At 55.6% G+C, this 57671-nt stretch carries 51 protein-coding genes and 2 pseudogenes (1 of these 53 running past the window's edge); 33 read left to right on the top strand and 20 right to left on the bottom strand.

Going from position 1 to position 57671, the window contains the following annotated elements; all coding sequences use genetic code 11:
* The 7 genes from PEL01S_RS16100 to PEL01S_RS16070 all read left to right on the top strand — a co-directional run.
* Nucleotides 1-143 carry the 3' portion of a M20 metallopeptidase family protein gene (locus PEL01S_RS16100; protein WP_127461010.1) on the top strand. Its footprint begins 1063 nt before the window's first position, so the window shows 143 of its 1206 coding nt (coding positions 1064-1206); its start codon lies off the left edge, out of view; its stop codon occupies nt 141-143.
* Nucleotides 144-247: 104 nt separating this feature from the next.
* Nucleotides 248-1600, top strand: coding sequence for a hypothetical protein (locus PEL01S_RS16095; protein WP_127461009.1), 1353 nt, complete (start codon nt 248-250; stop codon nt 1598-1600).
* Nucleotides 1601-1648: 48 nt separating this feature from the next.
* Nucleotides 1649-2518: a sugar phosphate isomerase/epimerase family protein gene (locus PEL01S_RS16090; protein ID WP_127461008.1), complete on the top strand. Its 870-nt coding sequence runs from the start codon at nt 1649-1651 to the stop codon at nt 2516-2518.
* A 39-nt stretch (nt 2519-2557) separates the two neighbouring features.
* Complete coding sequence (locus PEL01S_RS16085) at nt 2558-3616, top strand: Gfo/Idh/MocA family protein (protein ID WP_127461007.1); 1059 nt, start codon at nt 2558-2560, stop codon at nt 3614-3616.
* Nucleotides 3617-3631: 15 nt separating this feature from the next.
* Nucleotides 3632-4516, top strand: coding sequence for a sugar phosphate isomerase/epimerase family protein (locus PEL01S_RS16080; protein WP_174806955.1), 885 nt, complete (start codon nt 3632-3634; stop codon nt 4514-4516).
* Between the two features lie 4 nt (nt 4517-4520).
* Complete coding sequence (locus tag PEL01S_RS16075) at nt 4521-5423, top strand: Gfo/Idh/MocA family protein (protein ID WP_127461005.1); 903 nt, start codon at nt 4521-4523, stop codon at nt 5421-5423.
* Nucleotides 5424-5679: 256 nt separating this feature from the next.
* The gene (locus tag PEL01S_RS16070) at nt 5680-6840 is read left to right on the top strand and encodes a cation:proton antiporter (RefSeq protein ID WP_127461004.1); all 1161 of its coding nucleotides are present in this window, start codon (nt 5680-5682) and stop codon (nt 6838-6840) included.
* A gap of 85 nt (nt 6841-6925) precedes the next feature.
* On the opposite strand, the gene PEL01S_RS16065 is transcribed toward PEL01S_RS16070, so the two are convergent.
* The 4 genes from PEL01S_RS16065 to PEL01S_RS16050 all read right to left on the bottom strand — a co-directional run bounded on the left by PEL01S_RS16065 (nt 6926) and on the right by PEL01S_RS16050 (nt 13047).
* Nucleotides 6926-8515, bottom strand: coding sequence for an extracellular solute-binding protein (locus PEL01S_RS16065; RefSeq protein ID WP_127461003.1), 1590 nt, complete (start codon nt 8513-8515; stop codon nt 6926-6928).
* Between the two features lie 81 nt (nt 8516-8596).
* Nucleotides 8597-9472, bottom strand: coding sequence for a carbohydrate ABC transporter permease (locus tag PEL01S_RS16060; RefSeq protein WP_127461002.1), 876 nt, complete (start codon nt 9470-9472; stop codon nt 8597-8599).
* A gap of 30 nt (nt 9473-9502) precedes the next feature.
* Nucleotides 9503-10477, bottom strand: a complete 975-nt coding sequence (locus PEL01S_RS16055; RefSeq protein WP_371860707.1) for an ABC transporter permease — start codon at nt 10475-10477, stop codon at nt 9503-9505.
* A gap of 287 nt (nt 10478-10764) precedes the next feature.
* Entirely contained in the window at nt 10765-13047 is a 2283-nt protein-coding gene (locus PEL01S_RS16050) for a helix-turn-helix domain-containing protein (protein WP_127461001.1), read from the bottom strand.
* A 190-nt stretch (nt 13048-13237) separates the two neighbouring features.
* Here PEL01S_RS16050 and PEL01S_RS16045 point away from each other — a divergent pair, with 190 nt between their 5' ends.
* From PEL01S_RS16045 to PEL01S_RS16035, 3 genes are read left to right on the top strand one after another with little or no spacing between them, the layout of a single operon-like run.
* A complete protein-coding gene (locus tag PEL01S_RS16045) occupies nt 13238-14320 on the top strand; it encodes a hypothetical protein (RefSeq protein ID WP_127461000.1) in 1083 nt (360 codons plus the stop codon).
* A complete protein-coding gene (locus PEL01S_RS16040) occupies nt 14317-15060 on the top strand; it encodes an N-acetylmannosamine-6-phosphate 2-epimerase (RefSeq protein WP_127460999.1) in 744 nt (247 codons plus the stop codon). Before PEL01S_RS16045 ends, PEL01S_RS16040 begins: the two co-directional genes overlap by 4 nt.
* Complete coding sequence (locus PEL01S_RS16035; protein WP_127460998.1) at nt 15057-16628, top strand: FAD-dependent oxidoreductase; 1572 nt, start codon at nt 15057-15059, stop codon at nt 16626-16628. The genes PEL01S_RS16040 and PEL01S_RS16035 overlap by 4 nt, the downstream gene beginning before the upstream one ends.
* Nucleotides 16629-17776: 1148 nt before the next feature.
* Here the strand turns inward: PEL01S_RS16035 and PEL01S_RS16030 are convergent.
* The 3 genes from PEL01S_RS16030 to murQ form a co-directional block, all read right to left on the bottom strand.
* Entirely contained in the window at nt 17777-18736 is a 960-nt protein-coding gene (locus PEL01S_RS16030) for an ROK family protein (protein WP_127460997.1), read from the bottom strand.
* Nucleotides 18729-19694, bottom strand: coding sequence for a DUF4434 domain-containing protein (locus PEL01S_RS16025; protein WP_063180776.1), 966 nt, complete (start codon nt 19692-19694; stop codon nt 18729-18731). The genes PEL01S_RS16030 and PEL01S_RS16025 overlap by 8 nt, the downstream gene beginning before the upstream one ends.
* A gap of 75 nt (nt 19695-19769) precedes the next feature.
* Nucleotides 19770-20687: an N-acetylmuramic acid 6-phosphate etherase gene (gene murQ, locus PEL01S_RS16020; protein WP_127460996.1), complete on the bottom strand. Its 918-nt coding sequence runs from the start codon at nt 20685-20687 to the stop codon at nt 19770-19772.
* A 204-nt stretch (nt 20688-20891) separates the two neighbouring features.
* Between murQ and PEL01S_RS16015 the strand changes: the two genes are divergently transcribed.
* From PEL01S_RS16015 to PEL01S_RS15980, 8 genes are all read left to right on the top strand, one after another.
* Nucleotides 20892-22022, top strand: coding sequence for a mandelate racemase/muconate lactonizing enzyme family protein (locus tag PEL01S_RS16015; RefSeq protein ID WP_127460995.1), 1131 nt, complete (start codon nt 20892-20894; stop codon nt 22020-22022).
* A gap of 67 nt (nt 22023-22089) precedes the next feature.
* A complete protein-coding gene (locus tag PEL01S_RS16010; RefSeq protein ID WP_127460994.1) occupies nt 22090-22884 on the top strand; it encodes a M55 family metallopeptidase in 795 nt (264 codons plus the stop codon).
* Nucleotides 22885-22920: 36 nt separating this feature from the next.
* Nucleotides 22921-23781, top strand: coding sequence for a MurR/RpiR family transcriptional regulator (locus tag PEL01S_RS16005; protein ID WP_010495463.1), 861 nt, complete (start codon nt 22921-22923; stop codon nt 23779-23781).
* Nucleotides 23782-23964: 183 nt separating this feature from the next.
* Nucleotides 23965-25311, top strand: a complete 1347-nt coding sequence (locus PEL01S_RS16000) for an ABC transporter substrate-binding protein (RefSeq protein WP_127460993.1) — start codon at nt 23965-23967, stop codon at nt 25309-25311.
* Between the two features lie 66 nt (nt 25312-25377).
* Nucleotides 25378-26307 carry a carbohydrate ABC transporter permease gene (locus PEL01S_RS15995; protein WP_063180783.1) on the top strand — a complete coding sequence of 310 codons (930 nt, stop codon included), beginning with the start codon at nt 25378-25380 and terminating at the stop codon, nt 26305-26307.
* A complete protein-coding gene (locus PEL01S_RS15990) occupies nt 26308-27189 on the top strand; it encodes a carbohydrate ABC transporter permease (RefSeq protein WP_127460992.1) in 882 nt (293 codons plus the stop codon).
* Between the two features lie 64 nt (nt 27190-27253).
* Complete coding sequence (locus PEL01S_RS15985; RefSeq protein ID WP_127460991.1) at nt 27254-29002, top strand: DUF4855 domain-containing protein; 1749 nt, start codon at nt 27254-27256, stop codon at nt 29000-29002.
* A gap of 29 nt (nt 29003-29031) precedes the next feature.
* On the top strand, nt 29032-30048 hold the full coding sequence (locus tag PEL01S_RS15980) for a zinc-dependent alcohol dehydrogenase (RefSeq protein WP_127460990.1): 1017 nt from the start codon (nt 29032-29034) through the stop codon (nt 30046-30048).
* Between the two features lie 282 nt (nt 30049-30330).
* On the opposite strand, the gene PEL01S_RS15975 is transcribed toward PEL01S_RS15980, so the two are convergent.
* The 10 genes from PEL01S_RS15975 to PEL01S_RS15930 all read right to left on the bottom strand — a co-directional run bounded on the left by PEL01S_RS15975 (nt 30331) and on the right by PEL01S_RS15930 (nt 35425).
* Nucleotides 30331-30627, bottom strand: a complete 297-nt coding sequence (locus PEL01S_RS15975; protein ID WP_063180791.1) for a spore coat protein — start codon at nt 30625-30627, stop codon at nt 30331-30333.
* Nucleotides 30628-30641: 14 nt separating this feature from the next.
* A complete protein-coding gene (locus tag PEL01S_RS15970; RefSeq protein WP_010495475.1) occupies nt 30642-30842 on the bottom strand; it encodes a type III PLP-dependent enzyme domain-containing protein in 201 nt (66 codons plus the stop codon).
* Nucleotides 30843-30876: 34 nt separating this feature from the next.
* A complete protein-coding gene (locus PEL01S_RS15965; RefSeq protein WP_127460989.1) occupies nt 30877-32013 on the bottom strand; it encodes a zinc-dependent alcohol dehydrogenase in 1137 nt (378 codons plus the stop codon).
* Nucleotides 32014-32032: 19 nt separating this feature from the next.
* On the bottom strand, nt 32033-32395 hold the full coding sequence (locus PEL01S_RS15960; protein ID WP_063180797.1) for a spore coat protein: 363 nt from the start codon (nt 32393-32395) through the stop codon (nt 32033-32035).
* Between the two features lie 18 nt (nt 32396-32413).
* Nucleotides 32414-32620 carry a spore coat protein gene (locus PEL01S_RS15955; RefSeq protein ID WP_127460988.1) on the bottom strand — a complete coding sequence of 69 codons (207 nt, stop codon included), beginning with the start codon at nt 32618-32620 and terminating at the stop codon, nt 32414-32416.
* A gap of 78 nt (nt 32621-32698) precedes the next feature.
* Nucleotides 32699-33577, bottom strand: a complete 879-nt coding sequence (locus tag PEL01S_RS15950; RefSeq protein ID WP_127460987.1) for a serine/threonine-protein kinase — start codon at nt 33575-33577, stop codon at nt 32699-32701.
* A 200-nt stretch (nt 33578-33777) separates the two neighbouring features.
* A complete protein-coding gene (locus PEL01S_RS15945) occupies nt 33778-34158 on the bottom strand; it encodes an ArsR/SmtB family transcription factor (protein WP_063180803.1) in 381 nt (126 codons plus the stop codon).
* Nucleotide 34159: 1 nt separating this feature from the next.
* On the bottom strand, nt 34160-34585 hold the full coding sequence (locus PEL01S_RS15940; protein WP_127460986.1) for an SRPBCC family protein: 426 nt from the start codon (nt 34583-34585) through the stop codon (nt 34160-34162).
* A gap of 35 nt (nt 34586-34620) precedes the next feature.
* The gene (locus PEL01S_RS15935; protein ID WP_174806954.1) at nt 34621-34998 is read right to left on the bottom strand and encodes a hypothetical protein; all 378 of its coding nucleotides are present in this window, start codon (nt 34996-34998) and stop codon (nt 34621-34623) included.
* A gap of 166 nt (nt 34999-35164) precedes the next feature.
* Complete coding sequence (locus PEL01S_RS15930; protein WP_063180807.1) at nt 35165-35425, bottom strand: YpbS family protein; 261 nt, start codon at nt 35423-35425, stop codon at nt 35165-35167.
* Between the two features lie 628 nt (nt 35426-36053).
* Here PEL01S_RS15930 and PEL01S_RS15925 point away from each other — a divergent pair.
* The 9 genes and pseudogenes from PEL01S_RS15925 to PEL01S_RS15885 all read left to right on the top strand — a co-directional run bounded on the left by PEL01S_RS15925 (nt 36054) and on the right by PEL01S_RS15885 (nt 47081).
* Nucleotides 36054-37874 carry a cache domain-containing sensor histidine kinase gene (locus PEL01S_RS15925; protein WP_127460985.1) on the top strand — a complete coding sequence of 607 codons (1821 nt, stop codon included), beginning with the start codon at nt 36054-36056 and terminating at the stop codon, nt 37872-37874.
* Between the two features lie 124 nt (nt 37875-37998).
* The gene (locus PEL01S_RS15920; protein ID WP_127460984.1) at nt 37999-39297 is read left to right on the top strand and encodes an ABC transporter substrate-binding protein; all 1299 of its coding nucleotides are present in this window, start codon (nt 37999-38001) and stop codon (nt 39295-39297) included.
* A gap of 165 nt (nt 39298-39462) precedes the next feature.
* The gene (locus PEL01S_RS15915; RefSeq protein WP_204343692.1) at nt 39463-40392 is read left to right on the top strand and encodes a carbohydrate ABC transporter permease; all 930 of its coding nucleotides are present in this window, start codon (nt 39463-39465) and stop codon (nt 40390-40392) included.
* Nucleotides 40393-40410: 18 nt separating this feature from the next.
* On the top strand, nt 40411-41241 hold the full coding sequence (locus PEL01S_RS15910) for a carbohydrate ABC transporter permease (protein WP_127460983.1): 831 nt from the start codon (nt 40411-40413) through the stop codon (nt 41239-41241).
* Between the two features lie 40 nt (nt 41242-41281).
* On the top strand, nt 41282-42751 hold the full coding sequence (locus PEL01S_RS15905) for a glycoside hydrolase family 32 protein (protein WP_063180813.1): 1470 nt from the start codon (nt 41282-41284) through the stop codon (nt 42749-42751).
* A 27-nt stretch (nt 42752-42778) separates the two neighbouring features.
* Nucleotides 42779-44398 carry a response regulator gene (locus PEL01S_RS15900; protein WP_163768327.1) on the top strand — a complete coding sequence of 540 codons (1620 nt, stop codon included), beginning with the start codon at nt 42779-42781 and terminating at the stop codon, nt 44396-44398.
* Between the two features lie 113 nt (nt 44399-44511).
* A pseudogene (locus PEL01S_RS15895) lies at nt 44512-45449 on the top strand (hypothetical protein).
* A 125-nt stretch (nt 45450-45574) separates the two neighbouring features.
* Nucleotides 45575-46378, top strand: a complete 804-nt coding sequence (locus PEL01S_RS15890) for a D-2-hydroxyacid dehydrogenase (protein ID WP_127460981.1) — start codon at nt 45575-45577, stop codon at nt 46376-46378.
* Nucleotides 46379-46436: 58 nt separating this feature from the next.
* Complete coding sequence (locus PEL01S_RS15885) at nt 46437-47081, top strand: NUDIX hydrolase (protein ID WP_127460980.1); 645 nt, start codon at nt 46437-46439, stop codon at nt 47079-47081.
* Nucleotides 47082-47383: 302 nt separating this feature from the next.
* On the opposite strand, the gene PEL01S_RS15880 is transcribed toward PEL01S_RS15885, so the two are convergent.
* Nucleotides 47384-48256: an aldose epimerase family protein gene (locus tag PEL01S_RS15880; RefSeq protein ID WP_108531938.1), complete on the bottom strand. Its 873-nt coding sequence runs from the start codon at nt 48254-48256 to the stop codon at nt 47384-47386.
* Between the two features lie 172 nt (nt 48257-48428).
* Between PEL01S_RS15880 and PEL01S_RS15875 the strand changes: the two genes are divergently transcribed.
* Nucleotides 48429-49109 carry an SOS response-associated peptidase gene (locus tag PEL01S_RS15875; protein WP_127460979.1) on the top strand — a complete coding sequence of 227 codons (681 nt, stop codon included), beginning with the start codon at nt 48429-48431 and terminating at the stop codon, nt 49107-49109.
* A 194-nt stretch (nt 49110-49303) separates the two neighbouring features.
* Nucleotides 49304-50779, top strand: coding sequence for an amidase (locus PEL01S_RS15870; RefSeq protein WP_127460978.1), 1476 nt, complete (start codon nt 49304-49306; stop codon nt 50777-50779).
* Nucleotides 50780-50855: 76 nt separating this feature from the next.
* On the opposite strand, the gene PEL01S_RS15865 is transcribed toward PEL01S_RS15870, so the two are convergent.
* Nucleotides 50856-51401, bottom strand: a complete 546-nt coding sequence (locus PEL01S_RS15865) for a CGNR zinc finger domain-containing protein (protein ID WP_127460977.1) — start codon at nt 51399-51401, stop codon at nt 50856-50858.
* A 154-nt stretch (nt 51402-51555) separates the two neighbouring features.
* On the opposite strand from PEL01S_RS15865, the gene PEL01S_RS15860 reads away from it, so the two are divergent.
* The 4 genes from PEL01S_RS15860 to PEL01S_RS15845 all read left to right on the top strand — a co-directional run bounded on the left by PEL01S_RS15860 (nt 51556) and on the right by PEL01S_RS15845 (nt 56091).
* Nucleotides 51556-52047 (top strand): DinB family protein, encoded by a 492-nt coding sequence (locus PEL01S_RS15860; RefSeq protein ID WP_127460976.1) that lies wholly within the window; start codon nt 51556-51558, stop codon nt 52045-52047.
* A 280-nt stretch (nt 52048-52327) separates the two neighbouring features.
* A complete protein-coding gene (locus PEL01S_RS15855) occupies nt 52328-54721 on the top strand; it encodes a penicillin acylase family protein (protein ID WP_127460975.1) in 2394 nt (797 codons plus the stop codon).
* 210 nt (nt 54722-54931) lie between these two features.
* Complete coding sequence (locus PEL01S_RS15850) at nt 54932-55654, top strand: sugar phosphate nucleotidyltransferase (RefSeq protein WP_127460974.1); 723 nt, start codon at nt 54932-54934, stop codon at nt 55652-55654.
* 80 nt (nt 55655-55734) lie between these two features.
* Nucleotides 55735-56091: a GDP-mannose 4,6-dehydratase gene (locus PEL01S_RS15845; RefSeq protein WP_127460973.1), complete on the top strand. Its 357-nt coding sequence runs from the start codon at nt 55735-55737 to the stop codon at nt 56089-56091.
* 1030 nt (nt 56092-57121) lie between these two features.
* Here the strand turns inward: PEL01S_RS15845 and PEL01S_RS35295 are convergent.
* Nucleotides 57122-57671 (bottom strand): annotated as a pseudogene (locus PEL01S_RS35295) (collagen-like domain-containing protein); the annotation flags it as partial.

Genomic DNA, 57671 nt, shown 5'->3' with positions numbered 1-57671 from the left:
GCTCAGGTCCCGAGACGGGAGCGGAGCAGGCTTTCGGGCTGCATCATCCCCGGTTTACGCTTAACGAAGCGTGTCTCCCGGTTGGAGCGGCGGCGCTCGCCGCCATTGCTTTGGAACGTCTGGCGGCGGAGCAGGCACAGTGAAGAAGCGCCGCTTTGAAAACGTCACCTTTTTGCAATTGGCAGATTCCTCCTGTCGGGTATAATGGAGATAGATTGAACACAAGCATGGGTAAGGCGGTGTTGTCATGTTCGGGACTGATCGTCCGTCCACCGAAGAAAAAGGGATTCCGATAGCGCTGATCGGACCGGAGCCGATGATTCCCGTCATGCTGCAAGCGATGAAATCGTTTCCGTCCTTCGTCCCTGTCACCGGGGCGTATGTGAAGCTGGAGGAAGCGGTTCAATGGACCCGGGACCTGATGGAGCGCGTCGAAGTGATCTTATATTCGGGACCGCTTCCATACCAGGTATGCCACGACCACGTCCAACTACGCGTACCCGCTCACTTTGTTCCGCTGAACGGCTCGGGACTGTACCGGTCGTTGTTTCGGGCGGAGCGGATGGGGCGGCTTGGCGCCATGTCCGTCGATACGCTGACCCGTCAGCCGTTCGTGAAGACGTTCCGCGAGCTAGGCCAATCGCTACCCGAACTGACGTTCTATGCAGGCCGAGATCCTGTAGATGCGGAAGCGATGGTTCGTTTTCATGCGGAGCAATATGCTCAAGGAAACACGGCGATTGCCTTAACCGCGCTTCGTTCCGTATCGTTGAAGCTGAACGAGCTTGACGTACCGAACGAATGGGTGCTGCCGACCGAGCAGGATATCATCGTCGCGCTTGAGCGGGCACTGTTGTCGACGGAATCCCGCCGCAGCAAGGAATCGCAAATTGTGGTGGGCTTGATCGACGTGGACGGGTTCCGCAAAGCGGCCGATCTCCGGAAGTCGGAGCATGACGTGCAGCGGCTGAAGCTGGACATTCACCGGATGATACTCGAATACGCCGAAACGCTCGAAGGGCACTTGACTCCGCTCGGCGGCGACGAATATTTGTTCGTCACGACGCGGGGGACGTTCGAGCGCCATACGGGCGGGTACAAATATATCCCGCTGGCCAAAATGGCGCAGGACGCCTTCTCCCTTTCGCTGAGCATCGGCATCGGCTTCGGCCGGTCCGCCCACGAGGCGGGCTCGCACGCCCGGATGGCGCTGCGGCAGGCCAAAGACGCGGGCGGCAGCATTTGCTTCATCGTTCGCGAGGACGAGAGTGTCATCGGTCCGCTGGAAATGGCTGAACCGCTCAGCGCCGGCCTGTCGCTGCTGGACGCCGCCTTGATCCGGAAAGCGGAGGAGGCCGGCTTGACCCAAACGTATATGAGCCGGGTAGTCGCCCAGCTCACCCGTACGGGCAAGACGGACTACAACGTTCACGAGCTGGCGTCGGTTCTCGGCGTGACCGTCCGCAGCACCCACCGGCTGCTGACGCAGTGGATGGATGCGGGGCTGGTCAAGGTGGCCGGAGAGGAACGGGGCAGAGCGAAGGGCAGGCCGAAGCAGATTTACCGGTTTTGCTTCCTGGACGACCTGCTGCGCCGTTAAAAAGCATGCTTGTCGTTTATATCGGACTTAGCTGAGGAGGATGTACGCATGAAATTGGGATTGAGCACCTACAGTTTATACCGGGCTATCGATAAGAAAGAATTAACCGTAACGGAAGCCATCCGCTGGATTGCCGACAATGGAGGCGAGCATGTGGAGATCGTGCCGATCGGGTACGACTTGACGGACAATCCAGGGCTGATTGAAGATATCCGCAAGACCGCAGACCAAGCGGGACTTGATATTTCCGGCTACGCGGTCGGCGCGAATTTCGTGCAGGCGACCCCGGAAGCATACGAGCAGGAGATTGAGAAGACGATGCGCCAGGTCGACATCGCCCGCGACCTTGGAGTGAAGCGGATGCGTCACGATGTGGCGTCGCGCCCGATCCCCGAAACGTCGATCCGCCAGTTCGAAGTGGACTTGCCTCAGCTCGTCGAAGCGTGCCGCCGGATCGCCGACTATGCAGCACAGTTCGATATCGTCACAAGCGTGGAGAACCACGGCTTCTACCTGCAGGCGAGCGACCGGGTGCTTCGGCTCGTGCACGAGGTAGATCGCGCCAACTTCAAGACGACGCTGGATATCGGCAATTTCCTATGTGTGGACGAGGACCCGGTCAGCGCCGTTTCGAACAACATTCCGTTTGCGTCCATGGTGCATTTAAAAGACTTTTACCGCCGTCCGTCGTACCGCAATCCGGGCGAAGGCTGGTTCAAGTCGACCCACGGCAACTTCCTGCGGGGCGCCATTGTCGGACAAGGCGACATCGATATGCCGGAAGTCGTTCGGGTGCTGAAGGCTTCGGGGTACGACGGGTATTTGTCTGTCGAATTCGAAGGCATGGAGGACCCGAGGACCGGTTCAAGAATCGCTATGGACAACGTCCGCCGGTTATGGCAGGAAGCCATAGTGTAATCCAAAAACAACAGGAAAAGCAGGAGGAACAGGGGAACAATGAGCAAAATCAAAATCGGAATTATCGGAGCGGGCTCCATTTCGGAGCAGCATTTCAGAGCCTACAGCCATCATCCGGAAGTGGAAATTTATGCCGTTTGCGATTTGAACGAGGAACGGGCAAAAGCGAAGGCCGAAGCGTACGGCGCATCCAAAGTATTCACCGATTACCATGACCTGCTGGCGCTGCCGGACATTCACGGCGTCAGCATATGCACTTGGAACAACTCCCATGCCAAGATCAGCATCGCGGCGCTCGAAGCGGGCAAGCACGTGCTCGTGGAGAAGCCGCTGTGCCAGACGGTGGCCGAAGCTTTGAAGGTCGAAGAAACGGTCCGGCGGACAGGCAAGCTCTTGCAGGTCGGCTTCGTACGCCGGTACGGCAGCAATACGGAAATCCTGAAAAAATTTATCGATGCGGGCGATCTGGGCGAGATTTATTATGCCAAAGCCTCTTGTCTGCGCCGTCTCGGCAACCCGGGCGGCTGGTTCTCGGATATCAAGCGCTCCGGCGGCGGTCCGGTCATCGACCTTGGCGTGCATATTATCGATATTTGCTGGTACCTGATGGGCAAGCCGAAGGTCAAGTCGGTCTCGGCCAATACGTACAACCGCCTCGGCAACCGCTCGAACGTAGAGCACTTGGATTTCTACAAAGCTGCGGATTACAATGCGGCGCTCAATACGGTTGAGGACATGGCTAATGCGCTCATCCGCTTCGAGAACGGGGCGAGCCTTATGGTCGATGTCAGCTTCACGCTGCATGCGAAGAAGGACGAGTTGGCCGTCAAGCTGTACGGGGACAAGGGCGGCGCGGAGCTGGAGCCCGAGCTTGCGATCATTGCGGAGAAGTACGATACGATTCTGAACGTCGCACCGCAGGTAGACCATCCTTCGTTCGATTTTATCGCCGGGTTCCAGCAGGAGATCAACTATTTTATCGACAGCTCGCTCGGACGAACGGAAACGCGGAGTCCGGTGGAAGACGGCGTCGAAGTGATGAAAATATTGTGTGCCATTTACGAATCGGCCGCCCAAGGGCGGGAAATCGAGCTGTAGGAAGGGGCGATGCTCATGGCATTGACGAACAAGATCGGAGTCATTTCGGATAGCTTCAAGCTGCCGCTGCGCGAGAGCCTGCTGAAATCCAAGGAGCTCGGCGCCGATGGCGTGCAGATTTGGGCGACCAAAGGGGAAATGGACCCGGCGAACTTGAACGCGGCCGCTCGGAAAAACCTTAAGGCTTACCTTGATTCGATCGGGCTGGAAATTTCCGCTTTGTGTGGCGATTTGGGCGGGCACGGCTTCCAAGACAAAGAGGCGAATCCAGCCAAAATGGAAATGTCGAAGCGCATTCTCGATCTGGCGCTTGATCTCGGCACGAATATCGTGACGACGCATATCGGTCTCGTGCCGGACGACCCGAACGATCCGATCTATGCCGAGATGCAGGACGCTTGCGGCCAACTGGCCCGTTATGCCTCGTCTGTCGGCGGTTATTTTGCCATCGAGACCGGTCCCGAGACCGCCGCACATCTGAAAAACTTTCTGGACAGCCTCGGTTCCAAAGGAATGGCGGTCAACTTCGACCCGGCCAATATGGTCATGGTGACCGGCGACGACCCGGCCAAAGGCGTTCACACGCTGAAAGACTATATCGTCCATACGCACGTGAAGGACGGGCTCCGGCTGCGCGAAGCGGACCCTCGCGCTATCTACGGCTCCCTCGGATATAAGCCGATGGATCACGAGGAGATTGCGCGGATGGTGAGCGCGGGCGAATTTTTCCGGGAGCTGCCTCCCGGCGAGGGTGCCGTCGATTTCGACGCGTATTTCCAAGCGCTGCAAGACATCGGGTATACGGGCTATTTGACGATCGAGCGCGAGGTCGGCGATCAACCGGAAGAAGATATCCGCAAAGCGATTCAGTTTATCGAAGCTTACCGGAAGCGGGGCTAAGCACATGGATGCGGCGCTGCGCATAGGCATCATCGGACTCGATACGTCGCACGTAACGGCGTTCACGAAGCTGCTGAACGACCCGTCGGATGCCAACCATGTGCCGGGAGGAAGAGTGATAGCCGCTTATCCTGGCGGCTCCGCCGACTTCCCGCTCAGCATGGACCGGGTCGGCGGCTTTACGCAAGAGCTGCGTGGGCAATATGGCGTTTCCATGATGGAAACGCCGGAAGCCGTCGCGGAATCGGTCGATGCGCTGCTGCTCGAATCGGCCGACGGAAGTGTACACTTGGAGCAGTTTCGCGCCATCGCGCCTTACGGCAAGCCGGTATTTATCGACAAGCCGCTGGCGCTGAGTTCGCGGGAGGCGTATGAAATGGCCGAGCTTGCGCAGCAATACGATATTCCGGTCATGAGCGCTTCGGCGCTACGGTACTCCGAAGGACTGGTCAGCGCGCTGGCGGAAACTGACGGAGCCATTACGGGAGCCGATGCCTTCGGACCGATGCATCTCGAACCGATGCAGATGGGGTACTACTGGTACGGAATTCATACGGCCGAGCTGCTGTACCGCGTCATGGGCACCGGATGCCGTGAAGTGGTCGTGACGGCGAACGACGATTTCGACGTCATTACCGGCGTCTGGCAGGACGGCCGGATCGGTACGATCCGGGGCAGCCGGCGGCCCGGTCAAAGCTTCGGCGCCATGCTGCACACCGGAGGAGGACCGCGTCTGGTCGACGTGTCCAAGGACGGCAGGCCGTTTTATGCCAGCCTGCTGATCGAGGTCATGAACCTGTTCAGGACCGGAGAACCGGGTATCCCGTTGACGGAGACGCTGGAGATCATCCGTTTCCTCGAAGCCGCCAACGAAAGCCGGTCGACAGGGCAGCGGGTTAAGCTGTAACCGACGGGAGGTCGTATTATCGCCCCAAACCAGATTTTTCTTGCAGCATTTTTGAAACCGAAATCGTACTCTTGCGTATTAGTATCGTAACGTTAGCCTATCCTTGGAAAATCAAATAGGAAATACCCGGAGGAGCCTGTCACCTTAGCATTGCTATGTTTATTTAGCAGCTATGGTCGATAGGCTTCTTTTTGTATGTTTTTGCCTGAATATCCACAGGATAAGCACGATAACAACAGAAGGGCGGTCGGTCATTATGCTTATTTTTCAACTGGCTATCATTTTGCTTGCTTCCAAAATTGCGGGAGACCTCAGCGTTAAATTAGGACAGCCTTCCGTGCTCGGGAAGCTGCTGATCGGGATCGTCTTGGGACCGACGGTGCTCGGACTCGTCACGAATACCGACATTTTAGCGGAAATCAGCCAAATCGGCGTCATTCTGCTGATGTTCATTGCCGGACTGGAAACCGATGTCGAGGAATTCAAGCATACGGGGAAGCCTTCCGCTTTTGTAGGGGTTGCGGGGATTATCGTGCCGCTGGTCGCAGGGTTTTTGGCCGGGCAAGTGATGGGGCTGCCTGCGATACAGGCCGTGTTCCTCGGATTGCTGCTGTCGGCCACCAGCGTCAGCATTTCGGTGCAGGCGCTGAAGGAAATGGGCAAGCTGAAGTCGCGGGCGGGGGCGACAATTCTGGGCGCCGCGGTCATCGATGACGTGCTGGTCATCATTGCGCTGGCGTTCGTGATGAGTTTTGCAGGGGGAGACGTGAATCTGGGTGTCGTTGTCCTGAAAAAGGTAGTCTTTTTCGTCGGAGCGATTCTCGTCGCTTGGAAGGTCGTTCCCTGGGTGTTGAAAAAGTTCGCGCCTCTCCGTGTGACCGAAGCGGTCATATCCGCCGCTCTGATCATCTGCTTTGCTTACGCCTATTTGGCCGAATATGCAGGGGTGGCCGCCATCATCGGAGCTTATATTGCCGGTGTGGCGATCAGCGTAACGAATTACAAGCATGAGGTGTTCGAAAAGGTCGAAACGATCGGCTATTCGATCTTCGTTCCGGTGTTCTTTACTTCTATCGGCGTGACAGCGGAGTTCACGGGGATTGCCGGCAACCTTGGCTTGATCGTCGTATTGAGCGTTCTGGCGATTCTCACCAAGCTGGTCGGCTCGGCGCTGGGAGCGAAATTGGCCGGCTTTGCCTGGAAACCTTCCTTAGGTATCGGGGCAGCCATGGTATCGAGAGGTGAAGTTGCGCTGATCATCGCCGCCATGGGGCTGGACGCCGGTTTGCTGAGCAAAGAGATGTTCGCCGTCCTCATTGTCGTCGTCTTGGTGACGACACTCGTGACGCCGCCGATGATGAAATGGTTTTTCAAGGAGCCCAAGGTGGCAGGCGAAAGCATAGATCAATCCGCTTGAGGCGATAAATCGGTGGACATGTGAAATTGGAAAAAGAGTCCCAGCCATTGGTATTAGTCTGGGACTTTTTGCATCCGAACTTGAATTACTTCCACTGCGGACCGGAGTAGCCGTTCGCCTTGAGGCCCTCGTTCACTTCCTTAATGATCTGGGCACCGCCTTTATCGGACCACTCCTTAACCATTTTATCCCAATCGGACAGCGGCTTTTCGCCGAAAATCATTTTCGTTTGCTCGGTGTACAGGAACTTGGATAGCTCAGTATCCTTCGAGGCCTTCGTCTCGGAGAACACGGAGTAGACCGGATTGACCAGATGCTTTGTCTCGCCGTGCATTTTCTCCAGACTGGCCGCCAGATCGCGTAGCAGTGGAACGTTGTATTCCTTCGAATAGCCGTTGGCCGCATCGTTAGGGGCCCACATCGTTTTATCCGGCAAATAGTTGATCGGCGCAAGACCTTTTTCCTCGGCTTCGCGGCGGACGCTGCCGTTCTCGATTTTGTAGCCTTGACCTTCTCTGCCGTTCAACCAGTCAAAATCGGCATTGCTAGCATTGCGCTGCTCCAGCGATACAAACTTCCGGCCATAGTCGAGCATCTCCATAATTTTGCTCACCTTGTCCGGGTCCTTCGCCAGCTTCGCATTCAGCATCACGATGCCGTAGAAGCCGGGGGAGGAGACGAACCCTTGCGAGCCGTCCGGCGCTTGGAACGGAGGAATGGGCACGATCTTGGCGTTCGGGTTCACGTCGATCAGCCCTTGCATAGAGGTCGGATTCATGCCGCGCGGCGTACCGATGAAGATGCCCGCCTTGCCGGAGTAGAACTCCTTGTTCGTTTGCGCCCAGTTGAGCAGGGCGAAGTCCTTCGTAACCGCGCCCTCCTTGTACAGGTCGGCCAGCCAGCCGATATGCTGTTTCCGCGCATCGGAGATCATGCCGGGGATCACTTGTCCTTCGGCGTTTTTATGGTACCAGGCATCAGAATCCCAATAAGCGCCCATCCCGAAGCTCGGATTAATGTTTGCGGACATGGCGAGCCCGTACGTATCGTTCTTGCCGTTGCCGTCCGGATCATTTTTGGTGAAGGCGATCGCCACTTTTTTCAGCTCGTCGTAGTTTTTCGGAACCTCCAGCCCCAGCTTGTCCAGCCAGTCTTTGCGAATGATCGGGGTGAGCTGGTAGTTCTCGGTTAAGTATTTTTGGACCGCGTATATTTTACCATTGACCGTAACGGCTTTGCGGGTGTTGTCCGGAATTTGCTTCATCGTTGGGTACTTGTCGAGCAGGTCGTTGAGCGGCAAAAAGGCTCCTTGCTTCGCCCATTTATAGAAATTCGAATCCGGTCCCTCCATAACGATGATGTCGGGAATTTCGCCCGAGGCCACGACGGCGCTCAGCTTCTGGTCATAATCGGAGCGGACCACGTACTGCGGCTTGAAGTCGACGTTGAATTTCTCGTTGATCATCTCCAGGCCCTTGCCTCCGGTCGGAGGAAACGCCCCGTAACGGAAGTCGATCATCGTGATCGTCTGTTTTTTCTGGCCATCCGTTGTGGCTCCGGTACCTCCGGCGTTCGATTGATCGGTCTTCGCGCCACTGCCGCCGCTGCAGGCGGACGTTAAGGTTATGGCTCCGACGAGTGCTGCAGCCGTCCATGTTTTTCCTCTGTAAATCATTTACAAGCCCCTCCCCATGTTTGGATCATACTCTGAAATTTTTGTTTATACAAGTTCGCTCATCTGACAGGATGTCTCAAGTCAGCCTTTGACGGACCCAAGCATCACCCCCTTGGCAAAATGCTTTTGCAAGAACGGATACACGACGAGAATCGGAACGGTCGCGACGATGATCGCCGCCATTTGGATCGTATCCGCCGGCGGAGCGTGTTCGAGCAAAATTTGACCGCTGCCGAGCGCCGTCTGCGCTTCACCGACGACGACCATTTGCCGCAGAATGACTTGGATCGGCCATTTTTCCGGTTCGTTCAAGTACAAGATGCCCGTGAAATAATTGTTCCAGTGCAGCACCGCATAGAACAGGGCGAAGGCGGCCAGAGACGGTTTGGATAGAGGCAGCATGATGTTCCAGAACACCTTCAGATCGTTGGCGCCGTCGATGACCGCCGCTTCGTGCAGTTCATTCGGGATGCCGATGAAAAACTGACGCATGACGATCAGGTTAAACGGATTGATGGCGATCGGCAGGATGAGCGCCCAGATTGAGTTCAGGAGGTGCGTTTCCTTCACGATCAGATACGTTGGAATCATGCCCGCGCTGAACAGCAGCGTGAAAAGGACAAGCACCAGCATGATCCGTTGGCCGATGACCGGACGGGCCAGCGTATAAGCGAAGGTGGACGTAAACGCCAGGTTGACCGCTGTGCCAATAACGGTTACAAGCACGGTCACGCCGACCGAACGCACGAACGATTCCGAAGCGAAAATATATTCGTAGGCGCTGAGCACCCACTCGTTCGGGAACCAGATGATGTCATGCTGCAAAAATTCCTTATACGAGGCGAAGGAGACGGCCAGAACGTACCAGAACGGCGCCAGCATCATCAAGGCGATGAGGCCGAGCAGCAGAATGTTGGCGATATCGATCAACCGGTCTCCCGTGGTTCGATGATGCAAGCGGATCATCCTTTCCTAGGCGCACGCAGCTTAGAATACGCCGTCGTCGCCGAGTTTTTTGGCTATGTAGTTGGCCGATAGCACGAGTACAAGTCCAACGGCTCCTTTGAACAGCCCGACTGCTGTGGCGAAGCTGTAGTCCGACTGTCCGATCCCCTTGAAGAACACATACGTGTCAAGAATGTTTCCGATTTCCATGTTGAACGGATTGAGCAGAAGGAAGATTTGTTCGTATCCGGCATCCATGACATGTCCCAGCCGCAGGATGAGCAGGATGACGATCGTATTGCGAATGGCCGGCAGGGTAATGTGCCACATTTGGCGGAACCGTCCTGCGCCGTCCATGGTCGCCGCTTCGTAGAGCTGCGGGCTGACGCCGGCGAGCGCCGCAAGGAACAAAATCGTTCCCCAGCCTGCTTCTTTCCAGATCACCTGAAAGATGACGATCGGCTTAAAGTAGCCCGGATCGGTCAAAAACGGAATCGGCTGCACAATGCCGAACCCTTGCTTGAGGAGATCGTTGACAACGCCGTTTCCTTTCAAAAAGATCGTGCAGATCCCGATGACGACGACCCAAGACAGGAAATGGGGGAGATAAATGACCGACTGGACGATGCGCTTATAAATTGGATTGCGCAGCTCGTTCAGCATCAAGGCCAGCAGGATCGGAACCGGGAAGGCGAATGCGATTTGCAGAAACGAGATCGACAAGGTGTTCCATAACACCTGTACGATTTCCGAATCTTCGAAGATCCGGGCAAAATGCTTTAAGCCCGCCCACTCGCTGCCCGCGATCCCTTGAAAAGGGCTGTAGTCGATGAAGGCCATGTACAGCCCCGCCATAGGAACATAGCGGTAAATCAGAAAATAGGCGATGCCGGGCAAGCCGAGCAGCAGCAGGTACCGGTCCTTCCATAGCCGGGCCCGCAAACGTCCGAGACGACTCGTGGGAGCGGTCTTGCGGATAGCGGGAGAGGAGTGGGGGTGGGGACTCAAGGTGCTCAAGCGCAATCCTCCTTAGTGCCGCAACGAACCGGAGGCGCTTACATTCCGACGGTTGCGAATCGTTGTTGTTGATCCGATTATCCGGGAATGGGGCGACTCACGGCAATTCTCTATTTTTCATGGGTATGACAAAAAAAGATAAAGATCCGCAAAAAAGGAAAAAGCCGCGGAAGCGCGTCATGACGGGGCTTATCGCTATGGGGGAACGGCGAGGATAATGAAAAAACGCCGGTTCGGAAGGGCCCGAAGCACGGCGTTAGAAGGAAAGCAGCGGAAGCGGAAGAGCTTCAATCGCCCCGAAACCGCTTGCGGTATTCGCCCGGCGGAAGCTGCTCATGCTGTTTGAACACGCGGGTAAAATTTTGAACGGAGGTGTAGCTGAGTCTCTCCGCAATATCTTTGATCTGCATCTCGGTGTGCGCCAGCCATTCTTTGGCTTTGTCCATCCGGAACCGGATGAGGTAATCGATAAAGTTCATCCCCGTCTCTTCCTTGAACGTGCGGCTGAGCTGGGAAGGGGATACGCGGAGCCGGTCGGCCAATTGCTGAAGCGACAAATCCGTATCAAAATGGCTATGGATATACCGGATAACATCGGCGGTCATGCGCTGCTGTTTGCCGGTATGAGCCAGCTCCAGCCGTTCGGCGATCGAGGGAAATACCGTGCCCGCCAGCCATTCCGCCACTTCGTTCATCGTCGTCATTTCGTACAGCCGCTTGTAAGGATCTTCTCCGAACACCTCGTGCGGGGCCAGCTCCAGTTCCTGCATATAGAGAACCAGCTCGCTGGTCAGGTGGGCGAATAAGCCGAGCACCGCATGGAAATGCCGAACGAATTGCGGCATATCGCGTACCCATTCGCGCAGCAGCTCTGCGCCTTCGTCCGCTTTTCCCTGCATGACGGCGGTAACGATCTGTTTCTCCCGTTTGATGATATCGCTTGCAAGCTGGCTTTCGGCCGGAACGACCTGCTGCGGCGTCAGCAGCTTCCCCGGTCCGTACAGCAGCCGGTAGCCCAGCAAGTCCCGCGCCTCCTGGTAGGCGTCGTTGATATCGCGATACGTTGGGACGGGATGCGAGCAGGTAATCGTGATGGTAAATTGGAAATATTTTGTGGAAGTATCGAGGAACTTCTGTAAGGTAAGCAGCAGGTTTTCCGATGCGGTGTCGCCTTTTTCGAGCCCGATGATCAGGGCTATTTGGCCTGGCATGGTAATGGCGGATGCGCAGGAAAAGCGCTCCTCGAACACTTCCTCCGTCATTTTTCGCAGCGCAAACATGATGAGGGACCGGTCTTTGTCCTGATACAGCTGCTGAAAGCGGGCATAGTCGTCAATATCGATCAAGCACACCGCATACCGACTGCCCATGAGCTGGAATCCGAACGTCTGCCGGACCCGTTCCGCCTCGTTGCTGTTCATTTCACCGCGCAGCAGTTGATGCACGATCGTTTCTTTTAAATATGGCGATTGCTCGTCCAACTGCCTGCGCAGCTGCTCATTCGTTTGGAGCATCCCGGTCACGTAGGCATCAAGTGCGTGCCACTCGTTGCCGGTCCCGTCATGGGAATTCTCGCGAGACGGGGGCAGAAGCCGCTGCAGCAGATGCTGTACGGGACCATACATCCGGGTGGAGCCGAAGCGGGCAATCAGCGCCCAAAAAGCGGCGAGTAGCAGCACAATCCCAAAGGTCGTCACTTGAATCCGGTCCGCTTGACGGGTCAATTCCTTCTTGGGCGTCATGGCCACGTGCGTCCATCGCGTATAATCCGACTGCTGGACGGTGAGCTGGTACGTTTCTCCGCCGATGTCCGTCTCTGCGGGCTCGCCGGAGTTGTACCGGGGCAACCCGCCGGCGAATAGGGCAGGCCGGGTGCCGATTTCCCCTGGCGTTCTGCTGATCAGGACGACGCTCTTCTCGTCGAAGACGTACAGCTTGCGGTTCCCTCGTAAGGGAACATGAGCGGCAAAGTCGGCCAGCTTTTCCTTCTGGATGTGAAGCACCAGGATTCCGCTTCCCTGTGTGTCGGAGAAAATCGGCACCGGCCTTAAATAGAGCAGCTCGTTCTGACCTGGATAGGTGTCGGGCGCTACGATCTCGGAGCGGAAATGAGGCGGAATCCGGTCAATAATATTGCGGTAAGCGAATTCATTAAGCTCGATGAAGCCGTGTTTGCTGGAATATACTTTGCCGAATTTCAAGAAGATGACGGAAACGTCATATTGAAACTCGGAGATGCTCCGCTGTTTTTGAATCGTATCGGCCAGCTCCTGCATTTCATCCAAATATTTGCCGGAAGGCCCAAGCTTCACCGCTTGCTCCAAAGCCCGGTGATTGGCGAGCTGAATGGAAGCTTTATCGAGCCCGGCCCAGAACGAATCGACCTGGCGCTGCATTTCTTGTAAAACGATCAGATGGTTTTGGTTAACCTCGTCTTGAATGGCCGCGGCCGACATACGCGCAAGGACGCTTCCGGTCAATATGACGGGCAGCAGGCTGATGACGAGGGAGTAAACGAACAGTTTCCTTTTAAAAGATGTGTTGCGAAACCATGGGAACGGTCTCCACATGGACTTGCACCCCCGGCTGGCCTAAAGTTATTCTCTCTATGATTTCTATGGTTACATTAAGAGTAGTCTGTCTGAATGCGCACTGTCAAGGAAGGTGCGGGAAAATTTCTCCAGAAAACAAAAATATAAGAGGAGAAATCCTCCATTTCATGATATAGTAATGGAGAATGCAGTCAGAGGAGAGTGAGTCATGGATTCCATCGTTTCATCCTTGGTTCGAACTTTAACGACCTATTTTACGGATTTGCTGGAACAACAGGCGGACGGCAGCCTCGGCATCCGGGATGACGAGCTCGGCGCTTTGGCGAGCTGCTGCACGACGGGTCAGGTCGCAGCCTTCTTCGTCCTGGATTACCGTTTGCATGGAGGAGAGGGACTTGCCATTGCCTCGGGGTTAGCGGCGAACGTGCACTTGCGGCAGCGGCCGGACGGGGCATTCGGCCAGCCCTATTACGTCAAGCGCGGCGACCCGGAAACGGTCGACATCGCCGAAATCGGTGCGGTGGCGAACAGCCTGTATCTGCTGCACCGTCATGCCGGTTCGGCGGAAGCGAAGGAAAGCCTGATCCGTTCCGCCCATTATTTGCTTACGGAAGTCGCGGCGGAGAAGCCCGGGGCTGTCTATAAAAATCCGAATGCACGGCATCATGACGTGCTTAACGGGGATATGTACGCGGCGCATACGTTCGCCCGGGCGTACGAGCTGAACGGGGACGCCCGCCTGCTGGAGCAGACCGTCCGCGTATTCCGCCACTTAATTGAGCGGTTTGGCAAGCATGAGCCCGATTGGTGGCCTTACATCGAGCACTGGGACGGAAGCGTTGCGATGGGCAACAGCGTCAGCTATCAGGGGATTATCGTCGCCTTTGCCGCCACGGCGCTGCCTCTGCTTCCGCAGGAGCTGCAGCGGCAGTGGCAGCAGACGGCGGAAGCGGCGGTGCGCCGGATGCTGGCTGCCATGAAGGAAGGGCCGCATGACGGCAACGAAGCGCCGTGGTGGTGCAGGGATTGGAGCAATGTGTGGGAGATCGATTTGGCATTCACCCGTTACGCTCATCTTCCCGAAGCCCGCGATTATGCCGAAGGCCGTTTGAAGGAGTTGGACGCCCGACTATCGCGCGAGGGATGGTCTGTGTTCGCGCCGAAAGGCTTGCGGCACGATCCGGAGCTGGCTCCGGTCAGCACGACGTTCCGGAAAGCGGCGACGTTCGCCGGTATTTTGGCCTCGATGAAGCTGGACGATTCTTGGGGCATCGGGAGGGAAAACCAATGACATCTATCGGACCAAAGCGGCTGCCGATGCCGCCCGGGTTGATCGTATCGTGCCAGGCGCTTCCGGAAGAGCCGCTGTACGGCGAAGGGATTATGGCCCTCATGGCGAAGGCGGCGGTTATCGGAGGAGCGGTGGCGATCCGAACGAACGGCGTAGACGATATCCGCAGCATTAAGGCCGCGGTAAGGCTGCCCGTGATCGGGCTGCTTAAGCGGGATATACCGGGCTCGGAGATTTACATTACCCCCGAGCTGGAAGATGTGGACGCGGTGCTTGCGGCCGGAGCTGATATCGTCGCGCTCGATGTGACGAACCGGGAAAGCCGGCTAGAGCGGGTCGTTCCGCTGCTTGAGCGGATTCGCGAAGCGGGAGCGCTTGCGATGGCCGACGTATCCACAGAAGAGGAGGGGCTCGCCGCCGAGCGGCTTGGCTTCGACATCGTGTCCACGACATTGTCCGGCTATACGCCGTACAGCCCGCAGACGAAGAAGCCGGACCTGGAGCTGGTCCGGCGGTTGTCCGCCCGGCTGACCATTCCGCTTGCCGCGGAGGGGCGTATCTTCAGCGCGGAGGAAGCGGAAGCGGCGATCGAAGCGGGAGCGACGTTCGTGGTCGTCGGTGGGGCCATTACCCGTCCCCAGTTAATCACGCAGCACTTCGCAGAGGCTGTGAACAGCCGTTTGGATGCAAAGTCCGCCGTGGCCGGAAGCGGGGAAGCGCAAAGGAGGTTCGGGCTATGAATCGGCAATACGGATGTGACATTGCCGTGATCGGCGGCGGCATCGGAGGCTGCGCCGCAGCGCTTGCCGCGGCGGAAGCCGGGATGCGGATCGTGCTGACGGAGGAGACGGATTGGATCGGCGGACAATTCACGAGTCAAGCCGTTCCGGCGGACGAGCACCGCTGGATCGAACAATTCGGCAGCACCCGCAAGTACCGGGAATTCCGCAACCGCGTTCGCGGGTATTACAAAGCGAACTATCCGCTGACTGCGGAAGCGCTGCGCTGCGACCGGTTCAATCCGGGCACGGCCAGCGTCAGCCGGCTGTCCTGCGATCCGCGCGTCGCGCTGTCCGTGCTGCAAGATATGCTTGCCTCGCATATCCATGCGGGACGAATCACGCTGCTGCTCAACGTTCGTCCGACAGCGGCGGATACGGACGGCGATACGGTCCGCTCCGTTACGCTGGAGCACACACCGTCCGGCGAGCAGATTGTCGTCGAAGCGCGCTATGTGCTCGATGCGACGGAATGCGGTGACCTGCTGCCGCTGACCGGCACGGAATATGTGACGGGAGCCGAATCACGTCGGGATACGGGGGAGCCGCATGCGCTCGATGGGGACCCAGAGCCGCTTGATATTCAATCGGTGACGTGGTGCTTCGCTCTCGATTACCGCGAGGGGGAGGACCATACGATCGAGAAGCCGGCGGTGTACGAGTTCTGGCGCAGCTATCAGGCTCCGTTTCAGCGGGACCGGATGTTTAGCTGGACGCCGCTGAAAACGAACGAGGCGGTGAAGCGCTTTTCGCTGTTTCCCGAAACGGGTGCTTTTTCGTTATGGGATTACCGGCGGATAGCCGACCGGTCGCAGTTCGCGCCGGGGACGTTCGACAGTGACTTGACCCTCGTCAACTGGCCGCAGAACGACTACTGGCTAGGCAATGTTTACGAGGTGCCGGAGGAAGAACGGCGGCGCCATCTGGAAGAGGCTAAGCAGTTGAGCCTCAGCCTGTTGTACTGGCTGCAAACCGAAGCGCCCCGGTCCGACGGTGGGAGCGGGTATCCCGGACTGCGGCTTCGCGGCGATGTGACGGGGACGGCAGACGGACTGGCTAAGGCGCCGTACATCCGCGAATCCCGCCGCATCCGGGCGGTGTTTACGGTCAAGGAGCAGCATATCAGCCCCGAGGTTCGCGGAGCGGACGGCGCGGAGCCGTTCCACGACAGCGTCGGCATCGGCAGCTACCGGATCGATCTGCATCCGACGACAGGCGGCCGCGAAGGCTTCTATATCCCGAGCCTGCCGTTTCAAATTCCGCTCGGCAGCCTGATCCCCGTACGGATGGACAATCTGCTGCCCGCCTGCAAGAACATCGGCGTCACGCATTTGACGAACGGCTGCTACCGTCTGCACCCGGTGGAATGGAATATCGGCGAAGCCGCAGGCGCGCTGGCCGCATACTGCTTGCTGCGGGGAGTTTCCCCGCGTCAAGTGCGCCGCGATCCGGCCCGGCTCGCCGATTTTCAAAACACGCTGGTCCAGCGCGGCGTGGAGTTGGCGTGGCCTGTTATGGGGCCGGTGTAGCCTTTGAGGCATGGGGGGGCGGAGGGAGGGGCGAGGGAGCTCATAAGGTGTGGGCCATTGTTGCAAGTCGGTTATCGAAACGGTTTCAGCGATAGGAGTTCCAATCAGGGCTTGGATTGAGTCGATCTAACGAGTGAATGGCAATTACCGGCTTGTGATGAAGCTGACGGTTCGATCTTTTATCGGAGATCGGTCTGCTGCATAGTTTGCATGAAAGCATGCGAGCTTCTTGGCTTTTGTTTGCTAAGAAAACGAACAATAGCGCCTGATTTAGAAAGATCATGGTCGTTTTCTTATAATTAATGAGACGAATTATTAATAATATTAATTATAAAAAAGATAATTTAACTCATTCGGTGATTAAGAAGCTACTAAGAAAAATGAGAAAGATCGTCCGTTTGATCGGCGCTATATGTTTTAGGGAAGAGAAGGGCGGAAGCTTGCGAGCTGAAACGGCAAGAAGTTGTTACAAGTCAAAATTAACGGAAACAAGTTAACTGTGCCAGACAACTCACAATGGCTCATTTCGAATTTGAGCGAACCTCTTCGCTGCGTAAGTTGGAGGAGCTCGCTTTTTTTTATTTTCTTGGACATGTCCTAAAGAACATGAACGGACCAACAAAAAGTTGACCCGTCCAAGGCTGAAAATAAAGGAACAGGGGTGCGTTATTGGAAGAGTTAGAGCGATTGTGAGAGCATAGAGGAAATCAGGTGCTTTAAGCGTGTCGAAAAAAGTTATATTCCTTCAGTATGGCGGCGATAAGTGATCGCAGGTGCCTTATTACGATTAGGCAAGCCAATTTAGGTGGAATAACGCATGCCAGTTCCTTTAAACACCCAGAAGGGACTAGAATGGTTGAGAAATACAGCTTCTGCAAACGCTACGTCGGCCAGTCGATCCATCTCATTCAAAACTAAAGCTACGGTTCCGGCTTCTCCAAAGGATGAGAGGGGAATGCTCCCTTACTCATCCATGCGGAGTAGATCAATCGTGCACCCTTCTTCAACGAAGCGGAGTAGATCAATCGTACGCCCTTCTTCAACGAAGCGAAGTAGGGTCAATCGTGCTGCCCTTCTTTATCCAATCGTGAATCGTCGGAGCGGTCCAACGGCTCCGGCCCGGTCTTCTTCGCTCAAGCATACTTAGCTTAGACATCCGCGTCCGGTCCCCCGTTGCCGCTCAGCCGGTCCCATGCAAGCTTGGCGGCCCCAGCGACGCCCGCCGCATTCCCGAGCTCGGCGGCGACGATAGGCGTGTCGCGGTATACCGGCATAGCGCGTTCTCGGACGATCCGGCGGACTCGTCCCAGAAGCGCGTCGCCTTGGGCGGTGACGGCTCCGCCGAGCACGATCGCCTGCGGATTCAGCACATGCGCGAGGCTGATGAGTCCGACCGCCGTGTATTCGGCGTATCGCCCGATGACAGCCGAAGCTGCATGATGTCCCGCCGCTGCCAAATCAAAAATCGATTTGGCGCCATCCGGCAGCTCTTCGCCGCGCAGTCCTGCTTCGACCGCGAGCCTATACAGGGCCGTTACCGAGGCATACTGCTCGAAGCAGCCGGACAGGCCGCAGTTGCAGGGCTGCCCTCCCCAAGCGATAACCATATGGCCGAAGCCCCCGGCAAAGCCGCTGCCTCCATAATCCGGCCGTCCGTCGGTAACGCGCGAGCCGCCGACGCCGGTACCGAGCGTGACGCAGATGAAGTCGCGGTACGGACGCCCAGCTCCAAGCCAGGCTTCGCCGACGGCCATCGCGTGCGCGTCGTTCGCCACGGCGACCGGCAAGGAGGAAGCCTGCTCCAAGGCTTCGCGCAGTTGCAGTCCGGTCCAGCCCGGCAAGTTTGGCGTGGCATAAGCCACACGGCCGCTCAGCGGCTCGACGTAGCCGGCTGTGCCGACGCCGATGCCCGCAGGCAGCAGGCCCGCCGACGCGGCGTGCGCCCGGAAATCTTCGATAATGGCGCACAGCCTGCCCAGCAGCGCATCGCGTCCTTGCTCGGCGTGAGTCGGGGTAACCGTATGCTTCAGCACCTCACCGCTATCGTTTACAATTCCCGCTTTGATGTTCGTGCCGCCCAAATCAATACCCAAAACAACCTTACGCATGAGACGAACGCTCCTTACCAGGCGTACGCAGACCATTCCGGTCCAGAAACGCCATATAGTCTTCGTATAGTTTGACGGACGATTCATGCCCGGCATGAACCGGACTGCCGGGCTTGTTCATCATGCCCAGATATTGATAGCCGAGCACTTTGTCCACCCAAGGCGATACGGTCTGCAGTTGCTGCTCGATCCGTTCGAAGGCGGGAGGATAGAGCACCTTCCCTTGAAAACGAAATAGCTCCACATCCGCCCAAAGCGGCTTGCCTGCCCGGTCATGCGATTCCCGCAAGGAGGTGAACGTTCGCTTCGCTTCCTCATGGGTGGTCCGGTTGACGCCGAGCTCGTCCTGATAGGCGATATAATCGACCTCCAGCGAACGAAGCTGCGCGACGAAGCGGTCGTCGGCCTTGACCGTGCGGGTGCCGTAAGGCGCGATCAGCACCTTGCTTGGGCCATACTTGCGGCACAGATTGGCCAAATCGTTCGCATACGCGATATAGTTGTCCGGAAAATATTCGCGAATGGCCGCTTCTACCGGGAAGTACCATCCGGCAAAGGAAGGATGGTGGCCGTATTTCTCCGCCAGTTCCTTCGCGACATCGATGCGCAGACGGGAATAATCGCCGTCGAGCGACAAATGGCCCATAATCGGCGTTGTGAAAAAGCCAAGCCCGAGGTACAGCGAGACGTTCAGCTTGTCTCCCGCAGCCAGCACCGCTTCGAGCGGATCTTGGCAGACGGTATCCCAGCGCCAAGGCATCACTTTCGACGGATAGAACGCTTTGCCGTGCAGCGCGACGCTGAGCAGGACGAAGGTATCCATCCCGGCTTCCGCCATTTCCGTCATTTTCAGCTCCCAGTCGTGAGCGGTGAACTGCTGGGTCGCCGCATTCCAGGTGTCGCCTTCATACGGATTGCAATGGTAAAAATCGAACCACGTGCCCGTGATCGGTTTCATCGGCCGTTCCTCGCTTTGCTTGAGATAGGGGGGACTCTATAGCCTCGTAAAAACGCTCACCGCTCCGCTTGCAGATCATGCTTCCTCCCGCGCGAGCCGGAGCGCTTCCCGTACGCTGCCGCCCGCCTGTAGAAGCAGACGGCTTGCCCGTCCGGCATCCAGAGATGGAACAAGCAGCACAACGATGGCGGTCTTCACATCGCCACCTGTCTGCCGCAGCGTGTGCGCCGCCACCTCCGGCTTGGCGCCGGTCGCCATCTCGACGATTCGCTGCGCCCGGTGCAGCAGCTTGCCGTTCGTCGGCTGCAAGTCAACCATCAGATTGCCGTACACCTTGCCGAGGCGGATCATCGTTACGGTGCTGAGCGTGTTCAGCACCAGCTTCTGCGCCGTGCCCGCTTTCAAGCGGGTGGAGCCGGTGACGACCTCCGGTCCGACGGGCACTTCGATTGCGGTGTCGGCCAGCGCGCCGATTAGCGAGCCGCGAACACAACTCACGGCAATGGTAGCGGCGCAGACCTCGCGCGCGTAGCGCAGCGCGCCGGCGACATAAGGCGTCCGGCCGCTGGCGGCGATGCCGACGACGACGTCCCGCGGTGAAAGCCCGCGGGCTTCAAGATCCTCCGCGCCGCCTTCGGCCCGGTCCTCGGCGGATTCGTCGGCCTGCAGCATGCCGCTTCCTCCGGCCATGACGGCCTGCACGAGGCCGGTCGGAGTGCCGAAGGTCGGCGGACATTCGTAAGCATCAAGGAGCCCGAGCCTGCCGCTCGTTCCCGCTCCAACATAGAACAGCCTGCCGCCGTCGCGGATCGCTTCCACAATGACGTCCACCGCGGCGACAATGTCGGCCAGACTTTCTCCGACATGACCGGGCACTGAGCGGTCGGCTTCATTCATATAGCGGACCAAGTCCGCTGTTGTCATCAAATCCAGCTCGGGAGCTTGCGGGTCCCGGGTTTCGGTTTCGAGCCGGTCCGTCTCGTGCACGTTCATAGGTCACCTGCCATCGGGTTCAATTTGAAAAAAAGCTCCTTAAATGAAGCTCAGTATGGAGATCAATTCCATTATATAAGGAGCAAACGCTTTCCGTAAACCTTTTTCGGAGAAAAACTCCTCATTAATTCAAAAAAATGAAGATAATCTCTATTGCGTATAGTATAATGGAACTAGTACTCGCCAACTTAGGAGGTTCCTGTCATGATCCGCATTTCCGCCATCGACATATTTCCGCTCCGCCTCCCGATGAAGCAATCGTTTCGGATCTCCCAAGGAACGGTCGGCGCCGTATCCGCCGGAGCGCCGCATGTATATGTCCGCATCACGGGAGACAACGGCGTCGAAGGATGGGGGGAAGCGCGCCCGAGTCCCCGCTGGAGCTACGAAACGCCCGAATCCGTATGTAGCGCCGTCACCAACTATCTGAGGCCGGTGCTGCTCGGGCAGCGTGCCGACGATTTGGCGGGCGTTCACCGTAGGATGAACCGCGAGCTCGCAGGCAGCCTTCACTCGGGCCAGCCGATCGCCAAGGCGGCTGTAGATACCGCGCTTCACGATCTGATCGCCCGCAGCTACGGCCTGCCGGTAGCAGCGCTATGGCAGTCGGGCTCCTCGCACCCGGTCCGCCTGTCTTATCTGATTAGCACCGACAGTCCGGAGGAAGCCGCACGCAAAGCGCGGGAAGCCGTGGTCGAAGGCTACACCGGCGTCGATGTCAAAATCGGGCTGAATCCGGCGAGCGATCTGGATATCGTTGCGGCGGTGAAGCAGGAAGCGCCGAAGTTATTTTTCCGCGTGGATGCGAATCAGGCTTATCGTCTTACCCAAGCGATTCAACTGGCCAAAGGCATCGAACGAATCGGCGTTGACGTGCTTGAGCAGCCGCTGCCGGCTAATCAGCTTCATGGTCACGCCGAGCTGCGCCGCAAAGTATCCGTCCCGATCGCGCTGGACGAGAGCGTTTGGTCGCCAAGCGGCGTTCTGGAGGCTCTGCGCAGCGAAGCTTGCGATATCATCGTCATCAAGCTGACGAAGATGGGCGGCCTCCGCGGCGCCAAGCTGTGCGGCGAGATCGCCCGCGAGAGTGGACTTGGTTTGCTCGGCGGAGGGCTGACGGAGTCGAAGCTCGGACTAGTCGCCTCGGCGCACCTGTTCCGTTATTTGGAGCTGACGGACCCGGTCGATCTCAACGGACCGATGTTCCTGAAAGACGACGCCGTCGAGGGAGACTGGCCGATTCGCAAAGGCGAAGTTGTCCTGCCGGAAGGTCCGGGGCTCGGCTGCCGCATCTCGGAAAGCAAGCTGCAGGACTACGCCGCCGACGCTACATAAGCCGAGCAAGCCCGTCGAACACGATAATGGATCAGCCATTTCCATGACAAGCAAAGGGGAGCAACGCATGAAATTTTACGTCAGCTGCGATATGGAAGGGATTGCCGGCGTGACGCTGAGGGAACAACTGGTAAGAGGGGAGCCGTTGTACGAAGAGGCGCGGCGGCTGCTGACGCTGGAAACGAATGCCGTAACGGATGCGCTGCTGGACGCGGGAGCGACCCGGATTATTGTAAAGGATGCCCACGGAAACGGCTTTAACTTCATACCCGAGCTGCTGCATCCGGGGGCGGACTACGTGATGGGCGCAACCAGGGTTGAGAACCGGTTTCCCGGTCTCGACAAAACGTTTGACGGCGCGCTGCTGATCGGGTACCATGCGATGGGAGGGACCCCCCTGGCCGTGCGGGACCATACGATGACCTCGCAGGGCTGGCAGTCGCTCCGGCTGAACGGCCGGCCGATCGGCGAGATCGGGCTGGATGGGCTATTGTTCGGCTTGCAGGGTGTTCCGGTGTTGTTCGTCTCCGGCGATGACAAAACGTGCGCGGAAGCCGCAAACGAGCTTCCCGGCGTCGTCGCGTACGAGACGAAGACGGCGCTCGGCCGGCATGCCGCCTTGATGAAAGCGCCGCAGCGGGTACGCAGCGAGCTGCAGGTAGCGGTGCGCCGCGCCATAGAGAACGGGAACCGTCCGCAGCCGCTCCGTCTTGACGGGCCGTACGAGCTGACGATTCGTTTTCTTCATACCGAACAAGCCGATGCCCGCAGATATGACGGAATAACAGCCGAGAGGACGGACGGGCTGACCGCCGTGTACAAATCAGACCATTTAACCGGACTGCTGGCAGCAGCCTTCTGAACGATGAAACGAATATGATAAAAAAGGTGGTTAGTTATGAACAAACAGTCAATCGGCGCAAAAGCGCTGCTGTGGATCGAAAGCAACTACAACTCGCTGACGAAGGCCGAGAAGAAGGTCGCCGACGTTGTCCTGCAGGACAAAGAAAAAGTGGTGTACAGCTCCGTGACCGACTTGGCGGAGATGGCAGCGACGGGGGAGACGACCGTGCTGCGGTTTTGCCGGAAGCTCGGCTTTCGCGGTTACCAGGAGTTTAAGCTGGCGGTCGCCCAGGACCTCGTCAGCCCGAGCGAGAACGTGCATGGGGCTATTGACGAGAACGACAAGATCGGAGAAATCGCCCAAAAAATCACGTCCAGCAACAGCCAGGCGTTGAAAGACACGATGAGCCTGCTGCAGGAAAAGGAACTGCAAAAAACGGTCGATGCACTGCTGTCTAAAAAGCGGATATTCTTTTTCGGCGTCGGGTCGTCCGGCGTTACGGCGATGGATGCACAGCATCGGTTCATGCGGCTGGGCTTCCAAGCATTTTGTGCGAACGATGCCCACATTATCACGATGAACTGCGCTTTGACGGGACCGGACGACGTGGTGGTCGGTATTTCCACCTCGGGCAGCACGAAGGATCTGGTCGACGCGGTACGGATCGCGAACGAAAATGGCGCCACCATCGTCTGCTTGACAAACCATGCCCGCTCGCCCATTACCCAATACGCCGACGCCGTGCTGCTCGCTTCGTCGAAGGAAACGCCGCTGCAGGGAGGAGCCTTTGCTTCCAAGCTTGCCCAGATTCATGTGCTCGATATCTTATCGACCATTGTGGCACTGCGGCGCAAAGCGGAAGCATTCCAAGCGATCGAGAAAACCGCTAAATCCGTCGTTGACAAATTATACTAGAAAATAAATTCATAAAATTAAATAAAAAAGGAGGAAATCTCCGCCTGAATGTTGTATAGTCTAGTTAGAGGACAGCATGAAGGGGGGATTTTCTTTTTTCGGCTTTCCGAGACGAAACATATAGAATAAAAATCCGAATCGGAGTAGAGAGAGCCACCTGAGACACGATGGAGGTGGCACAAAATGAAAGCGTTTCACAAAACGAGCATCACTGCATTTTCCCTCATCTTGGCCTCGGTGGCCGGGCTGTCCGGTTGCTCCGGCGGAACGGCGAAGCCTCAAGGCGACGGTGCGGGCAAGACCGATGCCGCAGGCGGCAAGCCGAAAGATAAGGTGGAAATCACCTTCTGGCACGTGTGGACTGATAAAGACGCCGGTCCGATTACGGCGCGAGTCGATGCGTTCAACAAGAGCCAGGACCGCATCACGGTCAAGGTGCTGGGTAACCAAGACGCGACAAAGCAGCTTACGGCGATTTCCGGCGGGAATCCGCCCGACGTCGCGCTGACGTACTGGAACAATATCGGCCCATGGGCGCATGCCGGCGCGGTGCTGCCGCTTGCCGACTACCTCAAGAAGAGCAAGCTCGATCCTGCGAACTTTATTCCGGCGGCTTTGGAACGGATGAAGGTGAACGATCAATATTACGCGCTGCCGTTCACGGTCAGTATGGCCAGCACGCTGATGTACAACAAGAAAGCGTTCCAAGATGCGGGAATCGCGAAGCCGCCGGAAACGCTCGAAGAGTTGTTCGATACGGCCAAAAAGCTAACCAAACGCGAAAACGGCACGATCTCGCAAATCGGCTTCATTCCAGATTATCCGTGGATCGATAACGTGTTCTGGCCGATTATTTTCGGCGGCGGCTGGGTGGATGCGAACGGGAAAATAACCGCCAATCAGGAGGCGAATGTCAAGGCGATCGCCTATCAGCGCAAATTTTACGAGGAGTTCGGAATGGACCAGATCGGCAAATTCCGCTCTGGGATGGGACAGCGGGGGACGGCGAACGATCCGCTGTTGACTGGCAAGCTGGCGATGATGATCGGCTGGGAGTACAACTTCCCTGACGAACGCAAGCCGGACGGCCCGATCGGCATCGCTCCGTTCCCGTATCCTGCGGACCGGCCCGATCTGAAAGGCTCCGGGATGGTCGGACCGCGCGCGGTGTTTATTCCGAAAAAGGCGAAGCATCCGGAAGAAGCGTGGGAATTCATGCAATATTTGATCGGCCAGGAATCGCAAGTGGAATTTTCCATCGAATCGAAGACGATCCCGAGCTGGCTGCCGGCGCTCGACGATCCGAAGCTGCGGAAGAACGAGAAGCTGGACATGATGCATGATTTCTATGACCGGGCGAAAAGCAAAACGCTGCAAGGGTTCCCGAACAGCGTCTACATTAACGAGTATTTGCAGGCGCTGACCGAAGAAACGGAAAAAGCGCTAAAAGGACAGGCGACGCCGCAGGAAGCGATGGACCGCGTCGTGACGAAAATCCAGCCGCTTGCGGACAAGGCGAAGAGCAAATAACAGGGCGCGGAGGAGGGAGCAACCTTCCTTCTTCGATAAAACTGATACGAAGGGAGTGAGGCCGCAATGGCTCGCGCCGCTGCCGCAACGGCCGGATTCCGTCACCGGAGGAATAAAGCGTTAAGGACGGGATTACTATTTATCAGCCCGTGGATCGCCGGCTTTCTTTTGTTTCAACTCTACCCGATTGCGATGTCGTTTTATTATAGCTTGTCGGAATATAACTTATTTTCCAAGCCCGAATGGGTAGGTCTGCAAAATTACAAGAATTTGTTCGCGGACAGCAAATTTTATTTGTCCATGTACAATACGGTCTACATCACCGTGTTCGGTCTGCTGCCGCATCTGGCGTTCGCCCTCGGGATGGCGATGCTGCTCAATATGAGCGTGCGCGGGCAATCGCTGTACCGCACGATCTACTTCCTGCCGACGCTGGTGCCTGCCGTAGCTGGCTCCTTGCTGTGGATGTGGCTGCTCAACGCGCAGTACGGGCTCGTGAACAAGCTGCTGGCCGCCCTCGGCTTGGTCGAGCCGAATTGGCTCGTCGACCCGATGTGGACGAAGCCCGCTTTGGTGCTGATGGGCTTCTGGGGCACCGGCACGCAGACGGTCATGTACTTGGCGGCGCTGCAGGACGTGCCGAAGGTATTCTATGAAGCCGCCGAAATCGACGGTGCCGGTCGGTGGAGCCGCTTCCGCCACATCACGCTGCCCGCCATTTCTCCAATGACGCTGTTTTTGTTGATCAACGGTCTTATTAACTCGTTTCAATTTTTCACGCAGGGGCTTATTTTCGCGGAAGCGTCCCAATCGGTGGGGGGGCCGGAAAATTCCATGCTGTTCTACGCGATTTATTTGTACCAAACCGCCTTTTCGTTCCTGAACATGGGGTACGCCTCCAGCATGGCGTGGATTTTATGCGCGATCGTGCTCGGCTTGACGCTGCTTATTTTCCGCTCGTCGGCCCGTTGGGTGTATTATGGAGGTGAAAAATAAATGGCGCAGACCATGATCGCCCGTTCCGGCTCAGGGACAGGGGTCCGGAGGAAGCCGGGAATGCGCTACGTCCGCAAAACCGTGCTGCCGCATATCGGCTTGGCGCTCGCTGGCCTGCTGTTTTTGGCTCCGTTCGCCTGGCTGTTCATTACGTCCATTAAGTCCGAACAGGAAATTTTCGCAATCCCGACGGTCTGGTGGCCGGACAAAATCCAATGGCTGAACTACGTGCAGGCGGTTCAAACGATTCCTTTCATTCAGTATACGCTCAACACCGTGTTCGTCTGCGTGCTGTCAGCGGTCGGGCAGGTGTTCGCTTCGCCCTTGGTGGCGTACGGCTTCTCGCGGATTGCGTTCCGCGGGCGCGACGTTTTGTTTTTCGTCATGATGGGGACGATGATTTTGCCGTTTCAGGTGACGATGGTGCCGATCTACGTCATGTTTAACCAGATGAACATGCTCGATTCATATTGGCCGCTAATTTTGCCGAACTTTTTCGGCGCCGCCTATTATATTTTCCTGCTTCGCCAGTTTTTTATGAACATTCCTTACGAGCTCACGGAATCGGCCAAAATCGACGGAGCGTCCGAGTTCCGCATTTATTGGCAGATCATACTGCCTTTGTCCCGGCCGGCGCTGTACACCGTGGCGCTGCTTACGTTTCTGCACGCTTGGGGCGATTTTCTCGGACCGCTCATTTACTTGAACGATCCGGAGAAATGGACGCTGTCTGTCGGCCTCAGGTCGTTTATTGGAGAATACAAAGTGTCATGGGGCCTACTGATGGCCGCTTCCACACTGTTCACGGTCCCGATCATTGCGCTGTATTTCTTCGTGCAGAAGCAGTTCATTCAAGGCATTACGCTGACAGGCTTTAAGTGAGACAGAACATCCGGGAAATGAACATAAATGGCTCGATTCAAATTACCCATCTGGAGGGAAGCAAATGAAAAAACAATCTAACGTTACGGCAGCCATCTTGTCTTTGGTACTGGCCGGGGGGATGCTTATCCCCGCTGCGGGCGCATCCGCGGAACAAACTGCGCAGGCGACCGTGCCTCTGGAAAATTTGGCTTTGCACAAGCCGTATACGTTCGAAACCCCGTATCCGCGCGACGCGCATTTCGGGCCGATGGAAGACGCTTATCCGGACGATACGGGCAAGCAGCTGACGGACGGCGTGTTCGGCGGGACGTCCTTTTCGGACAAAGCGTATGTCGGCAAGCTGTGGCAGGGCTACCGCACCTTCAAGCTTGATCTGGGCGAGCCGGTAACGATCCAGGACATTAAGGTCAGTACGCTCCAGGATTTGCCGAACGGGATCTTTTTCCCAGACGAAATCTCGTACTCGATCTCGGAGAACGGTAACACGTGGCAGCATCTCGGTAAAGTAAAAAGCGCGCTGTCGACGACGGAAAAAGGCCCCGTGAAGCAAACGATCGCCAAAACCGGCGTGAACACGGTTGCCCGTTACGTTTATATGGACATTCCGGTGGAGTCCTGGCTGTTCGTCGATGAGATCGAAGTCATGGGCACGCGCGACAAGTCCGGCAACAAGCTGAAGCCGAACAAAGCGCCGAAGCCGGATCGAGGGTATCCTCGCCCGGGCTCAAAGCAGACGGGAGGCATTCGCGATGAAGTGCTTATTTATACCGGAGAATGGCAGTACCAGCCAAGCGACTGGGTTTCGTTCAAGAAAGAGGACTTCAAACCGTACGTCTCTTATGTGGATCAAGACATGAAGCGCAAGGACTATATGTTCGACGGCTTCTTATTCTTGCCGCTCCCTGCTTTGTTAGACGGCACCAATTACAATTCGGCGGGGAAGCCGACAAACAAAGGTCACTTTGAAAAGTTTCTTGACCGCGTGTTCCGCGATGATTACGAGCTGGGGGCATTGAACGAAGCGGTGAAGGAAGCGAAAGCGGATATGCCGGGAAGGAAATACGAGGCAAAGGTTGTTATTGCCATTCCATATCCGCGTACGGATCAGAGTGATTTCGGCGATGTAGACGGCGACGGCATCAGCGAGAACTTGAACGTCAAGGAGGTCGGGGAGGCGGAAGCTACGAAAAACCGGCTTAAGGTGACCAAGTGGTACGTCGACGAGGTGTACAAGCGCTGGAACGCGAAAAATTACTCCGACCTGAAGCTCGTCTCGTTCTATTGGTATAACGAATACATTGGGCACCAGTTAAGCGCGATGGAGCATGAGGTGGTGAAGCAGACCGGCGATTATGTCCGCTCCAAAGGCGCGACGTTCCAATGGATTCCGTATTATTTCGCCCGGGGCTGGAACGACTGGAAAGAAAACGGATTCGATGCGGCAGCCATGCAGCCGAACTATTACTTCCATTCAGATGCCACCGTCGACCGGATGAGCACGATCGCTCAAGCCGCTTATGATAACGGCATGGGTGTCGAGATCGAGCTGAGCGACGCGGCGCTGACGGATGAGAAGCTGCGTAACCGCTACTACGCATACTTGGACGCAGGAAAAGAATACAAGTTTATGAACAAATCGTACAATGTGTTCTATCAACAGGTGAAAACGCTTTGGAAGGCTGCACAATCCAAGACGCCGATCGAGCGGGAAGTGTACGACCGTACGTATCAGTATATGAAAGGCAAATATAAAGTAACGAGTCCGCAAGAGTTTCAGTCGCCGGAGCTAGAGGAGCAGGAAACGGAATAATAAATTTCCAAGAAAAAGGGGAATGAAGCATGAAAACGATCGTTACCTGCCAAGGCGGGGTGAGCCTCGAAGACCGGCCTGAGCCTTCCGTGAAGGAACATCCGAAGCGCGTGCTGGTAAAGGTGAATTATTCTTCTATCAGTCCGGGCACAGAGCTCGGCCTGCTGGCGAATCCGGCCATCCCGGACGGATTTGCGCTCGGCTACAGCGCCGCCGGTACCGTGGTGGAGGTCGGAAGCGCCGTGGAGGGGCTGAAGCCGGGAGATTTTGTCGCCTGCTACGGTGGACCTTACGTTTATCATGCGGAGGTGTTGTCCGTGCCGGAGATGCTGTGCGCGAAGCTGAGCGGGCCCGAATCGCTGCCGACGGCTTCGTTCGTCGGGCTTGGCTCCGTCGCCGTGCACAGCACACGCAGGCTGGCCCGCCAGTTCGGCGAGACCGTCTGGGTCGCCGGACTCGGCGTGCTCGGCCTGCTGATCGCGCAGCTCGGCGACCGGGCCAACTACCGGGTGTTCGCCACGGATATGAAGGACGAACGACTGCAGCTTGCGGCCGCGTGCGGCATTGGCGACGTTCACCGCGCGGACGATCCGCTGCTTGCGGAGCGGGTTGCCGCTTATACCGAAGGCCACGGCTTCGACAGCATCGCCCTTTGCGCGCACTCAACGTCGCCGCAGCTGATCGAGTCGTGCATGCAGCATTTGGCGTTTCGCGGCACCTTCGCGTTGATCGGCAACGTGCCGATTCAGTTCTCGCGCGATTTGTTTTTCGCGAAGGAAGCGGATTTCGTCATTGCCCGGGGAGGCGGTCCGGGGCGGTACGACCGTCAATACGAGGAAGAGGGGCTGGACTATCCGAAATCGTACGTCCGTTGGACGGAAGGGCGCAATATGCAAGAATTTGTCCGCAACGTGGAAAGCGGGCGACTGGCGATCCGGCCGATGATCACGCACGAATTCGCGCTGGCCGACGCGGTCGAGGCGTACGAAATGTTAAAGCGCGAAGCGTCCTCGGCGCTTGGCGTGCTGATCCGGTACGATTCATAGAGAGGTGAAAGAGGGTTCCCGCGTTAAAAGAAATAAAGGTAATAGAGGTTACGAGGGGCGGGTTATCTACTTCCGGCCGCTCTTGTCTGCAGGAAATTTGGTTGAAGCCGCTTAAACAGCGGATATTTCCCGCAGACAAAGGCGAACGCTATCGCTCCTCCAGTAGATACCCCGTCTCCGTCTGTTTCTCTAAACTTTTTTATAATGACCACTTTCCTCAACAAACTCAGGATTCCCGGGGTATTCCATGGGAATCCTATTTTATTTAGAAGTGAAGGGGGATCAGGTCGGCAGATTTAACGCCGTTTGAATGTTGTTCCGATCCAGCTCGATTTGTTCTGGAATATGATACGGGCGGTAATACCCTCGGCGCATCATGTAATTCGTGATTTGCTCGTGGGTGGAGATTGCTTCGTCCAGCTGCTTGCGCAGAACGGTTTTGATATCGGGACTGGCGGTTTCCGTCAGCGCAACGGCGTAGTTTTGAATGCCCGTTTTGGCGGCGATTAGAAAATCCATAGCAATCACTTGATCGGTCATTGTGCCCATACCGGTTAAATTTTTGATTAGCGTGTTCATGCGTCGCTCCTTTTCTACACGTTGACATTGGCCAGCAAAGCATCCAGCTCTTGCAGCTGCCGGGTCGACAGCTGAACGTCCTGCTCCAAAAGCTGCCTCAGGTCCTCATCCGATACAAGGCCACGCATCGTTGCCGATTTGGTCATGCAAATCGTTTTGAAGGCCGCGATTTCGTGCAGGTCCAATGTTTCGTGCAGGCCATACGTTTTTTTCATGATGGGTTACCCTCCACGTTCAGCTCGGTATAGTTCAGGGCTTCAGAACGACTTTGATGCAGCCGTCCGTTTTGGTATCGAATACCTCGTAGCCGTGCTTCGCCTGATCCAGCGGCAGCACATGCGTGATGATATCCCCGGGATCGACCCTGCCCTCTGCGATTAAATTGTACATATGCGGCATGTAATGGATTACCGGCGCTTGTCCCGTACGGATGTTCACGTTCCGCTGGAAAATATCCCCCAATGGGAAGGCGTTATAGCGGGCTCCGTAAACGCCTGTAATTTGAATCATTCCGCCTTTGCGAACGGCTTGGGAAGCAATGACGACGGCTCCCAGCGCACCGCCCTGAAGCTTGAGGCCCGACGCAAGAAACTCCAGCGGGGTCATCTTTCCGTCCATCCCTACGCAATCGATGACGACGTCGGCTCCGCCGTGGGTGATTTCCTTTAAATGGCTGCCGATATTTTCTTCCTGCTCGAAATTCACGGTTTCCACTTTATTGTGCCGCTTCGCATGCTCCAGCCGGTAATCCACGTAATCGACGGCGATGACGCGTTTCGCCCCTTTGAGCCAGGCGAACTTTTGCGCCAGCAGCCCGACCGGACCGCAGCCGAGCACAATGACTGTATCGCCGTTCTTTACCCCGGCATTGTCTACGCTCCAAAAGGCCGTCGGCATAGCATCGGCGATCAGACACAGCTTCTCGTCTTCGACCTCGCAGTTTTCCGGAAGACGGAAGGGGACGAAGTTGGCGTAAGGGACCCGCATATATTCGGCTTGCCCTCCGGGATAGCCGCCGGTCGTTTCGGAGTAGCCGAAAAAACCGCCCATGTCCCCGTTCGGATTCGAATTATCGCATTGGCTTTCCAATTGATTTTTACAATAGTAGCATTCGCCACAACTTACATTAAATGGGACGACGACCCGGTCACCTTTTTTTACTTTGGTGACTTCGGGACCGACCTCTTCCACAATGCCCATCGGTTCGTGACCGATAATATAATCCGTAGGGAGGTTAGGGATCATGCCGTGAATGAGGTGCAGATCCGATCCGCAGATGGCCGTGGTGGTCAGCTTGACGATGATGTCGTCCGCTTTGTGGAGCTTCGGGTCTTGCACCTGCCTTACCTGCACGTTCTTGATGCCTTGATACGTAACAGCTTTCATGGCGTAGCTCCTTCAAAGATTATTTGTCTGGGGTCGCAAACAAGCCTAAGCGGGAAGTATCCTTCGGGAAGAGCTGCATTTCCGCGATTTGCATCGTTGTTTTCGCCGATGTCAGATCCAGCTTGAATTGTTCGTTCAGCCGATTGGGGTGCAGCCATTTTTTGCGGATCATCAGCTGCGAAATTTCTTCATGCAAATCCAGAGCTTCGAACAAGAGACGGCGCAGCAGCACTCTTACTTCGGCCGTTGCCGTTTCGGACAAGGCGATCGCGCAGTTGCGAACGCCGGTCTTGGCCGCCAGTAAGAAATCGAGCGCGAACGCCGAGTCAGCCAAATTCGGCATGCCTTCGGAATTGATCGGGTCCATGTAGTCTTGGTTCATCGTATCGTTCACCGCCGTTTATTGAATTGGGGTTACCGGATAAAGGCGCTGCAAATCCTGGAGCGCTTTGATGGATTGCTCGACGTCCTTTTGCATCAAGGCTTTCAGCTCTTGGTCAAACACAAGCCCTTGCACCATTTTCGATTTGGCCAAACAGATCGTTTTAAAATTAAGCATTTCGTGAATCTCCATCATTTCATGAGGAGCCAGTGTCAGTTGGGTCATTGGAAAATCACCTCCGGTTGCTTGAACACGGATAGGGTTTCCTTAATAGTTTTCGCCTATACCCCGGACATCCCGAGGTCAAAGGTTGAAGGTTGCGGCAGCATTCCAAGCAGCATAAAACTCGGCAACCAAAGCGTAGCGCTCATGCCGTTCCGGTTGAACCGCTTGCAGAGCCGTTTTGTACAGCTTCTCACCCGTTTCCCACTTCGAGTAGGAGCGGTCTCGTTCGCCTCCCAGCAGGGCGAAAGCGATGGCCCCCATGTTAAAAACATTGGTTCGTGCGTCAATGTCCGCGCCGAGCTCGAATTCTTCGGGTGACATGAAGCGGGAGGAGCCCCACAGCCGGCCCATCGTATTGATAAAAGGCTTTTTCTGGTAAAAATCGATATCGCAAATTTTCGTCAGATTATTTTTGAAATCGTACAGGATGCTGCCGTCGTAAAAATCGACAGCGACATAACCGCTCGCTTCCACATGTACATGGAACGAAAAGATACAATCCAGCGAACGGAGCCGTTCTTCGACAGACAGCTGACGGAAGCGGAAAAACGGAGAATCCGGATGCGTGTATTTTTGCGGCGGGGGAAAGGACCAATGCGAATGCAGACATTCGCCGTCAAACCAGTCGAATACGGCCGCATACCCATTCTGTACTCCAAAATGCTCTTCCAACATGATGAGATGGGGATGATTCAAGGCTTCATAAAGCGGGAGAGCCTGCTTTAATCGGGTAATCGCTTCTTGAGGGGTTCCGGTGTAGGCCACGGTCGGCGCTCCTGCGTACTTCACGAACTTCTTGCGGCCCTGCCGTTCGATGCCGAAGGACAGGTTTCCCGAATCCTGCTGATCGAAGACGCAAAATACCCGGCCGAGCTTTTGCAGCCAATCGAAGGGATGAGGTTCTTTTAATTGAAATGATACGCCGTCTATGCTTAAGGTAACGGAATGGTTCGTCATGCACGCCTCCATGGATTCGGAATAAAAAACACTTCCCACATTTTAGCACAGGCTTCCGGCGCTTCCTTGGCAGGTTTTCGGTAAATCCAAATTTTCCGAGATTTGTATCGCATTCGGGACATTAGAAGGGGAATGTATGGTGACGGCATGGCGCAAAAGAAAGAGAGAGGCTGCGGAGCCCCTCTCTTTCTCGTGAAAGTTTATTCTGTCGTGCGGGTGCTGTTTTCTTCCGGAGCAACGAGGGTTATCGTGCCGTCCGTTTCGTCGCCTTCGACAAAACGCTGCAGCGCCAGCAGCTTGTTGTCCCAGTATCGCTCGTAGTAGGCAAGCCACCGCTTCAATTCAAGCAGCGGCTCGGGCTCCAGCCGGTACCGCGTTTCGCGGCCGATTTTTCGTTCTTTGACCAATCCGGCATCGGCCAAAATGCGCAGATGCTTGGAAACGGCCGTCCGGCTCATCGGAAAATGGCCGCTGATCACGGTAACGGGCATTTCCCGTTCTCCCAGCATACTTAACAATTGACGGCGCGTCGGATCGGCAATCGCTTGAAATACGTCGGTCTTGCGTGAAGGGGCGGACATATCAGCCCTCGACGAAGGTAACGAGCTTTTGCACAATGCCGACCCAGCCTTTGTCCATTGTGTCGCGAACGACTTGATGCGGCTGCCCGAATTCGGTAACCTTGTCGGCGTCCCAGCCGGAGTGAATGAGCGTAAATTCCGTCTGTCCGTCCTTCTCCGTCAGCTCGAACATAATTGTCCAATCTTTGCCCCAACGGAACGAAAGGCGGTTCGGCGGATCAAGCTCCGTTACTTTGCAGGGAGACATGCCGAACGGGCCGGCGTTCAATTGGAATTCATAACCGAGAACAGGCTGAAAATCGTTGGGCATAAACCACGCGGCAATGCCTTCAGACGTGGCAACGGCGTCCCATACTTTTTGAATCGGCGCTTTGAGTAGGGCGGTTCTGCGAATTTCCGGCAGCGTATTTTGCGAATTGTTTTCCATATGATTTTATTCCTCCAATGTGAATGGGTATTAGGTTACTTCGAGGTCTTTACTTTATCCTGGTGACGAAAACGCAACGCAGACCATTTGTCGTCGACGGCTACGTTGCTGACCGGACGATAGGCTGTTTTTGCCTGCACCATTGCGGCCAAGCTGTCGCGGTTAATATCCGTTTTCACCTTCGAGCTTTGCTTCGGGTAGGTGATCCAGAATACCGCATCTTCGTTCAAGAGCGGGATGACTTTCGGTACCCAGTCGTCCGTTTCTTGCGCATTATGAACGAACAGCTGAATGAAATCGTAGGTCTTGTCCGGCTCTGTGCCGCTTTCGATACCGAGCTGGTACCCTTCCGGAGCATTTAAGACTAAAGCCGCTCCTTCTTTGTACCGCAGTTTTTTCAACAACGCTTCCACGAGCTCATCCCTTTCCTTGGTATAGCATGTCCTTGAAGCGATCATCCGTATTATATGAAACCAAAAGGTTTCGTGTCAACACACGGAAAAAACTGGTCAAAAAAAGCCCGAATACCTATCGACTTATCGAAAGGATCATCCGGGCTTTGCAGGCGATTTGTTATTGCTACTTCAACTTTTTACGGGCGGCTTCGCGTACCATGTCAGGGGTGACATGGACTCTTGTTGGGGAAATGCCGTTCCGGGCGTGCCGGTTGATGCGGTCCGTCGCCGCGTTAATGGCATCGACGCTGAACGGCTCGCCGGCGATGCATAAGGCAATCGCTTCTTCAATCGCAGCCTCCCGTTCGTTTTCCAGTTCAAGAAAACGTTCCAGGTGCGCGTTTTGTTTACGGGTATGGTTCGTGATAGCTTCATGGACATTCATACAGATTAGCAGCTCCTTTAGCAGACCGGAATTCAATAAAATTTATGATACTATAAGGGGCTTGGCGTGACAATGCCGCAAAATCAAAACGGACGAGCGCACTCCTGTGTATCCGGCAAGCAGATTGCGGTTGTTTAATGACATTAACGAAAAAATTAACCACATTAAATTTAATTTTGTGAAGAATATTGCGCTTATCTGCCGTATTTTAGAGACGAAGGATGGAATCAATAAAATCATAGTACGGAGAAGCTGCCGCCGACAGCTTCTTTTTCACTTTCGCCGAATATGCATGCCTTTACACATTGTCGCCTTCCGGTTCGAGCGGAAGCAGCAGCTTCTGAATAGCGGGGGCACGCTTAACGTTGCCGTTCATAATCGCGGTGAAAACAGGAACCGCATCCTTCAGCAGCAAATAACTGAAATAATAATAGTGGTATGCTTCTAATTAAAAGGAATGACCGTCTTGGAGAGATTCATTTAGCAATAGCTTTTTAAACTAAAGAAAATCTCATTTAATTTATAACAATCGGATATAGAACAAAAATGGTATATCCGTAGACAATTCCGCCGGCATGAACTAAGATTTGAACACAAACTATTCACAAAGCCGGGGTGCGGGACCATCATGAGGATCAAATCGAGCTTGCTTCATTTCACTTTAAGGACGCGTCTGACTGCTTCTTTTATCGCCTTGATCATTCTGGTCTTGACCCTTCTCGGCATCGGCTATTACTACAAAAGCTCCGAGGTGATCCTGAACAATGCCAGCGAAACGCTGCTCGGTCTGGTCAAGATGAGCAATCAGTCGCTGAACGCCAAATTCGCGAGTGTGGAGCAGAATGCGATCAATATGCACTTGGACGAGGATTTGTACGACTTTTTCAATACCTCCGACCTGCAGAAGCGGTACTTCAATTACGAGAATGACCGGAGGATCGCCCGGATTATTCAGAAATATTTTCCTTCCTCCGAGGACCTGTACTCCGTGAATTTGGTTACGAAGAAATATACGTTCGGGGGCAACCCGAATTTTTGGATTCCCAAGACGGAGTATTCAAACTCGGACATTTACAGCATCGGGCTGAGCTCGACTGAGAATACGAAGTGGGTACCGACTTACAATTTGCTGGAAAAGTTTTATGCCTCTTCGCCAGCTCCGGTGGCCGGCGACCAATATGTGTTTACGGCCACACGGCTGCTCAATTTGTCTGAGATTCAAAGCAACCTGCTGCATCAAATGGAGGAAGACGCCGAACGTCCCGTGCTAATCGTCAATTTCCAGGAATCGATGATCCGCAAGGCTTTTGCCAAAAGCTTATGGGTGAAAGGCTCCTACTACGAGGTGTTTACGCCGGAAGGGCAAATCGTATCTGCTTCGAGGCCCCGGAACGTGCCTCCCTCCGTCGGCAGCGACTGGATTGATTACGCCTTGAAGAAGCACAGCGGCACGGAATATATCACGATCGGCGGCAAGAAAATGGTGGTCTGCTACGATACGATCGACGTGACGGGCTGGCTGTCCGCCGTGTTCATCCCCTATGACGAGCTGCTGGTGACCGTGCCGAACATGCTGAATTATACGATTTACTCCACCATAGCGATCCTGTTAGCGGCGGTTGTGTTGGCGTCGATCATTTCGGGCCGCATCACCCTGCCGTTCAAAAGGCTGCTCTGGGGCATCAAGCAGTCCGGCGAAGGGAATTTCAGCGCCAAGATCGAAGCTGTGGGAACGGGCGAATTCAGCGTCATTATCCATAAATTCAACCAGATGAACGATAAAATCCAGTCGTTGATCGTCGACAACTACGAGACGCATGTGAAAGAGATGGAAGCGGAACTCAAGGCACTGAATTTCCAGTTCAACCCACATTTTCTGTACAATACGCTGAACATCATTAACTACCTGGCTATCGAAAACAACCAAACGCTGATCAGCAACATGCTAGTGGAGTTGTCCGAAATGCTGGAATATACGGCTAAGAATCCGGGGGAAGTCGATTTCACGGAGGATGTGAAATATTTAAAAAATTACGCCTACATCATGGACCGGAGATTCGAGGGGAAATTCCAGGTGGAATACGATCTGGACCCGGCCTTATACCAGTATACCGTGCCCAAATTTTTTCTGCAGCCCTTCATTGAGAATGCGCTCATTCACGGGCTGGACGAGATGGAAGCGGGGGGAGCCATCAAGGTATCCGGGCGGATGGAGGAGGGCCGAAGGATCTTCACGATCGAAGATAACGGGAAGGGCATGGAGCCGGAGACGATCCGGCGCGTGCTGGAGACGGACGGGGGCATACGATCCATTGGCATCGAGAATGTGAACAAACGAATCAAGCTGCTGTACGGAGAGCCTTACGGCGTACGGATTGAGTCGCAGAAGAACGCAGGCACGAAGATCACCATCATACTGCCGGTTCCATCCGGCTGCCCCCTCTCATGAAAGTGTTTTCAATATAAAAGTCCACTTTTTCACGATAATTAGAGTAGGATTCCTTTTTCAATCCGAGTATCCTGAAAGCGTAAACAAAATATATTATCCAACTATCAATTTCAGGAGGGTGTCTATGAAAAAGAGATGGGTTTCGGCCGTATTAGCTGTATCGCTCCTTGCCGGATGTTCGCCGGGAGGACAGACCGATCAAGCCGGTTCCGGGGATACCAGCGGAGCATCCGGCGGGGAAGCGGAAATTACGTTCTGGCGTCCCCAGGCGAGCGGCCCGGAGGATAACTTTTATGTCAAGCGGATCGAAGAATTCAACAAGGCTCACGAAGGGAAAATCAAGCTGAAGATGGAGGCTATCACGCGGGGCAATTCTTTTGCCTACGAGGATAAAATCAATGCGGCCGTAGCCTCGCACACCCTGCCGGACCTCGTCGCGATGGACGGGCCGAACGTGGCCAACTATGCCGCTTCCAGCATCGTTAGGCCGCTGGATGAATACTACACCAAGGAGGAGCTGTCCGACTTCGTTCCTTCCATCCTTCAGCAGGGGACTTACAACGGGAAATTTTACGCAGCGGGGTTGGCAGAGTCCTCCGTCGTGTTATTTTACAACAAGAAGATCATGAAGCAGTACGGTATCGAGCCTCCGACCAAGATGGAAGACGCCTGGACATGGGATCAGTGGTACGAGGTCATGAAGAAGACGGCCCAGAACGGCGTGTTTGGAACGAACATGATCAATGACAAAGGGGAATGGATGACCTACGCGTTCGAGCAGTTCTGGATTTCGAACGGGACGGACATCGTGAATAAGGAAGGCACCTCAGCGAAGGGCATGGTCAATAGCGACAAGGGCATCGAGGCGGCAAGCTTCCTGCAGAAGCTGGCGAAGGAAAAGCTGTTCAACATCGATCCGAAGCCGACGGAATTCGAGGAAGGGAAGGCCGCGACCAAGCTGGGCGGACCTTGGAACATTCCGGGCTTCAAGGACTATCCCGACCTGGAGTGGGGTATCACGTATTTTCCGAAGAAGGCCGGAGGCGTTCAGACCGCACCTTCCGGCAGCTGGGCGATCGGCATCTCAGCGGACAGCAAGCATCCGAAGGAAGCGGCGGAGGCACTCAAGTGGCTGACGAATAAAGACAGCTCGACGCAGCTCGCCAAAGCCATCAGCATGCCGGCCAGCCGCAAGAGCGCCTACGACAGCCTGCCGGAGTACAACGACCTGCCGATGCGGGTGATCAAGGATCAGGTGACCACGGTATCGCACGCTAGACCCGTAACGCCGGCTTATCCGGTACTCACGCAAAAATTCGCCGAAGCCTTAACGGACATCATGATGGGCGCTGACGTGAAGAAGTCCCTCGATAACGTTGCGGCCAGTTACGACGAGGAATATAAACGGAATTTTGTCAAGTAATCCATGGGTAACCCATACTGCGGCATTCGGATGAGCTTCCTTTACCGGTTTCGGGGAGGGTATTGCAGGGCGTGGGTCAGAACCCAAGCCGCCGGTGCCGCACATCCTTCTTCACGGAGAGGAAGGCGTGAGGGACGGAACGATTCTTGAGAGGGCGGATCCATCATGCAAACGATAAGCAATTCGTTAACGAATAACCCTGGGGCGGCGGATTCGGCCTCTATGCGAGGGCAGAGACGAAGAGAAACGGTGGTCGGCTACTCTTTTGTGCTGCCGGCGGTGATCCTGCTGATCGTTTTTCTGCTGCTGCCGTTTGTTTTTGCCGTCATTTTCGGCTTTACCAAGTTCAATCTGCTGCGCCCGGATAAAATCCAGTTCATCGGTCTGGATAACTACATTACGCTGTTTAAGGATAAGCTGTTTTACAAATCGCTGTTCAACACGCTGTATTTCTCCGTCATCGTAGTGCCGGTTCAATCGGCGGTAGCTTTAGCGCTGGCGCTTCTCGTAAATAATCAGTTGAAAATGAGAAACGTGTTTCGGATCGCTTACTTCAGCCCGGTCATCACGTCCATGACGGTCATCGCGATCCTGTGGATTTATCTATATAATCCGAACGAGGGGCTTGTCAATTCGGCTCTCCATTTGTTCGGCATTCCGAATCAGCCTTTTCTGCGAAGCGCGGGTCAGGCGATGAACTCCATCATCTTCATGTCCGTGTGGCAGGCGGCCGGTTACCAAATGATGATCTTCCTGGCCGGACTGCAGAGCATCCCGAAGGATCTCTACGAAGCTTCTGCGATCGACGGCGCGAACAAATTTCAGCAGTTGAAATTCATCACCATTCCAAGCCTGTATAACGTGATCGTCTTCGTGCTCACCATTACCACGATCCAGGCGGTCAAGCTGTTTACCCAGCCTTACATTATGACGAACGGCGGGCCGGAGAATTCGACAAGGACGCTCGCGCTGCTCATCTACCAGCAGGGCTTCCAATTCCGAAACGCCGGGTATGCGTCCGCCGTATCGGTGATTTTCTTTGCGATCGTCGTGGTCATCTCCTTTTCCATGAAAAAATTCCTTAAAGACAAGTAAGAAGGGGGGCCAAAGATCATGGCCGACCGGAAATCAACGGTGTTCCTCTATGCGGCGAATCTCGTCGTATCGCTCTTGTTCATTACGCCTTTGCTCTGGATGATCGTATCGTCGTTCAAGCCGGAGAACCGGATTTTTGCCGATTTGAGCTCGTTCAACGCGATTCTGCCGACGAGTTTTACGCTGGAAAATTACGTGAAGGCTTTTCACCGGATTCCGATGATGAAATACGTGTTCAACAGCTTGTTTTATGTTACCGTCATCTGCATCAGCGGGCTCGGCGTCAATTCGATCTGCGGTTATGCGTTGGCGAAGCTGCAGTTTAAGGGGCGGGAATTCATTCTTACAGCCATCATTGCGCTGATGATCGTTCCGTTCGAGAGCATCATTATGCCGCTGTACTTCGTAGTCAACAGCCTGCACTGGGTCAATACGTGGTACGCCTTGATCGTGCCTTTCGTCGCCAACTGCTTCAGTATCTTCATGTTCCGCCAGTTCTTTATGGACATTCCGAATGAGCTGCTGGAATCCGCCGCCATCGACGGCTCTTCGCCGATCCGGACGTTCGTGTCCGTCGTCGTTCCCTTGTCGGGTCCGGTTTTTACGACCGTGTTTATTCTGGATTTCATCAACCATTGGGGCGATTTCATGTGGCCGATCCTGGTGACGACGGGGGAGTCGCTGCGAAATGTACAGCTCGGCATCCAGACGTTCTTCACCTTGCCGCCGGTGTATTACGGGCAAATCATGGCGACGCTGACGTTCACCACCGTGCCGATTGTACTCTTGTTCCTGTTCCTGCAAAAATATTACGTCCAAGGGATTACGAGCACCGGGATCAAAGGGTAAGTAGGCGGGACCCAAATCATACGTTTCGGAGGATGCTGCAATGCGAGATAAGTACAGACCGCAGTTTCATTTTACGCCGGAAAAAAACTGGATGAATGACCCTAACGGGCTCGTGTATTATAATGGGGAGTACCATCTGTTTTACCAGTATCACCCGCATGGGACCACCTGGGGCCCGATGCATTGGGGTCATGCGGTCAGCGGGGATCTGGTTCATTGGGAGCACCGGCCGGTGGCTCTGGCAGCCGATGAGCACGGGGAAATCTTCTCCGGCAGCGCCGTTGTGGATTGGCAGGATACCTCCGGCTTCTTCGGCGGGGAGCCCGGTCTGGTTGCGATCTTCACGCACCACCGGAACCCGGATTCGGATGAAGGCCGTCCCGTAGAGCGCCAGAGCCTGGCGTACAGCGGCGATTTCGGCCGGACCTGGACCAAATATGAAGGCAATCCGGTGCTTGCCGACGGCAGCCGGACCGATTACCGCGATCCGAAAGTGTTCTGGCATGAGCCTACGAAGCGCTGGATCCTGATTCTGGCCTCCGGCCAAACCATCTGCATCTACCATTCTCCCAATCTGAAGGATTGGACGTTTGCCAGCGAATTCGGCGAAGGGGAGGGCGCCCATCTCGGCGTCTGGGAATGCCCGGATTTATTCGAGCTGCCGGTTGACGGAGACGAAACCCGGACGAAGTGGGTGATGTTCGTCAGCATGGGCAGCTCGCCGAGGCATCCGGAGGGCTCAAGAACGCAGTATTTTATAGGGAGCTTCGACGGGACTGTGTTCCGGAATGAGAACGCCCCTGAGACTGTCCTCTGGCTGGATTACGGCAGAGACAATTACGCAGGGGTCAGTTGGTCGGATGTTCCGGCCGAGGACGGACGCCGCATCTATATCGGATGGATGAGCAACTGGAAATATGCGCAGGTGACGCCGACAGAAAGCTGGCGAAGCGCCATGACCGTGCCGCGGGCTTTGTCGCTGAGAAGCGGCGGGGAGCGCGTGACTCTGACGCAGCAGCCGGTTCGGGAGCTGGAGAGGCTTAGAACGGAAGCGTACCAATGGAGGGATCATATTTTGGGTGAAGGCGGTAATCCGCTATCCGGTATGCGGCTGGGGTGCTTCGAGATGATAGCGGAGTTCGAGTCAGGTGAAGCGGACGAATTCGGCTTCAAGGTTCGTTCTTCGGATGCGCGCGAGACGGTCCTCGGGTATGATACCCGGAAGCAGGAGTTGTTCGTGGATCGGACCCGTTCAGGGGAAGCCGGGTTCCACGAGGATTTCCCCGGCCGGCATGCGGCCAAGCTGGAGCTGCGGGAGAATCGGTTGAGACTGCACATATTGGTCGACACCTCATCGGTGGAAGTGTTCGGCGGCGACGGGGAAGCCGTGATCACCGATTTGATTTTCCCGGAATCGGAAGATCAAGAGCTCGCGGTGTATACAAAGGGCGGGAGCGCAAAGCTGCTTTCTCTGGACATTTTTCCGCTGCAATCGATTAGGGACGAATAGGCATCGTTGCCGCAGGAGGGGACGATGATGAACAACATCTTGGTAGTAGATGATGAAGCGATTCAAAGAAGAGTGCTGGCCTCCATAATCCGCAGAGCGCTGCCTGCAAGCCAGGTATGGGAGGCGAACAACGGCAAGGCCGCGCTGGAGCTCATGCATTCGCAGCCGATGGATGTCGTCTTCACAGATATTAGAATGCCGATCATGGACGGCCTCGACTTTATCGAGAAGCTGAAGCAATCCTTTACCGGCGTCAAAATCATCATCCTCAGCGGATTCCGCTACTTCGAGTATGCCCAAAGAGCGATTCAGCTCGGGGCTTACGATTATCTGCTGAAGCCGATTAAGGAAGAGAGTATTACCGAAATTCTTGCACGGGTAAGAGAAAGCATCGACCGCGAACGGGCCCGGCAGCTCGAGAACGAAAGGATCAAAAGGCAGCTGACCAGCACAATGTCCGTCTACTATGACCAGCTGCTTCGCGACTGGATCACGCATGGAATCGGCGAGGCGAAATTTCAGGAGATGAAGGAGCATTTTTCGCTAAGGGCCCGTGGTACGGTACTCGTATCCCGGCTGATCCGGGAAGAGCAGCTCATAGGGCAAGAGGGCAGCGCAAGCCGTGTATCAAGCATGATGATCAGCCGGATGGAGAGCTGTCTGCAGCAGGTAGGCTTGTCGGTCTCCTTTTTCAAGGAAGATAAGAGCCATATGATTACCGTGCTGACGTACGATGGGCCGGGTCCTGCCTTGGAGTCTCTGACAGAGCTGGCGCATCGGTTCAGAGAGCAAATGCTGGCACAGCAGGGAATCGTGCTGACCATCGGGATCGGCGGTCCTTGCGGCGAATTGTCCGGCAGGGGAAGGGATTCGTATAGAGAAGCGGTCGAGGCTGCTTCTTTTCGCTATTTTCTGACGGCGGCGGATAGCGTCATCCCGTATTCGGCCATTGCCGGGCGAATCCGGTCCATGCATTACGATCTTCTGAAGGAGGAAGAGGCGCTGAAGGAAGCGATCCGGATGATGAAGAGCGATCTCATCACGGCCACGCTGGACAAATTGTTCTCGCGCTTATTGGAAGGCGGCTTCCCTTACCCGGACCAGTGGCTCAAGTCGTTCCTTCGGATGGTCTATGGCATTGCGACGGTGATCAAGGATCTCATGGAGGAGCGGAAGTACAAGCAACTGCTTTCGGAAACCGAAAGCAGCCTTACCCGATGCGCTGATGTTTTGGAGTTCAAAGACCGGCTGACCGCGATTTTGCTCGAGTTCATGAACATCCTGAGAAGCAACCGATCGAACCTGCACGAATCGATGATCGAGAAGTGCATCGCCTATATCGATTCGCATTATATGGAGGACCTCTCCCTGGAGCTCGTCGCGGGGCGGTTCTTCTTCAGTCCAAATTATTTAAGTTCCTTTTTCAAGAACCACCTGGGCATGACGTTCAGCAAGTACCTCTCCCACATCCGGCTCAAGAAGGCCGTCGAGTTCTTGAAGAGCACGGACATGAAGGTCTACGAGATTGCCTCCCGCGTCGGCTTCAAGGACGACAAGTACTTCTACCGTGTCTTCCGAGGCCGCTTCGGCCTGACGCCGGATGAGTACCGGAGGAATTTGCTGGTGGAGGGGAAGGCTTGGGAGTGAGATGTTAATTACTGAATAGAAGGAAGAGAGGTTCAGCAAAAAGGCGGCAATATCCGCTTGCCAAAAGATGCTCTGTCATGGCATATAGGTTGTTTGAAAAAGGAGGGGAACGAATGCTGCCGGATCAAGCAACGTTAGAGAGCGGCTTGACAATGATTGCACGGTGCAAGCAGGAAACGGGGGATATATGGCACGCCCACTTCGGCGCCGCCGCGATTGCCTCTTATTTTTTTGCGAAGGAAAACCGGTTGTCCGACCTGACGATACGCTGCCTGACCGATCAATCCGAAGCGATGATCAAGAAGCATTTGCGGACGCCGGCCATCCTCAAGGCGAACGGGTGTGCGGTTCAGCAGGCCGAATCGGCCATTCTGGAGGCTCTCGAGCCTACAATCGATCGGCTCCATTGGGTCGGACACAATGTCATTTACGCTGCGGTCAGCTTGCTTGCCGTTGGGGCAACGAGAAGAACATAGACGGCATATGCGAGCTTGTTCGTTCTTTTGAAAAAATCATCCCCGGTCGGTCATGGCTTGGCTATACCGCTTCGGAGGTCAGGCGGCTCGGTCTGGACGAAGACGATCGTTTTCCGAAGGTGGAGGACGCCCGGCAGCTCTCGGAGTTTATCTTAAACGAAACAGCGCAGTTTAAGACGATCTATCGAGCGGAGGCGCACCATGACCTGATCGGGCACATGCTTACGTTTTCGCATGCCTTGAACATTTTGGCGGATCTGGGTCATGAATCGTTATTCCAACGTGGGCTTCTTCCGCTCTTTACTTTGGTTAAGGTGCTTCGGCGAAGCCATCATCTTCAGCCGGGGGAGCCGATCCGGTTAGTCTCGCCGGTCGACCGTCTGCCGTTACAGGAAGCTGAGCGGGCAGCGTCATTGCCTACAGAACCGGCTTATTGGACGGCAGCTCTCGGCATGCATGATTGGGATTTCGGCCATTCGTTTAAATTCGCCTTCAGCTTTTATAACCATTCGAACCGGTCGCCCAGGGACGAGGAAGCATCCGTCGAGAACTTTCGGTATCTTATCCACGGTTAAGGCGAGAGAGGAGCTGGGCTGGGCAAAAAATCGGACCTGCACGCCGAAGTTTGCAGCACTTTCGCCGAGCGGTTATGATAGATACGGTAAATTTGCAGAAAAGAATGGATGGAGTGACGGGTTGCATGCAGATCGATAACATTATCATTACGGGCCGGATGTACCGGGAGTTGGAAGCCGCATGGCCGGGTGTCGAGGGCAAGCAAGTCCGGTTTCTTGCCGAATCCGAGGTGAGCGAAGCCGACGTGCTGCTCACTCGTACGACCGGTTCGTTCGGGCAGAAAATCGGCGAATATTGCCTCAGTCATATGCTTGCCGATCTCCAGCATCACGAAGCGTTCGCTCGCAGCCGGTCGGACAGAAGCTGGAACCCGATCCCACCGCTGCCGCTGTCCGGAAGCCGGGTGACGGTGATGGGCACCGGCTCCGTCGGGCAAGAGCTTGCCCGGATGCTGCAGGCGCTGGGAGTTGAAGTATCGGGCGTTTCCATGCGCGGGGAAAGGAAGCCGCATATGGATCATGTTTATCCGATGTCGCACATCGGGGACGCCGTTTCCGCCGCCGACTGGGTAATCAATACTTTGCCGCTGACCTCACAAACGGATAAGCTGTTCGGGCCTGCGCTTTTTGCGCGGATGAACGGTGCCGGCTTTATTAACGTCGGCCGTGGCCCGTCGGTTGATCAGGCTGCGCTGCTGGAGGCGCTTGATCAGGGCCATCTTCGTCTGGCGGTGCTCGACGTGTTCGAGGAGGAGCCGCTCCCCGATGCGTCTCTGCTATGGAAGCACAAGGATGTCCGGGTGACGCCTCACGTAGCCGCCGTCACTTCCGTGGAAGAGGCGCTGGGCGGTTTCTTGGACACGCTGCGCAAGCTGGAAGCGGGGGAACGGGAGATTGCGAATCGGGTGGACCTGGTACGCGGGTATTAAACGGCTACCGGGTTACGGAACACGCAACGATTGTTAGCAGCTTAGGAGGAACAACATCATGACGCCAAGCGAAGAAATCTTTGACATTTTTGACGAACGGATGAATCCGGCGGGACAGGCTTCCCGCTCCGAGGTTCATGCCCGGGGTCTGTGGCACCAAACGTTTCATTGCTGGATTGTGGAGCCGACGGATGGGGACGCATTTCTGCTGTTTCAAGAACGGCACCCGGACAAAGATACGTTTCCGTCATTGCTCGATACGTCCTGCGCCGGTCATCTGCTGGCAGGCGAAGCAGTCGAAGACGGTGTTCGCGAGCTGGAAGAGGAGCTTGGACTAAACGTTCCGTTCGAAGCGTTGGTTCCCTGTGGCTTGTTTGCCGAGGAGGATGTCATCTCCGAATCGTGCACCGACCGCGAGTTCTGCCATGTGTTTCTTCATGTGAAACGGCAGCCGCTCACTCGATACCGCTTGCAACCGGAAGAGGTCACGGGCTTATACCGGATTCCGCTTGAGCAAGTACGGAAGCTGGCTCAAGGAACATTATCGGAGCCGATCCGGATCGACGGCGTTGCCCTGGACGAGAACGGTATGTCGGTGCCGGTCGAGCGGACGGTCGGACCTGCGGATTTCGTTCCGCATCCGGGGGATTATTATGAGCTGGTGCTGAAGGCGATAGACCGGATAGGAAAATCCGCGCTTTGATGTGAGGGCTGAGCCGCATCCGGGTTTGCCAAAAGTGAGGAAGCGGGGAGGCAAGGCAATAATAGAGAATTGGGAAATGAAGCAAAGCTGGGAAATGAACGGCGTATTTCCCGGGTAAGCGCACAACTCGATTCGTTATTCGATTTTTCAGACTTTTTCGACAATAGCGATGTCGGGTTTATCCTATATAATGGGATACTTTCCATTCCTATAAAGAATTTCAAAAAAATAAGCGGGTGCTCCGTTATCATCGACATTCCTTAAGAAAGGTCGGATGGATGGGGATACCCGCTTTTTATCTATTATACGGACACGCGGCTGATGGTCAAGAACGTACGATGTACGCCGCCCGCCGGTACTTCCACCAGCTCTTGTTTCCGGTTCAATTCGTCGGTTTTGGCCATCCACGGCTCGACGCAGACGAAGCTTTTGCCGCTTACGGACCACAGTACGACATATTTGAAGGGCTCGCCGTACGTCATCCGCACGACCAAACGCTCCGCCGGGCTGAAGGTAATGTCCCGCCGCTGCGCGTTCAGGAAAACAACCGATTCCGGCAGCTTATCGAGATCGATGACCCGGCCATCGTAGCTTTTTTCCGTGCCGTCGTTGTAGTCGAAGTATTTCGTCGCGTCGGTTTCGTAGGCGAGCGCTTTGCGGTCGGCGACAAAATACGGGTGGAATCCCGGATACATCGGCATCGGCTCCGCCGAGCCGTTCCGGTATTCTTGCTCGATGATCAATTGACCGTTCTTCAACCGGTAAGTAAAGCTAAGCTCAAAGTCGAACGGGTACGATTCCCGCGTTTCCGCGTCGCTGGCGAGTGTCAACGTAATGGCGGCACCGTCACCGGTATCCGTCGATTCGACACGCCAAGGGCGTACGCGGGCGACGCCGTGATTTTTCATGCTATAGCGCTGTCCGTTCCATTCGTAGGCACCTTCCGCAAGCTGCCCGGAGATCGGGAACAGCACCGGAATGCCGCCGCGGATATTGGCGTTCGGATCGTCGAACGTCGCTTTGTCCAAATAAAGCAGCTCCTGACCGTTCGCCCCGAAGCTGATGACGATTCCGCCGCGCTCCGGGGCGATTTTGAACCACGAACGGGTACTGTGCTCGATCAACTCGTAAATCTCGTAGGAATCTTGGTAAGTCCGGATTTCGTATGGTTTCATGGTCCGTCTCCTTTCTCATCTCCGCTATATTTTACCATAACGTTCCACGTTTGTTCTACGAGAACGCTTTGCCCACATGACGAAAATCTGAAATAACCGGCCAGCGCCATTCTGGGATGCATAATATTTCCGCACATGAAGATACTGGAAGTAAAAACAAGAGGTGTTCTTCATGTGCGAACGTTTTTCGTTGACGGCCGAGCTGCCGGAGCTGTCGGAGCGTTATCGGATCGGTCAGGTGACCTATGCTTACAAGCCGCGATATAACATCGCCCCGACACAGCAGGTGGCCGTAATCATCCGGGGGGCGGAAAGCCGGAAGCTGGAGGAGCACCGGTGGGGGCTCGTTCCATTCTGGGGGAAGGACGCCGTGAATGCCGACAGCGGAGCCATACACGAAAAACCGGCGTATCGCAAGCTGTTCGGCAAGCAGCGCTGCATCATTCCGAGCAACGGCTTTTACGTCTGGAAAACGGAGGGCAAAACAAGACGGCCGATTCGCATTGTCATGAAGGACCGGGGCGTCTTCGCCATGGCCGGGCTGTATGAAGTGTGGAAAGATTCGCGGGGCGGAGAAACCCGCACCTGCACGGTCATGACGACGAGGTCGAACCGGCTGGTGTTCGATTACGATGAGCGGATGCCGGTCATTTTGGACGAACGGGACGTCGAGACGTGGCTCGATCCGACCATGAACGGTGAACCGGACAGGCTGCAATCATTGCTTCAGCCTTATTCGCCCGAGCGCATGCATGCGTACCCGGTCTCCCAGCGGGTAGCGGACCCTCTAGTCGAGTCGGAGGAATGCGTCGAAGAAGCGGCGCCTACCAGGTATGCGCTCCTCAGACGGTAAGACCGAGGAAATGTCCGGCCTGTGACGGCGTGCCGACCTGAATAAACCGTAAAGCCTTATTCCTTGATGGAGTAAGGCTTCTTGACGTTCGAATGAAGGATGGAAAAACAAGTTAAAAAAGGAATTCGGCACAGCTTTCTCGAACTTGGAAAGGAATACCTTTACCATAAGAGGTTGAAGAGGGGGCATGTGCGATGGCGAAGCACGTTTATCCTGTCGAGGAATGGATCGAGGAAGCGACAGTCGACAAGCTGCAGCAGGCGATGGAATCCGGGGAGCGAACCGCGGCGGAGCTGGTCCGGGCGTATATGGCGCGGGTTGCGGCATACGACAAGCGGGGGCCTGCGCTGAATGCGGTGCTGGAGCTTAACCCGGATGCGCTTGCGATTGCCGAAGCGCTGGACGCCGAACGGCAGGCGCAAGGTCCGAGAGGGCCCTTGCACGGAATCCCGGTGCTGTTGAAGGACAATATCGACACGGCCGATAAAATGCATACGAGCGCGGGCTCCCTTGCGCTGGAGGGACATTACGCGGCAAGCGACGCTTACTTGGTCAAGCGGCTGCGGGAGGCGGGCGCCGTCATTCTGGGAAAAGCTAATATGACGGAATGGGCGAACTTCATGACGCAAGGGATGCCGGGAGGCTACAGCTCCCGCGGCGGCCAAGTGCTGAACGCGTACGGTTCCAAGCTTGCCGCAGGCGGTTCGAGCACCGGGTCCGGCGTGTCCGTGGCGGCGAACCTGTGTGCGCTGGCCGTAGGGACGGAAACGTCCGGCTCGATTCTGAGCCCGGCGGCGGCCAGCTCGGTCGTTGGCATCAAGCCGACGGTCGGGCTAATCAGCCGCAGCGGAATCATTCCGCTGGCCCATAGTCAAGATACGGCAGGACCGCTCGCCCGAACGGTGGCCGACGCAGCGCTGCTGCTCGGGGCGATGGCCGGAACGGATTCCGCCGATCCGATCACGCGCGTGTCGCAGGGCCGGGTGCCCGCCGATTACCGGAAGTTCCTGGACAAGGACGGATTGCGAGGAGCCCGGATCGGGGTCCCACGGGCGGTCTACCATGACAAGCTGGGCGAGGAGGAGCGCCGGGCGTTCGACGCTCACGTCGCCGCTCTGCGGCTTGCCGGAGCAGAGGTTGTCGATCCGGCGGATATTCCTTCGGCGCAGGAGTTCGCTTCGTTCCACTCCAGCGTGTTCCGCTATGAATTCAAAGCGGACATGAACGCCTACTTAAGCAAGCTTGCGCCGCATCTGCCGGTTCATTCGCTGCGCGAGGTTATCGCTTTTAATGCGAAGCATTTTGAGCGGGCGCTAAAATACGGCCAAATCACTCTGATGCGCGCCGAAGAGACGTCGGGAACGCTCACCGAGGCGGAATATGTAGAGGACAGGCTGAAAGATTTACGGCTGTCCCGGGCCGAAGGCATCGATGCGGCGATGGCCCGGCACAGGCTGGATGCTTTGCTGTTCCCCGGGGCGTCCGGGGCCGGAATTGCCGCCGCGGCAGGCTATCCCTCGATCGCCGTTCCCGGCGGCTTTACCGCAGATGGCCGGCCGCTTGCGGTCACGTTTACGGGGCAGGCGTACAGTGAGCCCGTGCTGATCCGGCTTGCCTATGCGTTCGAGCAGCTCGGACCGCAGCGGCGAAAGCCGACGTGGACGAAGTAAGGCAATAACCGCATACGATGGGTACGGATTGGAAAGAGGAAAGAAGAGCCGGGAATTAAGCGTCCGTAACGGACATTTAATCCCCGGCTTTTTGGCGTGCACGAAAACGGCGCACCTTCATAAGATTGCCGCATAGTTTGTCGTCGCAGTACCGCTTGGACCGGTTGCGGGTATCGTCGTAGTAAACCCACAAGCAGTCAGGGTTGCTGCAAATGCGCATTCGGGCAGGATCTTTGTCGGCCAAAGTTTGCGCGAACGAAGCGGCGATTTCGGCTCCAATCTGCGTCCAGCCGAGCAAAGTCGGAATGCAGTCCAAACGATAGCGCTGATCTGTCTGGACGATCTGACGAACGACCGGCCCGTCGGCCATAACCCGGTTTAATTCTCCGAGATCTTCCGGGTCGGGCTGCGAGCCTGCAGCGAAGGCTTGAACGATGCGAAGCAGCAGGTCCCGCAGCTTTTTCAATTCAACCATTTCTTGAGGCGAAGGCAGGTGAGGGGCGGTAAGCCGGTGCTCGGACAGCCATTGCCCGATCCATTCGGGGCTCTCCAGCCGATCCTCGCTTCTGCCGCTTCCGCGCCAATCCCGCCACATGCTATTGAGAAAATCATCCCATATCATTGTGATCCCAGCTTTTTTTGTCCCTTATTGTAGCATGGAAATATTGGCCTGCGCCAGCTTCTATACAATCAGCTTTGCTTGTGGTATATTATGGATGTAACCATCAAAATTAGATTAGATAGTTACAAATGATGAAACGGGAGGAGAAGACGGCATGAACAAGAAGGAGCTGCTCTTGCACGAATGGGATATTTGTTACGACAAGGAAGATTGGTTTCCGCCGCTGCACGAGGCGTTGAAGGGTCTAACGGCGGCCGAAGCCGACTGGCGGCCGGAGGGAGCCGCTGCCAATACGATCCGCGAAACCGTCCGGCATTTGACGTTCTATAAGGAGCGTATGCTAAAACGGCTGTCGGGCGAAGATCCGCAATATCCCAACGGGTTGACGAACGACGATACGTTTGCCGCATATGGGGAGAGGGAAACGACCTGGGAAGAAGAGGCCGACCGATTGGAACATGTACATAAGGCCGTTCGGGCTGCGCTTGCGGAGTTAAGGGAAGATGACTTGGAACGGCCGCTCCCGAAAACCACGGTAACGCTTTCCGTTACGAGCCTGGTCGTACACGACGCATATCATATTGGGCAGATCGTGCAGATCCGCAAGCTGCAAGGCTCATGGCCTGCGCGGCGCCATTTCGACTAGCAAAGAAACTTCCGCATCTCAGCCATTCTCGACATCACGTTCAAAAGACCCGGGCCCTTTCCGTCAGTGCGAAAGGTCCCGGGTCTTTGCGTTGTGCCGCGCGTACTTCGCTCGATACGAAGGCGACAAGCACTCCGTTGTTTGGCAAATTATGTAAGTTCGGTTTCCGCTAGTCAAGGGATGGAAAAAAAACAGGAAAATAAATTCCATATGGGAATATATAGAAATGTAGCGGCCTTGTTGGAGGACTGATCATTCATCATTAAAAGGGGGGGTTCATTTGTCCAAAGCCAAAAAAATACTGCTGTTCTCTTTATCCGGTGTATTAGCGTTAGGGGTCGTCGCAAGCGGAGGCAGCTATTGGTTTGTCCGCAACGCGCTTGCAAAGACCGACGGCGAACTGATTTTGGGCGTATCCAAGCCGGTGTCCGTCGTGCGGGACGATTATGGGATTCCGCACATTTACGCTTCGAACGAGCGTGATTTAATGTTTGCGCAAGGGTATGTCCATGCGCAAGACCGCCTCTGGCAGATGGAGCTGGCGCGTCGTTCCGTCAGCGGAACGCTGGCTGAAGTGTTCGGCGAAGCTTTGCTGCCGCAGGATCGATTTAACCGTACGATCGGGTTCAGACGAATGGCAGACGAACTGATTCCGAAGCTGGACGAACGGACCAAGGAAGCGCTGCAGGCCTATGCGGACGGCGTCAACGCCTTTAAGGAAACGGGCTCACTGCCGATCGAGTATACGCTGACCGGCGCTGCTTTCGAGCCATGGCAGATCAGCGATTCGATCGCCATCGGCAAGAACATGGCATGGTATCTGGGCGATAACGCCGTCACGGAGCTGTTCGTAAGTTCGTCCTTGAAGAAGCTCGGTTTCGATAAGACGCAGTCGCTCATCTCGGAGATCAGGCCGATTGAAGGAGGGGCGGTCTCACTGAAGGACGGGGACGCGCGGAAGCTTGTCGACCTGATTGACGCATCGCGCCGATACGGCATTCCCGGCGAGGGGATCGGCAGCAACAACTGGGTAGTCGCTGGAAGCAAGAGCGTAACCGGCAAGCCGCTGCTTGCCAACGATATGCATCTGCAGCTGGGTGCGCCTTCGATTTTCTACCAAAATCACCTGAGCGTCTCCGGACAGTACAACGTAACCGGTGTAGTGTTCCCGGGGCTTCCGGGTGTCGTAGCCGGGCATAACGAACATATCGCCTGGGGCTTTACCAACTTGAACCCCGACGTGCAGGACCTGTATATGGAGAAGCCGAATCCCAACAATCCACACCAGTTCGAATATGCGGGCCGCTACGAGGACGCCGTCGTGATTGAAGAAACGTTTCGCGTTAAGGGAAGGGCAGAACCCGTTCGGGGCGAAACGGTCATCACCCGGCACGGGCCCATCATTACGGACATCGTCAAGGAAATCGGTTTGTCGGAACAATTCGGCCATCCTCTGGCTCTCCGATGGACCGCCTATGACACCGGATACGGCAACGAAATTACCGCTTGGCTGACGATGAACAAAGCCAAAAACCGCGACGAGTTTGAACAAGCGATGCGTCTTTTTGCTGCGCCTGCCCAGAACATTGTGTATGCGGACGATCAGGGGAACATTGGCTGGCGGGCTAACGGCCGGATTCCGATCCGTGCCAAGGGGGACGGCATGCAGCCGGTGCCCGGCTGGACCAGCGAGTACGAGTGGAAGTCGTATATACCATGGGAAGAGCTGCCGCATGCCTGGAACCCTCCAGAAGGCTATATCGCCACCGCCAACAACCGTATCGTCGATGACAAGTACCAGTATTTTATTACGAACAACTGGTCGGAATCGTACCGCGCCGACCGGATTCACGAGATGCTGCGGGAGAAAGCGCGCTTGACGCTGCAAGATATGCAACGCATTCAGGGAGACTGGAAAAACCTGCAGGCGGCCCAGTATCGGGATATTTGGCTGCCCATTTTGAAGCGGGGCTCATGGAATGCGCCCCAGCAGCAGGCGCTGCGTACACTGGAGGAATGGATGCGGGACCCGGTCGACGCCCCCGATCTGGTTGGCCCGTCCATCTTCCACATTACGCTGGACAAGACGATGCAGAAGCTGTTCGAGCCCCAGCTTGGACTGGCGCTCTATTCAGATTTCCAGAAAACCGGATTGACCGTTAACGCGGTAAACGAACTATTTGCGGGCAAAAACAAGAAATGGCTGGAAGGCACCGGGAGCACAGTTGAGCAAGCGCTCCTTGAAGGCTTCGAGGAGGCTCTGCGCCTTTTGGAGCAGCAGCTTGGCGACAAACAGGAAAAATGGTTGTGGGGGGCGAATCATAAGCTGACGTTGGAGCATCCGCTCGGTGCTATAAAACCGCTTAATCTGATGTTTAACGACGGTCCGTACCCGTACGGCGGAAGCAGCGTTACCGTTGGCGCCGCCTCTTATTCGCGAAAGCAATGGCCCTACAAGATCGTTGTCGGGGCCCCGTGGCGCTTTACGGCCGACCTCTCCAACTTAAAAGCGTCGGAGGAGATCATGATCATGGGGGCCTCCGGTCAGCTAGGAAGTGCGCATTATTCGGATCAAACTCCGATGTGGCTCACAGGGCGTTACAAAACGATGTATTTCGATGAGGCAGATGTTGCGGCCCATACGAAAGCGAAGCTTGTCCTCCGTCCGCGCTAGAGAAGGGGATGCAAGTTGAGGAGTAGATAACGACCCCGACTGAACCGATAACCCGGTATGCGAAGTGCTCCTGTTGCCGCACCAACAAGGACTAGAGCCAATTTTTTCGCCTTATGCGATAATCGTCACGAGCTTCTGCCAATGGAAAACATATCATTTAAATATGGCAAAAAATATGCCAACCATTGTGCAGAAAGGAGCGGCTGCTTGATGAAAGGAGTTATTCTTGCCGGAGGATCAGGTACTCGACTAAAGCCGATGACCCGGTTTCTTAATAAGCATCTATTACCCGTCGGTCCTTACCCGATGATTCATTATGCGATTTCCAAAATGGCTGAGGCGGGAATATGCGATATTTTGCTCGTTACAGGAAAACATTCCGGCGGATTGTTTATTGACTATATCGGTAGCGGGCAGGAGTGGAACGTCCGTATGTCGTTTAAAGTGCAGGAAGAACCGGGAGGCATCGCTCAGGCTCTTTCCTTAGCGGAGGACTTCGTGAATCCCGGGGAAAAATTCGTCGTGCTTCTCGGCGACAACTTGTTCGAAGACTCGCTGACGGAGGAATTCGCCCGTTTCAGGGAACAGCCGGAGCAAGCCCGCGTGTTCTTAAAAGAAGTTGAAGATCCCCGAAGGTACGGAGTGCCGGTCATGGATGACTCGCGCATTGTGCGGATTGAGGAGAAGCCGGAATTGCCAAAATCGTCCTTCTGTGTGACCGGCATCTATATGTATGACGCCGGGGTGTTCGACATCATACGAACGATCCGGCCTTCCGCAAGAGGCGAGATGGAAATTACCGAAGTGAACAATAAGTATGCGGCCCGCGGCATGCTCTCCTACGGCATTCTGAACGGATGGTGGATTGATGCGGGAACCCACCTTTCGTTCAGGGAGGCCGCCCAAAGAATGGCAGGAGAGGCTACGCCATGAAGCGGGTCCTTGTAACTTGCGGGATGGGGTTCGTTGGCAGCAATTTCGTTCATTACTAGCGGTAGCGTCATCTTGCGGGTATCGTCGTCAATCTCGATCTGCTGACCTATGCGGGCAATTTGCGCAATCTGGCCGATTTGGAAGAGAGGCAGCATTATTGCTTCGTTTGCGGCGATATTGCCGATGCGAACTTTGTCGCCGAGGTGATGGCGGAAGCGCAGATCGATCCAGTCGTGCATTTTGCACCCGAATCCCACGGCGACCGCAGCATTTCAGACCCGCAAAGCTTAGTTAGAACAAATATTCCCGGAACGCAAGTACTGCTGGAAGCGGCACGGCGTTATGCGATCGACTCGGGTAAATCTGATCGCGGCTCGGGTGGAATCTGCCATACCGGTTCGAACACGGCATTGTGCAAACCGTTCAGTGGTACATGAGTCACGCGGCATGGTGGCAAAGCATACTGGATGGGACTCACCTTCAAACCGGTCAGGCTGGTGAAGGGCACTTTGGGTGAGAAATCGTCATTATCGGAGCGGAGGAAAGCATGGCAAAGATCTGGTGCGCGTACTTGGTTCGAAACATGACATCGCCGCATTGACCGTTCCCAGTTGAATGTGACGAGCATGCAGGCGGTGTCGGGCACGGTAGGATCAGCCAGCCCAATCTCAGCTCCGTACGAATCAGGATCGAAAAGGACCGAGCGTGTCTTTGCCCTTCCGATGTAGAAATGTTTGCAAACACCCAAAAAATGGGTTGCTGCCGATCGGGCGGGGGGATGTGCAGAATTTTACTTTCTACGACGGCGCATCGAGCGGTCTTAGCGACAAAAGTTAAGACCGCTAACCGTTGAAGACGATTTATTCGCTCAAGAATTGCGCTTGAGATTGTCTGCCGCCGGGCGAACGTTACTGCTCATGGGATGCGGGAGCATGCAACCGATCTTCTGCATGGGACGGTTCCCGGATAAAGCTGTTCGAAACGGTCGTTTTTAGCGAAGAAGCCGCCGGAGGAGCTTGGATAGGGGCCGACAAATACTTCGTGATGGATTGAAGCCGGACAGAGGCTTCACGGCCAAATAACCGCTTATGGTCATTGTGAAATGCACAAAGGACAAGCTCAGCGGCAACGGGGGGACGTTGTTCTACCAATTCTTTAATCGTTTGTCTGTGCAAACTTGAAGCATGGTTCGCCAACAGAAATACGTTGGTGCCAGAATGGTCGTGCTTTTTGTCTCCGAATTAGATGGATTTGCTGCATCCAGGCATCTTGCAAAAATTCGCGATTCATTTTTTTACAATCATGCAAAGGTAAATTCTCTTTTCCGAAACGAAAAAAGAAGCTGCCGAGAGAAGCCCTCGACAGCCATTTATATTGGTGGAACCGATCTGTTGTAAATAAAGATCATTACGGCCCGGGTACGCCAGTTTCGCCTTAAAGCAGCCCTTGAGGTCCTTAAGGTCTTTAAGGTCCTTGAGGTCCCTGAGGCCCTTGAACTCCGGTAGCGCCGGTAGCCCCTTGCGGTCCTTGGTCGCCCTGAGGCCCTTGAACTCCGGTAGCGCCGGTAGCCCCTTGCGGTCCTTGGTCGCCTTGAGGCCCTTGAACTCCGGTAGCGCCGGTAGCCCCTTGCGGTCCTTGGTCGCCCTGAGGTCCTTGAGCGCCGGTAGCGCCGGTAGCGCCGGTAACACCTTGAGGTCCTTGAGCACCAGTAGCACCGGTAGCACCAGTTACACCTTGCGGCCCTTGAGCACCAGTAGCGCCGGTAGCCCCTTGCGGCCCTTGGTCGCCTTGAGGTCCTTGAGCACCGGTAGCGCCAGTCGCTCCTTGAGGCCCTTGGTCACCCTGAGGTCCTTGAGTACCCGTAGCACCAGTCGCACCAGTCGCACCTTGAGGTCCTTGATCGCCTTGAGGCCCTTGAGCACCCGTAGCGCCAGTAGCCCCTTGAGGCCCTTGGTCACCCTGAGGTCCTTGAGTACCCGTAGCGCCAGTAGCTCCTTGCGGTCCTTGGTCGCCTTGA

Origin of the sequence: Paenibacillus elgii NBRC 100335, from assembly GCF_004000865.1 — a bacterium.
In the GTDB taxonomy this organism is placed as follows: domain Bacteria; phylum Bacillota; class Bacilli; order Paenibacillales; family NBRC-103111; genus Paenibacillus_G; species Paenibacillus_G elgii.
Note: the sequence above shows the minus strand (reverse complement) of the source record. Positions and strands in the feature narration are given on the sequence as shown.

Coding starts and splice junctions, on each gene's coding strand:
- PEL01S_RS16095 (WP_127461009.1), top strand. CDS start 248: ATGTTCGGGACTGATCGTCCGTCCACCGAAGAAAAAGGGATTCCGATA.
- PEL01S_RS16090 (WP_127461008.1), top strand. CDS start 1,649: ATGAAATTGGGATTGAGCACCTACAGTTTATACCGGGCTATCGATAAG.
- PEL01S_RS16085 (WP_127461007.1), top strand. CDS start 2,558: ATGAGCAAAATCAAAATCGGAATTATCGGAGCGGGCTCCATTTCGGAG.
- PEL01S_RS16080 (WP_174806955.1), top strand. CDS start 3,632: ATGGCATTGACGAACAAGATCGGAGTCATTTCGGATAGCTTCAAGCTG.
- PEL01S_RS16075 (WP_127461005.1), top strand. CDS start 4,521: ATGGATGCGGCGCTGCGCATAGGCATCATCGGACTCGATACGTCGCAC.
- PEL01S_RS16070 (WP_127461004.1), top strand. CDS start 5,680: ATGCTTATTTTTCAACTGGCTATCATTTTGCTTGCTTCCAAAATTGCG.
- PEL01S_RS16065 (WP_127461003.1), bottom strand. CDS start 8,515: ATGATTTACAGAGGAAAAACATGGACGGCTGCAGCACTCGTCGGAGCC.
- PEL01S_RS16050 (WP_127461001.1), bottom strand. CDS start 13,047: ATGTGGAGACCGTTCCCATGGTTTCGCAACACATCTTTTAAAAGGAAA.
- PEL01S_RS16045 (WP_127461000.1), top strand. CDS start 13,238: ATGGATTCCATCGTTTCATCCTTGGTTCGAACTTTAACGACCTATTTT.
- PEL01S_RS16040 (WP_127460999.1), top strand. CDS start 14,317: ATGACATCTATCGGACCAAAGCGGCTGCCGATGCCGCCCGGGTTGATC.
- PEL01S_RS16035 (WP_127460998.1), top strand. CDS start 15,057: ATGAATCGGCAATACGGATGTGACATTGCCGTGATCGGCGGCGGCATC.
- PEL01S_RS16030 (WP_127460997.1), bottom strand. CDS start 18,736: ATGCGTAAGGTTGTTTTGGGTATTGATTTGGGCGGCACGAACATCAAA.
- PEL01S_RS16025 (WP_063180776.1), bottom strand. CDS start 19,694: ATGAAACCGATCACGGGCACGTGGTTCGATTTTTACCATTGCAATCCG.
- murQ (WP_127460996.1), bottom strand. CDS start 20,687: ATGAACGTGCACGAGACGGACCGGCTCGAAACCGAAACCCGGGACCCG.
- PEL01S_RS16015 (WP_127460995.1), top strand. CDS start 20,892: ATGATCCGCATTTCCGCCATCGACATATTTCCGCTCCGCCTCCCGATG.
- PEL01S_RS16010 (WP_127460994.1), top strand. CDS start 22,090: ATGAAATTTTACGTCAGCTGCGATATGGAAGGGATTGCCGGCGTGACG.
- PEL01S_RS16005 (WP_010495463.1), top strand. CDS start 22,921: ATGAACAAACAGTCAATCGGCGCAAAAGCGCTGCTGTGGATCGAAAGC.
- PEL01S_RS16000 (WP_127460993.1), top strand. CDS start 23,965: ATGAAAGCGTTTCACAAAACGAGCATCACTGCATTTTCCCTCATCTTG.
- PEL01S_RS15995 (WP_063180783.1), top strand. CDS start 25,378: ATGGCTCGCGCCGCTGCCGCAACGGCCGGATTCCGTCACCGGAGGAAT.
- PEL01S_RS15990 (WP_127460992.1), top strand. CDS start 26,308: ATGGCGCAGACCATGATCGCCCGTTCCGGCTCAGGGACAGGGGTCCGG.
- PEL01S_RS15985 (WP_127460991.1), top strand. CDS start 27,254: ATGAAAAAACAATCTAACGTTACGGCAGCCATCTTGTCTTTGGTACTG.
- PEL01S_RS15980 (WP_127460990.1), top strand. CDS start 29,032: ATGAAAACGATCGTTACCTGCCAAGGCGGGGTGAGCCTCGAAGACCGG.
- PEL01S_RS15975 (WP_063180791.1), bottom strand. CDS start 30,627: ATGAACACGCTAATCAAAAATTTAACCGGTATGGGCACAATGACCGAT.
- PEL01S_RS15970 (WP_010495475.1), bottom strand. CDS start 30,842: ATGAAAAAAACGTATGGCCTGCACGAAACATTGGACCTGCACGAAATC.
- PEL01S_RS15965 (WP_127460989.1), bottom strand. CDS start 32,013: ATGAAAGCTGTTACGTATCAAGGCATCAAGAACGTGCAGGTAAGGCAG.
- PEL01S_RS15960 (WP_063180797.1), bottom strand. CDS start 32,395: ATGAACCAAGACTACATGGACCCGATCAATTCCGAAGGCATGCCGAAT.
- PEL01S_RS15955 (WP_127460988.1), bottom strand. CDS start 32,620: ATGACCCAACTGACACTGGCTCCTCATGAAATGATGGAGATTCACGAA.
- PEL01S_RS15950 (WP_127460987.1), bottom strand. CDS start 33,577: ATGACGAACCATTCCGTTACCTTAAGCATAGACGGCGTATCATTTCAA.
- PEL01S_RS15945 (WP_063180803.1), bottom strand. CDS start 34,158: ATGTCCGCCCCTTCACGCAAGACCGACGTATTTCAAGCGATTGCCGAT.
- PEL01S_RS15940 (WP_127460986.1), bottom strand. CDS start 34,585: ATGGAAAACAATTCGCAAAATACGCTGCCGGAAATTCGCAGAACCGCC.
- PEL01S_RS15930 (WP_063180807.1), bottom strand. CDS start 35,425: ATGAATGTCCATGAAGCTATCACGAACCATACCCGTAAACAAAACGCG.
- PEL01S_RS15925 (WP_127460985.1), top strand. CDS start 36,054: ATGAGGATCAAATCGAGCTTGCTTCATTTCACTTTAAGGACGCGTCTG.
- PEL01S_RS15920 (WP_127460984.1), top strand. CDS start 37,999: ATGAAAAAGAGATGGGTTTCGGCCGTATTAGCTGTATCGCTCCTTGCC.
- PEL01S_RS15915 (WP_204343692.1), top strand. CDS start 39,463: ATGCAAACGATAAGCAATTCGTTAACGAATAACCCTGGGGCGGCGGAT.
- PEL01S_RS15910 (WP_127460983.1), top strand. CDS start 40,411: ATGGCCGACCGGAAATCAACGGTGTTCCTCTATGCGGCGAATCTCGTC.
- PEL01S_RS15905 (WP_063180813.1), top strand. CDS start 41,282: ATGCGAGATAAGTACAGACCGCAGTTTCATTTTACGCCGGAAAAAAAC.
- PEL01S_RS15900 (WP_163768327.1), top strand. CDS start 42,779: ATGAACAACATCTTGGTAGTAGATGATGAAGCGATTCAAAGAAGAGTG.
- PEL01S_RS15890 (WP_127460981.1), top strand. CDS start 45,575: ATGCAGATCGATAACATTATCATTACGGGCCGGATGTACCGGGAGTTG.
- PEL01S_RS15885 (WP_127460980.1), top strand. CDS start 46,437: ATGACGCCAAGCGAAGAAATCTTTGACATTTTTGACGAACGGATGAAT.
- PEL01S_RS15880 (WP_108531938.1), bottom strand. CDS start 48,256: ATGAAACCATACGAAATCCGGACTTACCAAGATTCCTACGAGATTTAC.
- PEL01S_RS15875 (WP_127460979.1), top strand. CDS start 48,429: ATGTGCGAACGTTTTTCGTTGACGGCCGAGCTGCCGGAGCTGTCGGAG.
- PEL01S_RS15870 (WP_127460978.1), top strand. CDS start 49,304: ATGGCGAAGCACGTTTATCCTGTCGAGGAATGGATCGAGGAAGCGACA.
- PEL01S_RS15865 (WP_127460977.1), bottom strand. CDS start 51,401: ATGATATGGGATGATTTTCTCAATAGCATGTGGCGGGATTGGCGCGGA.
- PEL01S_RS15860 (WP_127460976.1), top strand. CDS start 51,556: ATGAACAAGAAGGAGCTGCTCTTGCACGAATGGGATATTTGTTACGAC.
- PEL01S_RS15850 (WP_127460974.1), top strand. CDS start 54,932: ATGAAAGGAGTTATTCTTGCCGGAGGATCAGGTACTCGACTAAAGCCG.